We start from the raw sequence: 57,671 nt of genomic DNA, 5'->3' as shown, positions 1-57,671 counted from the left end.
GGAGATCGCCTACAAGAAGCTGGCCAAGGGCGTCGTCACCGCGACCGCGGTCCTCGGCCGTCCGGTGGCCGACATCGTCGCCGAGCTGGACGCGGGCGAGCGGCCGGAGTTCCCGGTCACCGTGGAGATCACCCGCGAGGACGGCGCGGTGACCGGGATCATGACCGTGCTCTGGACGCTGCGCCCCAACTCCTGAGGCCCAACTCCTGAAGGCCCAACTCCCGCGGCCTGCGCCCCGGTCGGGCTCCTGGACGGTCGATCCGGCCGAAATCCGCCCGTCCGGGGCCCGGCCGCGCCGCCCGGGGCCCGGGACCCCGGCGTGACCTTCCGGGGTCCCGGCTCGTTCTGCCCTCACGTGCAAGCCAATCACCCGTCGGATCCGCACGTCGCCGCCCCGGGTCCCACCCCGGCTTCTCCGGTGGCCGGTCGGCTGCCCCGTCCCCGGCCCCGAACCCTGGCCGCCGGCGGGGCGGTTCTGGCTCACGTCTGGGGGCTGGGATTCGGCGTGAGCAGCGCCTGCGCCGCGAGCGGGCCGCCGGTCGACGTCGTCCGGTCGACGGACGGCGGCACGGCGGTCGGCCGAGCGGCTGCCGACCGACCGGGTGAGCCGTCCCTGCTGCCCGGGCCTGCCACGGCACCCGACGCGTCCGGCTCATCCGGCTCGACCGGCACCGTGGACCAGTTGCTGCGCAGCCAGATCCGGGCCGGCGGCCTCCCGCTGCCGGGGCAGGCGACGGCCGTCCCGGACGCCTTCGCCATCGCGGCCGTCCTGCTGCCCACCGTGCCCGCGCAGCCGTCGGGGCGTGGGGCGAGCGGGCCGGGTTCGTCCCGTCCGTCGGCCGGGAGCGCCGGTGGCGGGCGTGACGCGTCGGCGAGCGCTTCGGGCGGCGCGGCGGAGCGGTTCGGCGCCATCCCGGCGGCGCGGGCGGGCGGTGTGCCGGGGGTCGGGCTGTCGGCGGAGGACTCCGGGGGCGGAGCCGGTGACGGCGGGTGGGGCACCGATCCGACCGGGCGGGCGGACGGAGCCGTGGCGCGACCGGCCCACCCGGCCGACGCGGCGTCGGAGGCCGTCCTCGCGGCGCGGACCGCCGGGCTCGCGGCCTCCCGCGACAGCGGACGCGGCATCGTCGGAGCTCCCGGCGGCGCCGACGCCGACGGGTTCGGCGGCCTCGCCGGAACCGGGCCCGCCGACGGCGCCGACCGGGGCGCGGCCACCGGGTCCGGCAGCGGCTGGACCGTCGCCGCCCGCTACACCGCGGCTGCCGACCCACTGAGCGCCGCCGACTCGCAGGGCGCCGTCCTCATCCCGATCGCCGCGGGCCTGCTGCTGACGGGCGCCGCGATGTACAAGCACCGCGGCCTCCCCGGCGGGCACTGAGCGCCCGCCGCCAAGGCCTCAGGCGCGGAAGACGCCCGGGGGCGGGGTCGGCGAGGGGGCGGCGGCGGCGTCCGTCGCCACGGCGGCGCCGCCGGTGAAGTCGGCGAGGGCCTTGCCGTGCTCGACCCGGCCGAGGGCCGAGTCGGAGGCGGTCCGGCGGGTCAACTCGGCGATCGGCAGTGCGGTCTGAGCGGCCACCAGGATCAGGTTGCCGAAGCGCTTGCCGCGCAGCACGGCCGGGTCCGCGATCAGCGCGACCTCCGGGAAGACCGCCAGCAGGGTGGCCGCCTGGGAGCGGGCGAAGGGCAGCCCGCCGCCGTCCGCGATGTTGACGGCGTAGAGCCCGCCGGGGGCGAGGGCCCGGGCCGCCAGGGTGGCGAACTCCAGCGTGGCGCAGTGCGCGGGGACGCGGGCCCCGGAGAAGACGTCGGCGATGACCAGTTCGGCGGCAGCCTCGGGGGCACGTTCGAGGACGGCACGGGCGTCGGCGCCGCGGACCTTGATCTGCCAGCCCTGCTGCAACGGGAGTTGGGTGCGGACCCACTCCGTCAGCGCGGCGTCCAGCTCGGCCACCTGCTGGCGGGAGCGCGGGCGGGTGGCGGCGACGTAGCGGGCGAGGGTGAGGGCGCCGCCGCCCAGGTGCAGGGCGCGGATCGGCTTGCCCGGCGGGCCGGCCAGATCGGCGACGTGGCCGAGGCGGCGCTGGTACTCGAAGCTCAGGCGGGTGGGGTCGGCCAGGTCCACGTGGGACTGCGGGGCGCCGTCGAGCAGCAGGGACCAGGCCTGCGGACGGTCACGGTCGGGGACGAGCTCGGCGAGGCCGGTGTCGGTGCGCTGCGCCCGGACGCCGCCGGCGTCGGCGCCGCTCCCGGCACTGCTGCCCGAGGTGGCGTCGGTGTCGTGGTCGGGGGTGTTGCTGCGCGGCCCGCGGGAGGCGCGTCGGTCTCGTCCCATGGGGCGAAGTATCCCCCGAGGGAGGTGAGAACGCGCAGGTGGAGGGGGTGCGGTGGGCCTGCGGGACGGGCGGGGAGCGGCTCAGAACGGGCCGAGGCCACCTGCGGTGAGGGTGCAGGCGGCCTCGCAGAGGACGGAGCGCAGGATCCACGGGTCGGTGGCGGCGGGGGCGCCGTTGGCACCGGCCGGCGGGACCAGCCAGCGCGGATCGGTGGGAGGCAGCACGGCGGCGCCGGGCGTACAGGAGGTGCCGGGCAACCGCCAGCCCTCGGCCGTCCCGGCCGGGACCAGGAAGCTCACGGTCGCCCCGGCGGTGCCCTGCAGGGCGGAGCCGCAGGCTCGGCGCAGCCGGAGGATGTCGACCGTCTCCAGACCGTGCCGGAGCGCGACCGTGACGGTGTCGCAGGCCTGTTGGGCGCCCGGGGTGGCGGACGGGCGGCGAGGGACCGCCCCCTCCGGCACACTCCCGAGGGCACCCCCCGACGCACCCCCAGCGAGCGGACTGCGGAATGGCGGCATTGCGGTGGCCATGGTGCGAGCCTCCTGTTTCCCTCGTGTTCCCTCTCCCGCTGCCCACTCCTCGACTCGGCCAGGCAGTCTGAGGGTGCGTCAGTGAGACAAATGAACTGGTGCTATGAAATTGGTCGGAGGTGTCGGGCGGGGCCGGCTACTCCGTTGTCAACACAACGGTCCGGAGGGCCGGATGGCCACGGGGCGCTTTACAGCAAGCCATGGCATTTCATGGCAGAAAGCCAGGCAGGTGCCCGATTTGGCGGCATATATCCGCTATTTTCCGCCAAACGCACTGTGAGCACCTCATGACAGCCGGTACTGTCGTCCCCCGAAGAAACCCGCACCACCCCCGCACCAACCGGCACCGCCCCGCACCACCTCGGAGCGCACCATGGCAGCCACCGCCCCCGCCGCGCCCACCCCCAACGCCGCGATGCGCGAGCTGCGCGGCAATCTCTCCCCCGCGGAGTTCGCCGTGGCGATCCGCCGGGCAGCCCGGGACATCGGCGAACACGTGTCCTGCGACGCCCGGTACATCGGACGCGTGGAGGCCGGCGAGATCCGCTGCCCCAACTACGCGTACGAGCGGGTATTCCGCCACATGTGGCCGGACCGGTCGCTGGAGGACCTCGGCTTCGCGCCCCGGACAGCCGTCCGGCGGTGCCCGCCGCACCGTCGACCGGCACCGCCCGAACCGCACCATCCCGACGAGGAGAACGACGACGTGCGTCGCCGTACGTTCCTGAACGGCGGTCCCACCGCCCTGGCCAGCGTGCTCGGTCTGGACGCACCGGCCCGGGCCGCGACCCCCCGCCCCGCCTTCCCGCGCCAGCACCGCCCGGCCCCCCGAAAAGTCGGCTCGGCCGACGTCCGCATCGTCGAACAGGCCGTCCGGGACATCCGGCTGGCCGACGACCTGCACGGCGCCGACACCCTGTTCGACGAGGCCGGACAGTCCCTGCGCAGCGCCTACGTGCTGCTCAACGAGGGCGAGTACTCGCTCAGCACCGAGCGTCTGCTGCAGTCCACGGCCGGCGAACTGGCCATCTCGGTCGGCTGGCTGGCGCACGACTCGAACCGGCTGGCCGACGCCCGCTCCTTCTACGCCGAGGCGCTGGCCACCGCGCGGATGGCCGACGACCCGGCGCTGGAGGCCCATGTCTTCTGCAACAGCGCCTTCCTGGCCCGGGACGCCGGCCGGCCGCGGGAGGCGCTGCGGGCAGCCCAGGCCGGCCAGAGCGCGGCCCGCCACCTCGACTCCGCCCGGCTGCTCTCGCTGCTCGCGATGCGCGAGGCCGGCGCCTGGGCGGTGTTGCAGGACCGGGCCGCCTTCGAGCGGGCGCTGGTCCGCGCGCACACCCTCTTCGAGCGCGGCGACGGCGACGGCGACCCGGAGTGGATGTCCTTCTACGGCGAGGCGGAGATCGCCGGCCTGGAGGCGCAGTGCTGGTCCTCGCTCGGCGAGTGGGACCGGGCCAGCGAGCAGGCCGGGCTGGCCATAGCGCTCCAGGAGCCGCAGTTCGTCCGCAACCGGGCGCTCTACACCGCCGAGTTGGCGCACGACCGGCTCGGCCGCGGCGACCTGGCGGGCGCGGCCGAGCACGGCTGCGCCGCGGTCGGCCTGCTCAGCGGCGTCCGGTCGGCCCGGATCCGGGGCATGCTCGCGGACACCGCCGCCCGGCTGCGCAGTCACGGCTCGGTCTGCGAGGTGCGGGTCTTCCTGGCCGGCTACGACAGCGCGCTGGCCGCCTGAGAGCCCGGCGCGTCAGGCGTCGGCGAGGGTGTCCAGGTGGCTGAGGTCGTTCCAGACCTCCAGCGCGGGCAGCCCGTACTCCCAGGAGAGCACCGAGAGCGCGGCCGTCCCCAGCTTGAGGCGCTGACCGTACTCGGGCGCCAGGCCCAGCCAGCGCGCGGCCAGCACCCGCAGCAGGTGGCCGTGCGCGAAGATCATCACATCGCGGTCGGCACAGTGCATGGTGGTGGTCTCGGGGTGCGGGGTGCCGTGCTCCTCGTTGAGCTCGGCGAGCAGCCGGTCCACCCGGGCGGCCACCTCGGAGAGCTTCTCGCCACCGGGCACGCCGTCGCGCCAGATCAGCCAGTTCGGCTGCTCGGTCTTGCGGATCTCCACGCCGGTACGGCCCTCGTACAGGCCGTAGTCCCACTCCATGAGTTCGGGACGGTCCACCGCGCGGGCGCCGAAGCCGGCCAGCTCGCAGGTCTCCCGCGCGCGGGAGAGCGGGCTGGTCAGCACCAGGGCGTCGGGCAGGCCGCGCCACGGCGCGCGGTGCAGCCGGGCGCCGAGCGCCCGGGCCATCGCGCGGCCCTCGTCGGTGAGCGGGATGTCGGTGCGGCCGGTGTGCTGGCCGCTCGCGGACCAGGCGGTCTCACCGTGGCGGACGAGGATCAGGCGTGCGGGCATCGGGTGGCTCCTGAGTACCTGGGCGTGGTCGAAAGCTCCCTCCCATGATCCCCCACCCGTCCCCGGCGGCCGCACTGGCACGGTTCGCCCCCGACTGTCCGACCCGGATGCAACACTGGCGAACACCATGAACGTCACTCGAACCGAGCAGATCGTGCACCCCGGGAACCCGGCCCAGCGGCTGGCGTCACTGCGCGGCGGGGCCGAGCAGCGGGCCTCGACGCCCGTGCCCTCGCCGCCCTCGCGGCCAACCCCGGCTGCCGCCGCCGTGCACTGCTGGACGCCGCCGGAGTGGACAAGACCGCCCTGGCCGACCGCCTCGGGCAGCCGGCGCCGTTCGGGCGCTCGCCGTTCGCGATCGCCCGCGGCAACATCTTCGAGGCCCGGCTGAAAGCCGACGGCTGCGCGGCGCTGCTGGATCCGCTGCGCAGCCGGCTCGGCCTGCCGGCCGGGGACGACTCCCCGCTGCGGGTACCGGACCTGCTGCCGCGCTCCGGCCCGGCCGCTCGCGCCGCGCGCACCGCACAGGCGCTGGCCGAGGCGGTCGCCGAGCCCGCCGCCTGGACGCTGCTGGACCACCCGATGCTCCGGCTGACCGTGGCCGGCTCCCCCGCCTACCTGGAGCCGGACGCCGTGGTGGTGCGGGGCGGGCGCTGCACGGTGGTCGAGATCAAGTCCTTCCCGGTGCTCGACGGGGCGGCCGACCCGGCCAAGGTCGGCGCGGCCGCCCGGCAGGCGGCGGTGTACGTGCTCGCGCTCCAGGAGGCCGCCGGGCAGCGGGCCGACAGCGGGCCGTACGACACCCAGGAGCTGCCCGGCAGCCCCGAGTTGTCCGTCCTGCTGGTCTGCCCGGAGGACTTCAGCAACCGTCCGACCGCCGAGCTGATCGACATCCGGCGCGAACTTGCCACCACCCGGCGCCAGTTGGCCCGGATGACGCGGATCGACGAACTGCTGGACGCGCTGCCGCCCGGCACAAGCTTCGACCTCGTCCCGGACGTCGCCGGACAACCGACGCGCCCGGTGGCAGAGTTGACGGCCGCGGTGGAGTCGGTGCCGGCGGCGTACAGCCCGGAGTGCCTGTCCAGCTGCGAGTTGGGGTTCCACTGCCGCTCGCAGGCGCGCTGCGAGGGCGCGGTCGAGCAGCTGGGGCGCGGCGTGCGCGGCGAACTGGGCAGCATCCGCAGTGTCGGTGAGGCGCTGGCCGCCGCGCACGGCGACGCCCCGGAGGGCGACGAGGCGGCGGCCCGGCTGGGCTATGCGGCCGCCCTGCGCGCCGAGGCGCTCGGCGCGCAGGCCATGGCGGGCGCGGTGGCCGGATGAGCCTGCTCTCCACACTGGCCCGGCTGGAGGCCGTACGCAGCGGCCACGCCGAGCCGCTGGCCACCGTCCGCCACCGGCACCTGTCCGACCGGCCGCTCGTACTGGTTCCGCTCGCGGCAGCCGCCGAGGACGGCGCGCCGCTGGCCGTCCTGCTCGGCACCGACCGCAGCGCGCCGCGGCTGCACATCGTCCCGCAGCCGCTCAACCGCGGCCAGCGGTACGCCTTCCTGGCCGCCTTCGCGGCCGACCTGCTCCCCTATCTGGAGTCGTGCGCCGCCGAGGTCGAGCGGATCGAGGGCTCCGAGAAGGACCCGCAGACCGGCGAGAAGATCGTGACCTTCCGCGAACTCAGCGCCGACGCACCGCAGGTGATCGTCCCCAATCACGGCGCGGTGCAGCATCTCGGACTGCTCGGCCGGGCCACCCGGTTCCGCCGCACCGCCGAGGACCCCGATCCGGGCCGCTACCCCGCGCCGGCCCAGGTTCCGTTGCTCGGGCGCTGGCTGACCCATCTCACCGACCGGGCCAAGGTGCCGGGCTCCAGCCTGCTGCTGCCGATGACCGGCCTGCTGGCCCGGCACTGGGCGACCGGCCAGAGCCAGCTGGAGGACCAGCACCTGGGCGCCCAACTCGCCTGGCACCGGGCGACGTCCGAGCTGCCCGGCGCCGAGGCCGCCCGGCTGGTGGAGAGCGGCCGGGACGAGCGCGGCCAGCTGCTGCACCCGCCCGCCGGCCCGACCACCGACCCGCGCTTCGACGAGAAGCTGCTCGGCCCGGCGATCGGCCGCTACGACGCCGCCCTCGCCGCACTGCGCCACGCGCAGGACGAGGACGGCCCGGAGAGTCCGCGCGCACAGAGCGCGCAGGCGTCCGCCGAGCGGGCCGTGGAGCAGCTGCGCACGCTGCTCCACGCCGTCATGCTGCCCACCTGGCACGACGTCTGGCACGGCCTGGACCTGCTGCGCACCCTGCCACCGGGCGCCCATCTGCCCGAGCGCTGGGAGAGCGACCGCTGGTCCTTCACCGGCCACCGCGAACGGGTCGCCGCCGGCGAGCCGCCGCAACCCCGCCGGGACGACGCCGTCACCGCCGCCCGCAAACTCGCCCAGCGCGAGCGCGAACAGGTCCGCACGGACGTCCAGGAGGCGCTGGACGACCCGCTGGCGATGGCCGAACGACGCCTGGCCGGCGAGGCGTTCAGCGGTGAGGTGACCGAGCTGGTCCCCGACTGGGACACCTCGGGGCGCACCCCCAAGCCCCGCCCGCTGCTGACCGTGCGCACCACCGACCACCCGCACGCCGACCTCGGTCGCGAGGTGCACCGGGCCTGGGGGCCGAGCGTCCAGAAGGCGGTGATCACGGCGGTCGATCCCGGGCAGGGCCTGATCACCGTCCGGGTCGCCTCCGGGATGGGCCGCAAGAAGGAGCCCGAGCCGGGCTCGCTGCCGGCCGTGGGTGAGCGGGTGACCTTCACGCTCTTCGAGCTGACCGCCCGCCAGTCCGCCCCGCTGCCGGAGCCGGACGACACCCCCTGGACGCACGGTGGTCCCCCGTCCGCCGCCCAGGATTCGCCTACCGCTGCCGAAGAGTGGGAATGACCAGCACTGTGAGCCCTCTCCAGCCTTCGCCGGGTGTCAGCCGCGGCACCGATCCGGGTGCGGCGGCCGACGCCGCCGTGGCCGCGATCCTGGACGCGACCGTCCGCCCCGCCGCCCGCGCCCCGCGCGGGGTGGTGGTGGACTCCCCGCCCGGCGCGGGCAAGTCGACCCTGGTGGTCAGGGCGGCCCAGGAGCTGGTCGGCGCCGGCGAGCGGCTGATGATCGTCGCCCAGACCAACAGCCAGGTCGACGACCTGGTGGACCGGCTGGCGCTCAAGGCCCCGGACCTGACCGTCGGCCGACTGCACGGCAGCGAGGCCCGGCCCGCCCCCGAGGCGCTGCGCCACCCGAACGTCACCGCCTCCAGCAAGCCCGCCGACCTGCTGGAACTGGACGTGGTGGTCTCCACCGCCGCCAAGTGGCAGTGGGTCAAGGACGTCGACCCGTGGCGGCACGCGATCGTGGACGAGGCGTACCAGATGCGGTCGGACGCGCTGCTCGCCGTCGCACGGCTCTTCGAGCGCGCGCTCTTCGTCGGCGACCCGGGCCAGCTGGACCCGTTCACGGTGGTCGGCACCGAGCAGTGGGCCGGGCTCTCCTATGACCCGTCGAGCAGCGCGGTGGTGACCCTGCTGGCACACAACCCGGCGATCGTGCCGCACCGGCTGCCGGTCTCCTGGCGGCTGCCGGCCTCGGCCGCACCGCTGATCTCCACCGCCTTCTACCCCTATACGCCGTTCCGCTCGGGCACCGGGCCGGGCGATCGCCTGCTGATCCCCTCCAGCCCTCCGGACGGCTCCGCCGTGGACGCCGCGATCGACGAGGCCGCCGAGCACGGCTGGGCCCTGCTGGAGCTGCCCGCCCGGCTCACCGTGCGGACCGACCCGCAGGCGGTGGCCGCCGTCGCCGCGACCGTGCGCCGGCTGCTCGACCGCGGCCTGAACGCCCACTCCGAGCAGGGCAGCACCCCGCTGACCCCCGGCCGGATCGCCGTCGGCACCGCCCACCGCGACCAGGCCGCCGCCGTCCGCGCCGCCCTCACCGCCCTGGGCGTCCCGGTGGACTCCACCGCGGGCCCCGCCGTCACCGTCGACACCGCCAACCGGCTGCAGGGCCGCGAGTACGACGTCACCGTCGTCCTGCACCCGCTCTCCGGCCGCCCGGACGCGACCGCCTTCCACCTGGAGACCGGCCGGCTCTGCGTCCTGGCCTCCCGCCACCGGCACGCCTGCATCGTGGTCGCCCGCGCGGGCATCGCCGGCCTGCTGGACGAGCACCCGTCCACCGAACCGGTCCAGCTGGGCGTGACGGTGAAGTTCCCCGACGGCTGGGAGGCCAACCACGCGGTGCTCGCCCAGCTCGCCGAGCACCGGGTGCGGTTGTAGCCCAGCCAGCAGCAGTGGCGGGCCGGGCGACCCGGCACGGGCGGGACGACCCCGACTATTCGAGATCGGCGAACAGCTCGGTCTCGAAGGCCCGGTGAGCCGTCGGGCAGACCGGCTTCCAGGGGAGATCCATCCGCACCTCCCCGGACGGCTTCGGGACAGGTGCCGGGCGGGGCCGACGGGGACGCCGGGGCGGCACCGTCGCCTTGGGCGGCCGACGGTCCGCCGGCCGAGTACTGCCGGTGTGCCCGATACGCTTCCGCTGCGTCCGAATCATGGCGCTCTCCTTGTTCACGTGGTGCATCCCTCCAGCGCGACACTGCGCCCCCGGACATTTCGATTCGAGGCCCGTCGCTCGCGTGTCCGAATATTCGACAGCGGCCACTGCGGCATCCGGCGCGAGAACCAGCCGGGGTGAGGTGTGGAATCAGCCTGACAGAAGCGATAGAGGTTGCCAACCCATGGGCGTTAACCGAACGTTAACCGCCGATCGCCGGACCGTGGCATGCTTTCCCGTGTCGGTGAATCGGCCGACCGCGACGGGTTGCGAAAGGAGGCGACAGACGTGGAGTTTCGCATCTTGGGGAGGGTGGAGGTCCTCGAGGGGGAAGTCCGGGTAAGGATGCAGCACAAGACTCTGCAGTTCCTCACCGCCCTGTTGCTGGCACCGGGCCTGCGTGCCTCGCACGTGGAGATCATGAGCTGCGTCTGGCCGGGCGAGAATTCGAAACCTGGTCGAATTCGCCAGTATTCTCACAAACTGCGACAGGCCGTTCCGGATATCTTCGTCGAGAACGGGGACGGGTTCTGCCGCATTCAGCTCGCCGCCCATCAGGTCGACTACATGCGGTCCCAGGAACACCGGAACAGGGCCGCCGGCGCGCCGAACCCGCCGGTCAGGCTCGCTGAACTCAGGTCGGCACTCGCGGAGTGGCGGGGAGAGCCCCTGGAGGGTCTGACCGGCCCCGGGTTCGTCAGGAGACGGGAGGCCCTCCTGTCCCAGCTCCAGGAAACGACCTGCGACTGCATCCAGGCCGAGCTGGAGTGCGGGCAGCACCGTGCCGCGCTCCAGCGCGTCGACGACGCGCTGGAGCGCTGGCCGGACAGCGAGACCCTGCTTGAACTCAAGGTCCGGACTCTGACGGTCCTGGGGCGGCCGGACGAGGTCGAGCCACTGCTGACGGACTGGGAGCAGCGGTTCGGCCGGTCCACCGGGCACCTCCTGATCGCCCCCGAAGCAACGCCCACGCCCACCGGCACCCACGGCATGGCCCCTCGTCCGACGCCCCGCCAGCTTCCGCCCCGGCCGGCTGACCTGATCGGCCGCGATGCCCAGGTCGACCAGGTCAGCAAGACCCTGCTCGGCCGGACGGAGGGCCGATCCAGAATCGCGGTGGTCTGCGGTATGCCCGGCGTCGGCAAGACGCTGCTGGCCGTCAGGACGGCGCATGAGGTCGAGCAGTGCTTTCCGGACGGCACCCTCTACCTCGACCTCGGTGGCTTCTCGTCGCGGGAGCCGGAGCGGTACGACCACCGACTCGCGAGACTGCTGAACAACCTCGGCGTGCGGCCCGACACCCCCACGCGGGACGGCATGCTCGCCGCCTACCGCACGGCGCTCGCCGACCGAGCGGTCCTCCTCATCCTGGACAACGCCCGCGACGAACAGCACGTACGACAACTGCTCCCGGGACCGGGCAGCAGCGCCGCGATCGTCACCAGCCGCCGGCAGCTGCACAGCCTGTGGATCAACGAGGGCGCCGACATCGTCGACCTCGCTCCGCTGAACCGGCGCGCCGCCGTCGAACTGCTGCGGACGAAGCTCGGCACGCAGCGCATGAACCTGGCCGCCCCGTTCCTCGACGACTTCGTCGAGCACTGCGCGGGCATACCCCTGGCGCTGACGATCATCGCTGCGCAAATCCGCCGACGCCCGGCCGGAGCAATCGGGGAGATCAGTCGCAGCCTCCGGGAGGCGAGTACCAGGCTGCGCCTGCTCGACCTGGGCTCGGAGGAGACGAGTGTCCAGCTGTCGTTCGAGGTGTCGCACAATCTGTTGCCGCCCGAGGCCAAGCAGCTGTTCTGGCAGCTGGCGGTGCACCCTGGCCCCACGATCAGTTGGTCCGCACTGCGTGCCCTCAGCCCGGACGACCCGGTGGGCCTCAGCGATGCATTCGAAGAGCTCCAGCGCAACAACCTGGTGACCGAAACGTCCGCGTCCCGCTACGCCCTCCATGATCTGCTCCGGGCCTACGCCGGCGAACTGGCGGCGCGGCAGAGCGACTCCGAGCGGGCCGAGGTGGCGGAACGGGTACTGGAGTTCCTGCTGCAGAACGCTGCGGCCTGCGACCGCCGCCTGGACTCGGCCCGCGGTCTGCCGATCGGCAGACCGCAGGGGATCCGCATCGATGTCCCGGCGGATGCCGCCGAGGCGATGGTCTGGTTCGAGGCCGAGTACTCCACCCTGACTGCCGTGATCGGTACGGCCGAGGCCGGCGAACTGGACCGTTACAGCTGGCTGCTGCCGATGGTGCTGGTCCCCTTCCAATGGCGCTCCGGCCGCTACCTGGACGCCCTGCGCCACCTGACCGGCGCTCTCGAAGCGGCCCGACGGGTCGCGGCACCGGCGGACATCGCCATGGTCCACCGGATGCTCGGCGGCACCCACCGCGGTCTCGGGGACCTCGCCCGTGCGACCCGGGAGCTACGCAGCGCGGTACTGCTGAGCGGGGAGAACGGAGACCTGCGCGGCACGGCCCTCGGCCACCACACGCTGGGGGTCATGCTGCGCGAGAACGGCGCACCGAGCGAGGCCCTCGAACACCTCACCACGGCGCTGGCCGCGTTCCGGGAGCTCGAGGACGTCCTCGGCCAGGGAACCGCCCTGAGTGGCATTGGCGTCGCCCACTACGACCTGCGCCGGTACGGGGTCGGCCTGGAGTATTGCCAGCGGTCGCTGAACCTGCTGATCGGGACGGACGACGTCAACAGTCAGGCGTTCACCCTGTTCAGTCTGGGCCGGATCAAGGCGGCACTCGGCGACCTCAGGAGCGCCGTCACCTACTTCGTCCGGGCGGTGCGGTTGTACCGGTCGCTGGCCTACTCCAGTCGAGAGGCCAGAACTCTCATCTGTCTCGCCGACACGCTTCTCCTCGCGGACCGGCCCTTGATGGCGGCTCAGGGGATCGCCCGCGCCCGGGCCCTGCTGACCGGGCTCGACGAGGGCGATCCCGACGCGGCCATCGACCGTTTGCGGTCCCAGCTGTGAGGGCCGGACGGCGGCAGGGGGCTTTCAGAGGCCGCGACGGTAGTGGGCCGTCGGATCGGGCCTGGTCGCCTTCGGGGACGCGGCCGACCCGAGCGCGGGCAGCATCGGTCGCAGGTAGCGGAGCACCTCGGCCGCCCCCCTGGGGCGTTGGCGCGGGTCGAGGGAGACCATCGCCAGCCCCAGGCTGCGCAGGTCGTCAGGCATCGTCGCGCGGGCACCTGCCGGGAAGGCCCGCTCGGCTCCATCGAACGGGTACTCCACGCCGTCGTAGGGCAACTGGCCGATGACCATCTGGAACAACAGTGCGCCGAGGGCGAAGACATCGACCTGCGGGGTGAGTCTGGCCTGCCGGTCGAACTGCTCCGGTGCGGCGTAGCCCGGACTTCCCCCGGGGGCGGTGTTGAGGTCGTCACTCCTGACCGCGATACCGACGTCCAGCAACCGCACGCAGCCGTCGAACTGGATCATCGTGTTGTTCGGCGTGACATCGCGGTGGATGTACGCCTTGGCGTGCAGACGGTCGAGGATCTCGCACAACTGTGCGACAACCGAGACGGCGGCCATGGCCGAGACCGGCTCGTGTTCCGCGATCCACTGGGCGAGTGTGACTCCGTCCACCAGTTCCATGACCAGGAATTGCCGGTCGCTTCGACCGAAGGTTCCCCGGTCGAAGACCCGCGGGATCCCCTTGATCTCCAGGACGTCCCACATGCGGTCGTGTTCCTGGCCGATATACCGGCCATAATCGGCATAGGTCGCGAGTGATTCGAATGTCCGAGCGGGCTGGAGTTTAATCGCCACATCCTGCCCTTTTTCCGTGTCCCGGGCGACGAAGATCTCGCCCTCACCGCCCTCACCGAGCTTGCGGACCACCTGATAGCGACCATTGAGCATCATCCCAGGAACCAACGCACCCGCTCCGTATGGAAAAGAAGGAACCCGGCCTGCTCCGCGGAGCGGGCACGGGCTCAGAAAGGTGAGGTCAGTATGACAGGCAGTTGGCCGCCCGAAGGACTGGTCGGCGATTCCTCAGCCGTCCGGATAAGCCTCGGCATGTTCGGCCCGGAGCAATACCGTTGCCCGGTGTCCGACGTGCTCAAAGCCCGCGGACTTCGTCCGCGGGAACGTCCCACCTGGAAGCCCCCGGCACTCGACCCGTTCCTCAATGGCCCGTTCATGGCGGCGGCCGACGCCCTCGAACGGAGCACGGACGAGCCGACGCCGAGCGCGCCGCGCAGCAGGAAGCCGCGTCCCGTCCACGACGGCGTGCGGCAATGGACCTCGCACGCTCTGCGCATGTACCGCGAGGCGTTCCCGGACGTCCCCATACTCCGCCCCGCCCGCGAGCCCTGGGTCTACCAGCACCACGGATCGGCGCCCGACGGCTCGGGCACGGTGGACTACCGGATCAGCGCCTGGGGCCGGTACTTCGAATCCACGGACGGACGGTTCCGCGAGCTGCGGCTGCCCGTCAACCGGCTTCGCACCCGCACTGCGGCGGAACGCGCCGTGGCCGCCCTCGTCACGGCGGAGGGAGCCCCCGACCCGCGGGTCGAACAGGTCAGGGTCGTCCAGTTCGCGCTCTCCGACGGGCGGACGGAGAGCGTCTTCGAGGGCACCCGGCTCGAGGCCCTCACGGCCTATCGGACGCACGGGGCGCCGGCCGTACGTGCCTTGCTCGACAGCCGCGAGTACCGGCCCGGCTCGGCCTGCGCCTCGTGCGCCGTTGCGCCGATCTGCCCCAAGCTCCGGCGCGCGGGCGGCCTGCTCGGCGTCTCCGACCGGCGCCGGCCGCGGCGTACCTGGTCCTCGACCACCGGCCGGGCGCACCGCAGTTGCCCGGCCCGCGGCTACCTGCGCGGCCTGCGACTTCCGGTCGACGACAGCCGGGAACGAGGGGCCGCCGCCGAGCGCGGACGGGCGATCCACGCCTTCCTCGCGCAGCGGCACCGGTCCCGGCCCCACACCCCCTGCCAGGCTGACATTGCCGACGACTGGGTTCCCGAGGGCTACCGGCTCCCCGACGAGGAGCGTCGGCTCGGAGGCGTCTTACTGCGCCACCACACCGAGGTGTGCCCGCTGCGCATCGTCGGGCCGGAGTCGGAGGTCGAGGTCGAGCCCAAGCTCACCTTCGACGACACCGCGGCAGACCTCGTCGTCCTGATGGAACCCGATCTGCTGTACCAGGACACGAACGGGGCCTGGGTCTGGCGGGAGACGAAGACCTCGGGCAGCAACCGCACCCACCGCGACCCGCTGGCCTCGTACCCCCAACTCGCCCTTGCGGTCAGGATCATCGGCACCAGCGCGCTCCACGGGGGGCAGGCCAACGGCCGGGTCGAGCTGGAAGTCCTCCGGCCTGGCGGCGTCGACCTCCGCACCCTCGACCCGTTCGACCCCGGCACCCGTGCCGCCGCCGAGGCGACGTTGCGCGAGCAGGTGACGGGCTGGCACTCCGAGGACCTGTACGCGGCCGTCCCGGGCCCGGACTGCGCGGGCTGCGAGGTGGCCCGTTGGTGCTCGGTACGACAGCCCCAGCCGACCACCGCGAAGGCCACACCGTGAGCGGGCTCGCAGACGTCGAACTGCTCGCCGCCGTCGCACGAGGGGTGTACGACCTGGCAACCAGCCAGCCGTCGGCCTTCCGGTTGCCGTACCCGCCGAGCATCCAACTCGCCCTGGACCGTGTGGTCCTGGACGCGCTCACCCGTCGCGTTGCGGCACCCCACGGCGTGCCGGAGCTGCTGTCCTGGTGTCGCGAGCGGGAGCCGCAGGAGTGGCTTGTCACGCCGCGCGCCTTCCTCACCGCCGGTGCCCGCCTGATCCACCCCACGGCGGGGGAGCCGACGCGAACCTGCGCCGAGCTGGCCTCGCTCGGCCCCCACGGCGTTCTGGAGCAGGAGGCCGAATCCCTCATGGCCAAGCTCGCGGACAGCTGCGGCACCGCGGCACGGTTCGCGCAGTGCCGTGACTTCCTGATCCACCGACCGGTCGTCCTGCGGTTCGACCCGGTGGAGATGCTCAGGCCGTCGCGGGCCCAGGCCTGGCGGCTGGTCAAGGACCTCTACGGCCCGGTGCCCAGTCACTTCCCGGCGGACGGGCTCGTACACCGCTGCTCCGCGTGCGGTCTGCTCGCCAAGGCCGCGACGGCGGACGGCTCCTGGTGCGAGGGCGGCTGCGCCCCGGACGAGCGCAAGCTCGAGGTCTCGCACCAGCCCGGCCAGACACTGGTACTCCCGCCGGCCTTGCGGCTCTTCGTGGCCCTCCCCGGCCGCACCGAGATGGAGGTCCGCTCGCGACTCGACGCGCAGTCCGGCCTGCTCTCGGCAGGCCTCGGCGTCCACCAGATCCCGGGGCCCCAAGGGGTGCTGCGGGCCTACCAGGTCCACGACCGGGAGCAGCCGGTACCGGCTGCGCTACGGGCCGCCGAGGTGGCCGCCCGGCTCGGCGGAGAGCTGGAGGTCGTCGTACCGGACGGCCGGGCGGCGTGCCCGACGTACCGTCGGGCCTTCGACGAGGCGCTGCCGGTGAGCGCACAGGTGCGCCTGTGGTCCGTCAGCGAGTTCACCACACACGAATCGTCCGATGGAACGTGGGGGAGCCATGCGTAGCAACACCCAATCCCTGGCCGAGGTGATCAACCAACTGTCTTACGCCTCAGATGGGTTGCGGGCACCGCGACTGCAGTCCCTGTGCGAGATCGAGATCGGGCTCCACCTCCAGGAGAGGTTCGTGCCCGGCGCACCGGCTGCGGACGCCTGGACCTTGTTCAGCGGCTACCCGTTCGCCCGTGCCTGGGGAGCGGTCGACCCGACCGAAGAGCAGACGCTCCGCACCGCCCGGCAGTCCCTGTGGACCTGGGGCCGTCGGCTGGCCTGGACCGAGGCATTGGAGGACTACCAGCGACTCGACCGCCAACTGCGCGCCTACGATGTCACGGCTCCGGATCACCCGGCCGTCCGCCGCCCCGCGCTGTCCGTCGCACCCGACCGCTGGGAGGTCTACGACCGGCTCCTCCAGGCAGCCCCCGTGTTCGCCAGTCGGCCCCTGGCGTTCGCCGACGCGGGTCGGCACGCCTTCCCGATCGGGCGACACCTGACCAGTGTGCGGCTTCCGGACATCACCCTGCCGCCACCGGTGCGCCACGACCTCGCGGCACCACCGGTCAACAAGGGCGAACCGCTCACCTTCAAGTGGCGCGAACTGCTCGAGACAGCGGCCTTCATGGACGCACGGAAGCCTGCGAACTGGGTCGGCCGCCTGAAAGACGTCCGCCTCTTCGCCCGCCAGGACGGGCGCTTCCGACGTTCCAGGAGTTTCGAGGTGGCACGGATCCAGCACCTGTTGGGCATCGTCGGCGCCGGCAAGAGCACCCTGCGGGACGTCCTGGCCGTGCACCTGGCCCGCCAAGGCCTCCGGGTCACCGTGGTCGTCGGGGACGTGGCCGAGCAGCTCCGACTGGTCCGGCTGTACAACACGTACGTGCCCGACTCGAGCGCCCCCGTGATCGGTGCCTCCAGCCGTCAGCAGCACGCCGAACGGTTGCACCGGCGGCTGGTCGGTAGTGGCCGGCGCAACCTGCTCGCCCACGACGACCCCGGCTTCGACTACCTCAGCACCTCGTGCGCGGTGAACGCACTGCGTCACGAGGAAGGCCAACTCGACGACGATCTCCTGGCCTTCACGGAGGCGCCGTGCACCCGGCTGCAAGCGCCCAGCCGGCGCCGAGACGCACGCGACGACTCGTGGGCCCGGCAGAAGCTGGCCTGCCCGCTCTGGTCCGGCTGCCCCCGCCACCACGGCGCGCGGGAACTCGTGGGCGCGACCGTCTGGGTCGCCACCATCGCCAGCCTGATCGACTCGGCGGTGCCGAACCCGCAGAACCACGAACGGATCCGCTACCTCGAACTCGCCTGCCGGCGGAGCGATCTGGTGATCGTCGACGAGGCGGACCGGGTCCAGATGCAACTCGACGGGATGTTCGCCCCGGCCATCCCACTGATCGCCGGCCGACCCGACAGCCGGTCCTTCCTCTACGACGTCAATCAGCATCGTCTGCGGGAACTGGCGGGCGCCGGCCAGATCCAGCTGTCCAACCGCGACGTGGAGAACTGGTCCGCCGCCGTCAACACCACCCAGACCGCCGCCGACCGGCTGGTCGCGATGCTGGTCCGCGACGTTGGCCTGCGCGCCTGGGTCAGGACCGGGTACTTCAGCGCGTGGACCCTCCAACTCCGGCTGCTGGAGGAGCGGTATCCGCTCCCCGAGGACCGTGACGACTCCCCCGCCAGCAGCCCGGAGCCGGTGGCGGAGCACCCGCACCGGGAACCACGACGCATACTCACCGAAGTCCTGGACGCCTTCCGGGAGAACCCCTTCGGCGATCGGCGGGCGCCCACTGCGGAGGGCGCCCAGCTCACCAGCCTCCTCGGCGAGCTGCTGCACACCACCTACCGCGAGAACACCCGGACCCGGCTCAAGCAGGTTCTGTGCCAACTGTTCGACCTGGACACCCTGCTGGAGCCGACGGCAGCCGGCCGCGAGCGGTACGACCGGCTCTGCAGGCGGGCGAACGGCGAACCGGAGCAGGCCGCGGAGAACACCGGCAACGGACGCAGGCCGACCGAGCGCAGGCGGAAGGCCCGACTGCCGTCGAACCCGCAGGACTGGCTCGAACTGCTGATGACCCGCTTCGAGTTCACTCTCCTGCTGAGCGCGCTGGAGCCCCGGCTGGCTCTGGTCAACGCGATGTGGCCGCGCGTCGCGGCAGCACTCAACCTGGGATTCAACGAGATGTACCGCCGTCCGCCGGACTACGGACCGATGGTGCCCGAGGCCCCGATGGGCAATGTCATCGGCTTTCAGTTCCTGATGGACGGGCCCGACCCGGGCGGGGTCCGCAGCGGGGAGCTGCGCTTCTTCCGGTGCAGCGGGGTCGGCCGGGAACTGCTCCGGGTGATGCCCGACCTGCCGAAGGTGGACGGCCGTCCCGGCACCAACGTGCTGCTGATGTCGGGCAGCAGCTGGGCCGGCCGCTCGAGCCGCTACCACATCCAGGTGCCGATCGGCGCCATCATCGAGCCGGATCCCCGGGAACTGGACCGGATCGCCGAACAGAGCGAGTTCCGCTTCGAGTTCATCCGCGAGGGCTGCGGGTGCCGCTCCCATTGCCGGTGTGAGTCCCCCAACGAGGCGCAGCGGCTCTCCGGTGAACCCCTCGACCAACGGGCTGACGTGCTGCGCCGGATGGTCACCGCCCTCGGCAGGAACGACCACGGACCGAGCCGGCTCCAGGAGGAACTGACCCTCCTCGAGGAGAGCCGCCGGCACATCCTTCTGCTCGTCGGGAGCTACGAGGAGGCCGCAGTGGCGGCGGACACCCTGCACACCCTCAACAAGCGCTGGAAGGGCCGGGTCTGGCGCCTCGCCGCCGATGGCGATCCCGACGCCGGCAACTGGGCGGAGGACGACGAGAACCACGCGTCCGTCCTACGCCGGGGCGATGTCGAGACGCTCTCGTCGACCGGCGCCGAGATCCTGGTCGCCCCCTTGCTGGCGGTCGAGCGAGGGCACAACATCCTCGACCTCAAGCAGCAGCACGCGGCCATCGGGTCCGTCTACTTCCTCGCCCGGCCCAACCCGCGCCCCGACGATCTCGGCCTCGCCGTGCACGCGATCAACGACTGGATCGTCCGCGCCATGGACAGCGGGGAGTTCGACGGCTGGGTTCGAAATGAGCCGACCCTCGGCCGAGGTGCCCGCAAGGTCAGGGACCAGGCCCGCTCCCAGTGGTACGCCGTCCTCGCCCGGAGCCTGGCCTGGAGCCGGCTGGGCGACGACGACCGCCTGCAGGTCACCTGGGACCTCCTCGTGCTCATCTGGCAGGTGATCGGCCGTTCCGTCCGAGGTGCGGTCCCCACGCGGGTGGCCTTCGTCGACGCCGCCTTCGCGCCCAACCTGGCTATCGGTCGTCCGTCCGACGAACCGGACACCGCGCGGACCAGCCTCCCGCACAGCATCCACGGCGTCCTCAAGCCCTACTTCACCCCGGGCACCGCGGTCCCCAAAGCCGACCGCCACATCGTCAAAGCGCTCTACCGGCCGCTGTGGACGGCCCTGGATCTCTGCCTGCGCACCATCGAAGACGAAAGGAACGCCACATGTACCGACTGATCAGCACCACCGCGTACGAGCCGGACCCGCACGCCGGACCCTGGATCGAGCCCTACCAGGTGATCGGCTTCCCCGACGAGTGGCGGGACGAGCTCATCGACCTCTATCGGCGGCGCTGGCGCTACCGGGCACAGCCGGTCGGCCTTCCGGTCCGCAAGCTCAACGAGCTGCTGCGCGCCACGGCACCGGGCCTGGTCGCCACCGGCCGGGGCGCCGGGGGCAGCGCCGAGGTGCCCTGGTTCTACGCCTCGCAGGACATGCCCGCCGAACTGGTCGGCCCGCTGATGGCCTCCTGGGTAATGACCCTGCCGCCCGTCGACGACACCGACATCGAACGGGCGACCGACCACCGAGCGGCCCTGGACCGGGCCCTGGCACTGATCGACGAGCACAGCCCGCAGTGGCGACACGAGTCAGTGGACCTCACCACCGCCCGGCTCACCGAAGGCGGCACCGCCCAACCCGATCGCAGGCTCTACCACCTGCTGCCCGAGCAGATCGGAGCCCGGCTCACCGCACGCCCGCTGCGGCTCAATGGTGTCGACCTGTCCTTCCGGCTCGTCACCCGCGACCAGGGCGTCGAGCTGGTGAGCTGGCCGCCGAGGCAGTACACCCGCGGGAAGCGTGTCTGGCACTACTCGGCGCTGGTGACCGTCACCGTCCAGACCGTGCCGTTCACCTCGCGCTTCCGTGTGCACGTCGAATACGGGATCCGCCGCTGGGTGACCGGATCACAGGTCTGGTTGCCGCACGGCCGCAGCGCCACCGTCCTGCTCGACGCCCCCCTGCCCTGGCCCGACAGCCACGGGCCACGGCAGCGCCTCACCGCCAACAAGCTGGCCTTCAGCCGTCGGCTCGGCATGCCCGCCTGGCGCAGGCACAGCCTCGTCGAGCTGCTGCCGGAACTCGACGTGCTGCGCGCCTACCCGAAGCCGGCCGAACTGATCGCCACCCCGGAGGACTGGCTCGAAGGCCAGGGCGGGGTGGCCGCCGGCGTCGTGCACAGCACCACGATGGGCACACACGGGGTCGGTGCCGGGCTCATGCCGCTCGAACGCTCGCTGCTCGACCAGTGGGTCGAGGAGAGTCTCGCACCGATGTTCCGCCGGGTGGCCGACCTGGAGCGCGCGCACCGGAAGCCCACGCCCGTGCTCCTGCCGAGTACACCGACGAAGGACCCGCGGCTCCAGGAGGAGCGTCTGCATCAGCGCGTCCGGGCCCGCCGCGCCGCGGTGTGCGCGGCACTCGACGGGCAGCCACTGCTGGTGAACGTGCTCTGGCAGACCGAGGAGACCCGGGACCAGCTCGTCGCCGCGCTCCGCGAGTGGCTCGGACTTCCGGCTGGCGACGGCCGGACGGGCGCGGGCGACGACCAGGAGTGGCAGGTCGGTGGCTTGCACGTCGTCCTGCGGGCCCGCCCGCTCGGTGGCCTGGGCGCCCCGCTGGGGATCGACGCGACGCCCGGCCGGTCCCGGGCTCAGGTGCTGTCCGCCGCGATCCGGGAACGCGCCGACCGGGCGGTCGGGTTCCTCGGCTCTGGCCTCGATCCGGTGGGGCTGGCGCTCGTGGAGACGCTCGGCCCGGACCGGTTCAAGCACGAACCCGACACCGATCCCAAGTCCGCGTTGCGCCACGGCTGCGCCCGCGCCCGCCGGGTCAGCCAGTTCCTCGTCGTTCCGGAGGACTCGCAGGCCCCCGTCGCCCTGCGCGCCCGATCCGCGCTGGCCGACGGGATGCGCCAGCTGGGTGCCGTGGTTCCGCCGGACCACCGGCTCGACGAGGAGCTGGCGGACGACCTCCAGTACCTGGCGCTCTGGCAGGTACGACGGCAGGCCGACGGACCGACCCGCAGGGCCGCCCGGCACCTGGTCGCCCTGCGGATCCGCCCGCGCGACCCGGTGCATCCGGTGCGCGGCTGGGACGACACCATCAAGGCCTGGGTGCCGTACGCCGACTACCTGATCGGTCTCGCGGCGGACAGCGCCGACGTGAACCCCGGCCCGGCACCGGCCTGGTCGGGCCGGAGTGCTCCAACCAGCGAGGAGCGACGCGACGAGGTCGAGCGTCGGATCAGGTCTCTGCTCTTCCAGGTGCGCGACCGGCCGACCCTGCTGCTGGCGAACAGCGGCAACCTGCGCGAGGCCTGGCCCGGCCTGAACAACGGTCAGTTGCAGAAGGACATGATGACCTTTCACGGCGAGCCGCCGGTCCGCATCGCCCTGCACGGCGCGGATCTGCGGATCGTCCTGCTGCGCGACACGAACAACCGCGGCGAGACCCCCCAGTGGTACGCACCGGGCGCGACCGGGGAGGAGCCGCCGGGATTCTCCGCCGGCCTCTGGACGCCGCAGGACGCGGGCCCCGACCACCGGGTGTTCCTCAGCACCGTCGGCAAGCCGCCGACTGCGGGAAGCGTACGACGCGACCTCCGCAAACTCGTCCCGGACCAGAGCTGGCCACACGGACCTGCGGCCACCGCCTGGAACCCACAGGCGCTGGAACTCACGGTGCTGGGCTGCCTCTCCCCGTCCGCCCTCGCGGTGGCCGAGCGCACCGACACCGCTCCGGACCGGCCGGCCGTGGTCGCGGCCGCCACCCACCAGCTGCGCTTCCACGACGAGTACCACCCGCTCTCCCGGCCGCTCCCGCTCCACCTGGCGAAGCTGGCCGAGGAGTACGTCCTGCCGCTCTCGCCCCTTCCCACGGCCGAGCGGAGCACCGACTAACGGCGCACGGTGGAGGCCCCGGCCAGGGCCTCCACCGCCCTGACCTCGTAGCGCACCAAGCGGAAGATTCATGCGACTTACATGCTTCCATACTTCCTCCGTGACTTTTCCGACTAGGATGAACCCGACTCGAAACACCCTCTGTGGCAAGCGAGTTCGGCAAAGTGGATGCCGTCCGTGGATACGGACGGGTCCAGGGACCACACCCCAGGGGAGCACACTGTTGGGTGGCGATTCGCGAGTGTCCGCTGCGGTCCGACAGATCGCCGCGCTGGCCGGGGAGTTCCCGAACGGAGCAACGCCCGACGCACTGGTGGCCCTCGCGCGTGACCGCCATCCGGGCCTTCCACAGTTCCGGGTGCTCAAGCTCGCCGATCAGGCCGTCACCGCCGGACTCCTCGCCAGACGCGACGGACGGTTCACCAACCCCGTTGCGTCACAAGGCAGTCCGCAGGAGCCCGACGCACCGGCGGAACGGGAAGGGCTGCGCGTCGTCGCGATCGACCTGGAGAGCGTGGTCACGGCCGTTCCCGCCGAGCCCTATCTCGAACGCCACGTGTACCAGGCCGCAGCAGTTCGGTTCGGCACCGACCAGAGCTGGATCGAGGCCGCTCCCGGTTGGCAGCGCTACCTCCAACCCAGCTGCGATACAAGCGAGATCCGCGATCCGGCGACCCGCCTGCGGGTGCGGACCGACGGAGTGCCGGCCGGCCTGGCGTGGAGGGAGCTGACAGCCTTTCTTTCCGGGGCGGACGTGGTGGTGGCGTACAACGGGACCGGTCTGGACTTCCCCCTCGTCCGGGAGTCCGCCCGGCGCGCGGACTGTGACGATCCACTGGCCGGCCTGCTGACCGCGGACGCGCTCTACCTGGCCCACGCGATCTGGCCCGTCGCGCCCTCCCATCGGCTCCACACGTTGGCAACCGAGCAGCACGTCCTCGCGTCGGGCCTGCGCCCACACACGGCCTCACACGACGCCGAACTCCTCGTCCGCCTGCTGACCAGCGCGGCTACGGAGATCCAGGGCTGGGGCGAGGAGCTGCGTGGCCTGGTCCGGAACGCCTGCTCGGACTCAGCCGCGTGGCGGATCCTCTTCGAACTAGCGGACGCTCGACCCTGTCCCGTCGCCGAAGCCGACGACACCCCTTGGGAGCAGCAGCGGGTGACAAGGCTGGTCAGCGCCGAACTCGCCCACCACCGGCCCCGGCGGGACGCCCAGGAAACCCACCGGGGCCGGGGCGTGGTTCACCTCCGCGACAACCTGCTCGGCCCGGACGGCAGGGTGGACCCGACCAAGCTCGCTGCCGTCGTCCACGGGACCAGGGCGGAGCCGCGGGACGCCCAGGAGCGCATGGCGGCCGCCCTGCACGACTGGACCCGCTCGGGCACGTCCGGCCTGCTCGAAGCCCCCACCGGAACGGGCAAGAGCTACGCGATCCTGGCCGCCGCGCTCGACTGGCTCGCGGGCGCCGCGGGACGCACGGCGGTCATCGCCACCTTCACCAAGCAGCTGCAGAGCCAACTGGCGCAGGACCTCAAGGACCTCGAGGTGGCGCTGCCCGGTCTCCTTCAACTCAGCGATCTCGTGAAGGGCCGGTCCAACCGGCTCTCCCTGGCCGCACTGACGGCCGCACTGGCCCAGGCAGCGCAGGGCAGGTCCGAGTCGTACGGCCGAGCCCGCCCGGTGGAGCACTGCCGGTTCCGAGAACTGGCCGTCTACCTTCTGCTGCGTCTGCGGGCCGCGACCGAGCCTCCGCTCTCGTGGACGGCCAGGTCGGTGGACCCGGTGGATCTGCCCCCGTTCCTCTCCGAGTACACCGACCGCGTCCTCGGGCCGTGGCTGGAATCGCTGTCCCAGCGCGACGGTGACTACGCGCCCCATGAGCGGACCCTGATCGCCGCCCACACCGACACCGTGCGCGAGGCGATGAGCGGCCATCGGCTTCTCCTGGCGAACCACGCGCTGGCCCTCTCCCATCTCGACGACCTCCAGGCCCTCGGCCGCGACACCTTGCTGGTCATCGACGAGGCCCACGAACTGGAGAACGCCGCCACCTCGGCGCTGACGACAGCCGTCGACTACCAGGCCCTGGAAGAACTGCTCTCCGAATGCGCCATCTGGCTCACCGACGCCCGGGGCGGGCCCGCCAAGGAGCGGACCGCCAACGCCATCGGGGCCTTGGAGTCGTTGCTGGACGGGGAGCGGCTGCCGAGGCTCGCGGCCCGGGCCTTCGATGCCCGGGCGCGGGGTGTGGGAGTACGGATCGGCGGCCGGAACGCGGTCCTGGCGAGTCCGTACGCCGGCACCTCCGGGAGCTCGGACGCCCGGAGCATCCAGCGACTCCTCACGGAGTTCGCCCGAGCGGCCGGCTCGGTGTCCGCCCTGCTCACCCGGTACGTCGTCGAGCACGCCGACGCGCTCGACGGCCTCGTCAAGGAGCGCGTACTCGCCCTCGCACGCCGAGCCGAGGACATCGCGACCACCCTCGGCCGCATCACCGAGGACCTCACCGCCCTGCTGTGCCGTGTGGTGCAGTTGGACGGCACCCCCGATGCCCTCCCCTCCCGGGTGGTCTTCCTGGAGGAACTCGCCGAACCCCGAAGCGGTCTGCGTTCCTACCGGTTCCGAGTCGCGTCCAGCCCGATCGACCTGCCCGAGGACGCGGAGTGGCTCCGCTTCCTGCGGCTGCTCCCCCAGGTCCACTACGTCTCCGCGACACTTCGGGTCTCCGGGTCCTGGGACTTCATCCGTGCCAGGCTGGGGCTCCCGACGACCCTCCCGGCACTCGCCCTGGAATCGCCCTTCGATCTCGCCCGCCAGGCCGAACTGGTCTGCTTCTCCGACTTCCCGTCCTGGGCGGAGCAGGAGGAGGGGGCCATGCGCACCGTCGCCCACCAGCTCGCCGGCTACGCGACTGAGTTGGTCCGTCCGCGCGACGACGGCCGGGGGCACGACGGCGGCGCCATGGTGCTCACCACCGCGCGGAAGACCGCTGCGGGAATCGGCGAACTCCTTGAGCGGGAGCTCCGCACCCGTGGTCTCTCCGCCCCGACCGTCAACGCTCTCGTCCTGGGCAACGGGAGGGCTCTGACCGAATTCACCGACCGGGAGGAGGGCGGCGGCTTCCTGGTGGGCACTAAAGGACTGTGGCAGGGCGTCGACGTGAAGGACGAGCAACGGCTGCGGCTCGTCTGGATCAACAAGCTCCCGTTCGCGCCCTTCGCCGCGCCGGTGGTCGAGGCCCGTCGCGCGGCGGTCCGACAGCGGGCCGAGGAAGCCGGAGATCCCGACCCGGAGGGTGTCGCCACCGAGACGTACTACCTGCCGCTGGCGGCGCTCCAGCTGCGCCAGGCCGTCGGCCGTCTCATCCGGTCCGACCGCCATCGCGGCGTCGTCGTGATCAGCGACCGCAAACTCGGTGGAAACACGGCCCTTCGCCGGACCTACCGGAAGGCGTTCCTCGGCAGTCTGGACGAAGGCCTCCTGCGCCCCGATCCGGTCACGGGCGAGCCGGGGGCCGATAACGTGACGACCATGGCCGAGGGTTGGCGGCGGATCTGGGAGTCCATGGCCGGTGCCGGACTGATCACACCAGATCGGGCGGCCGAACTCTGCACGGCCGAGGAGCTGGACCGCCACACCTTGCTGCCGTTCACCCGCCGGATTCGCGAACTCGCCCTCACCACTGAGGAGACCGCCCGGCTACGGGCCGACGGCGGCCTCGTCGACACCGTCCTGGAACGGGCGGCCGAGGTCGGCGGCCTGCTCAGGCTCGACGAGCGACCCACGGAACTCAAGCCCGCGCAGAAACAGGTGATCACCGCCGCCACGGAGGGCCGCAACGTCCTGGGGCTGCTCCCCACCGGCTTCGGCAAGAGCTACACGTTCCAACTGCCCGCGCTCATCCTGCCAGGCACCACCATCGTGGTCAGCCCGCTCGTCGCGCTGATGCACGACCAGGCGCTGGAGCTCAACCGCTCGATCGGCGGCGCGGTGCGGGCGCTCATCTCGCCGCTGCGGGAGTCGAGCAGCCGGGCCGGGAAGACCGAAGTGGCCGACCAACTACTGGGCCGCAGGGAGCACGGCATCAAGCTGGTCTACGTCAGCCCGGAGCGCCTGTGCCAGCGGCGGTTCCGTGAACTGGTCCGCCAGGCCGTGGCGGCGGGCCGGGTGACCCGCATCGCCGTCGACGAGGCCCACACCGTGGCGCAGTGGGAGGACTTCCGCCCCAGCATGCGCCGCCTCGGCCGGTTCCTGGCCGAGCTGCGCCGGGACCACGGTCTGCCGGTCACCGCGGTGACCGCCACCGCCAACCGCTCCGTGCACGCGTCGATGCGCGAGGTCCTGTTCGGTGTCGCGCCCGAACCACCCGCCGCCGGCTCGGCCGAGGATGAGGCCGAGGCGCTCAGCCCGGGCGGCGGCGGACTCGTGACGGTCCGGGAGAATCCGATCCGTCCGGAGCTGGCGATCTTCCGGCGCACGTTCCGTCGCGGCGGCACCGCCGAGGTCGCGGGCCTGGCCGAGCGGGTCGTGGACGCCGCGGACGGGCACGCGATCCTCTACTGCCTCACCGTCAAGGAGGTCAACGCCCTTCACGCCCACCTCCGCGAGTACGTCGGCGATGCCGGCAAACGCATCCTGCGGTTCCACGGCCGGCTCTCCGAGGCCGAGAAGGCCGCCGTGATGACCGAGTTCCGCGAGGCCCCCCGCCACGGCGAGGAGGGCTTCGCGCCCGTCATCATCGTGGCCACCTCCGCCTTCGGGCTCGGCATCAACCGGCCTGACATCCGGACGGTCTTCTGTGTGTCGCCGCCGACCGATCTCGCCGCGCTCTACCAGCAGATCGGCCGGGCCGGGCGCGACGGCGCCGACCAGAGCCCCGGGACCGAGGGCGGACCGGCGAATACCGCCTTGGCCCTGGCGACCAGCCGGGGCATGCGCACCGTGCGCTTCATGACCGCGCAGGACCTCTCCCCGTCGTTGCTGCGCCGCATGGGCGGAGCCGTCCTGAAGCAACGGGGCAGTCTGGACCCGGTCGCCCTGGCCGACATTCTGATGGCGCAGGACGTCGCCGCCGGGCTGCTCGACGAGGAGGAGATCCGCAAGGGCCACGTGGCCGACCGCTATTCCGGCGGAGTGATGCGGGCGTTCAGCGCGCTGGCCGATCTGGGAGCGGTCGCCGACCTCGGCGACTACCCACCGCTCTGCGCGGTCAAGGGCGGCGAGGCGCCTCCCGGCGGCAGAGGACCCGACCCGGTGCACCGCCACGACGTCATGGAGCACTCGATCGTCGAGAGCGTCGTCTCCCTGCCCGATGGTTCGCGGCTGCGCGTCGACGACCTCGACGCCCACCTGGCCCAGAGCGTCGACGGCTACCGGGAGGTCTCCGACGGCCCGGCGGGAACCTGGGAGATACTCGCCGACCTCCACGACCGGGGGCTTCTCGACGTCTCGGCCGCGCCGAGCCGACGGCTGGTCACCGGGCTCCAGGTCGAACAGAACCGGCTGCCCGAGGGATTCCTGCCACTGGTCTCCCGCCGCGCCGAGCGGGCCCGCGAGGAACTCGCCCTGCTCAGGGCGTTCTTCGACGAACCGGCGGTGTGCGCCCAGCGGAAGTTCGCCGACTACTTCGGCGAGGTGGACCTCCCGGAGGGGTACTGCAGCACGGCGCAATGCCGTTGCTCGGCCTGCTGGGCGGTCCCGGACTGGCCGAAGGAGCAGCGCCGCCCGAGCGTCGCGCAGGCCTTCGAAAGCCCGGCCCCGCGCGCTGGGGGAAGCACGGACAGCGCGCTGCGCGAGAACCGGATCGACCTCAGGGCCTATCGCCTCGCCCGGCGGATGCCCGGCGGGGTGCACGCCCGATCGCTGTGGCGGGCCCTGCGCGGCGAGGAGGCGTCCTACGACCCGGCAAACCGGCGTCTGGTGCCGTTGCCCCGCCCGCTGCGTGACAGCCCGCACTTTGGCGGGCAGGCCGGACTTCCCTACTCCGAGATGGAGCAGAGCCTGCAACGGCTCGTCGCGGCGGGCGCGCTGGTCGCCACCGTGAACGGCCGCTGGCGGGCGAGGTCGGTGCCCATGGCCACCCTGAACCCGGCTCGACGCAAAAGGAACGAGGAACGCGCGTGACCCTGGCACCACCCGCGCCATCCGGAGTCTGGCGCCCGTACATCGACGAACCGCTCCTCACCCCCGCCATCGTGGACGGCACCGACGCGCTGACGGCACCGGACCTCGACCGGCTCCGCCGGTACCTGTCGGCCCTGGTCTCGACCCGGGGCGGTCCGGTCCACACCGCAGTGGCGTTCAACGCCCTCTACTTCGGCTACGACCTCGCCGGCCAGGGGTACGGCGGCAGCCCGCTGGACCCGGACGCCTTCCCGGTGGTCACGCTCGGGGAGTGCATCCCCGCCATCCCGGTGGGGGCCATGGTCCGCATCGCCACGAGTTCGCAGCCGCTCTACGCCGAGGTCGTCTACAAGGAGGGCCGCCATCCCGCGACAGGCCCGCTGGGCGATGTCCCGCAGTGGGTCTCCGGAGCGCCGGCCGGCGCCGAGCGCAGCGGCGCCGCACCGCGCCCCGGTGACACGCCGGTACGAAGGGAGTTGCTGGTCCCCGACGTACACGCGTTCGGCGGCGCGCTAAGCCTGACCGACGTCCAACTCGGCCGGCTTCGGCTCCAGCAGCGCTGGATCGACCGGAACGGCCACGTGGTGGTCAACGCCCGCTACCCATCGCCCGAGACGGCCGGGCAGGATGCGTTGTCCGCGTACGCGGACTACCTGCTTCACGAGGCCCGGTCACAGCTGCTGAGCCCCGCCGTGCCGGTCTCCCTGGTCGACCTCATGGCCACCGACGACGACGCACTGCTCCACGGCGCCCTGGTGCGCATGCTCCGCACGATCGCGTCAGTGCTGAACTCCTGCGAGAAGTTACGCTGTTGGGGCTCATACGCACTGCCCCGCAGTACTCTGGCCGCGACCTGGCAGGACGACGGTCCGCTCGGCCGCGGTGACATGAGCAGGCTGGCGACCTCGCTGCAGCTCGCCGGCCAGGCCACCAGTCGACGCCGCCGCGGCATGCCGGCCACCACGCCCGTCTACACCGCGATCGGTCCCTGGCTGACGACCGTCACCGGGGCCGCGCCGCTGCTCACCGGGGTCGACTACGCAGCGGCCGTCTGCCGTGCCAACCTGGCAGTCGCCGACGTCGTGCGCGGGGAAAGCAGGGACGGGCTGTTCGAGAACGGCACCCGGGTCTGCCTCGACGACGCCTTCGAGGGCGGTGGAGTCTGGCAGTCGCGGCGGCCCGGCGCGCAGGAGAGCACTGTCGGCGACCCGCTGACCCCCTCCGGACTCGGCTGGCGCGCCGCCTCACAACCACCCGCCTCACGGCCGGTCCACTCCACTCCGGTCCCCGCTCCGACCTCCGAGCCGCTCCCGCGAGGCACCGTCCCCGACGACGCACCGGACCTGACGCCCGTGGACGCACCGCTCGGCGTCACCGGCGCGGCCCAGGCAGAGCTGCTGCGGGTGTCCGACAGCGAGGTCGTGTGGCGGCTCCCTCTGCGACTCGCGCACATCATGGACGGCTTCCTGCCCCTGCGGCCGCTCATCACCGACGAGTTGCGCGCCGTTCTGCACCTCGGCGACGGCCGCATCCGTCTCGAACTCAACCACGAGGGCGGAGAGATCGAGGAATCCGAACGGGTCCAGGACACCGCGCCCGAGCTCTCGGGCGAACCGGGCCGCCTGTCGGGCATCGACTGGCCGCTGACGTTCTTCCCCGGCATCGAGCTGCTGCTGCAGTGGCCGCGCGGCGGGCGGGTGATCCGGGCCACCACCATGCTGCTGGCGACGCCCGTCACCGTCGACGGGAACGAGATCCGCCACCACTACTCCAAGGAGATCCTCACCCGGGAGAGCGCCCCCGGGAGCAGCCGGGACAGCGACTCGGCCACCGGTCTCGGTGAACGCGACCTGGTCATGCGCGCCGTACGCCGCTGCGGACTGCTCACCGTGGACGGACACGCCCTCCTCGCCCGGTCCGCCCTGCCCGACGCGGTGTACGGGGAGCCGCCCGCCGTCCAGCAGACGTCGGCGCTCGAAGCGGCGGTGGACCAGCTCATCGCCGCCGCGCGCCTCTACCCGGCCACCGGCAGCCGGGACCTCGACGGCCGCCCGCACTACCCGGCACGCCCCGACGAGCCGGCGATCCCACTGATCGGCTATGCCCCCGCCGTCGTCCAAGCGCAGCGCACGACTCCCACCCCGGCCAACCCGGGTCACGGCTGGCACACCTTGCCGAAGCCGTACCAGGTCCACGGATTCCTGCGGCGTCTGAGTCGCGGGGCCGAGCCCAGCGACGCCCAACGAGCCGCCTACCGCTGGCACTGCCGGAAGCTCGGCAAGGCCGATGGCTGGGAGCTGCCGTCGGGCTACACCTTCGTCACCGAGCACATCCGGGCGCGGTGAGTCCCGTGTCCCACCCTCCTCTCCCCCTTCCCCACCCTCGAACCGGAGCATGTATGGACGACACCTACGAGGCAGTGCCGGAGCCACCGCTGTCCCCACCGGGAACGACGCTCGCCACGTTGCGACCGCTGGCGAACGCGCTGAACGCCCTCGGCCACCCGGTCGCGGACATCCTCGACGACGTGACCGCCGGCATGGTCGAGCTGGCCTTCAACTCGCTGACCCCGAAGGAGCGGCAGCGGCTCCTGGGCAAGCTCGGCATCAAACTGGCCGCTCCCCGCCGGGCCGGCAAGGCACTGTGCCGCGACATGCTCTCCCGGATGCAGCGGGACACCCGCCAGCAGCGGTGCCACTGCGCCGTCAAGGCGCTGACGCACCGGGTGATGGGCGACGTGGGTGCTGCGGCGAACGCCGCCTCGGTGACCGTGGCAGACCCGGTGGCGCGCTGGGGCGACACCCTCGTCCGACTCGCCATGCTCTCCTGGTGCAGCGCCTCAGCAGCGGACGCGAGGGTCCTGGTCTGGGCTGCCGAGCGTGACTGGCTGGGCTACAAGGCGGAGCAATCGCTTCTGGAGGCCGTACGGGCCGCCGCCGATGATGTCATCGAGGCGACCCCCGGCTTCAGGTTGTTCGACCAGACGGACGCGCAGGTCCCCACCCACCGCGGGTTCGCCGAGCCCGCGGTGCCCTGTTCCCCCGAGGTGGCAGCCGAGCACCCCCCGGCGTCACGGACGGGCCCGCCTCCGGCGGCGCGCTCGACCTGGAAACCGCGCTCCAGGCACTGAAACTCGCCTTCCAGGCCGGCCGGGAGGCCTCCCAGGAGATTAAAACGGCGCTGGACGCCGGGTACTCACCTACCGAGCAGGACATCGGCGCGCTCACCGCGCTGGCCCACGCCTTCCGACAGGTCCGGGACGGTCTGGCCGAAGCAGGCCTGCCCTTGGTCTCCGAGCAGCTGGACAACCTGACCGAGACGGTGCGTTCGTATCTCGACGAACGTCGCCGCGACAACACGGCCCGCGCGGCCCTCCTTGAGCTTCTGACGGTCAGCTGCCCCAACGGAAGCCCTGCCGCCGGTGGGCTCGAAGCCGCCCAGGGACTGGCCCGCGCCATGCTCGACACGCCGTTTTGGGACAACGCCGAGCAGGCCGAGGCCGCAGCGCTCGGCGCTCTCGTCGCACTGGTCCGGCTCCGTGAGCAGCCGGACTCCCCGACCTCCCCGGCCGAGATCATGACCCGCCAACAGCAGATCGGCACCGCCCTGCCGACCTGTGCCGGTGCGGCCCTGCTGTACACGGAACTCTCCCTCCCCGCAGCGCCTGCTCTCCCTTCGTCGCCTCGCGTCCCCTGGCCGGCCGACGTGGCCCCGCACGCCCCCGGCACCCCGCACCGGGGTCCGGAACCGTCACCCGTCGCCTCGGTTGCGGCCGTCGTGTCGCCCAAGACCCCGTCGGCGGTGGCCGAGGCCGCAGCAGCCGCCGTCGAACAGCCCGCCGCATCGGTAGTCGTGGACCGCGCGAACGAGGCCGCGAGCGTGCTGCCGGTCGCGGTCCCGGAGGTCGAGCCCGCTGTCGCCCCCACCGCACCGGCGCCCCCCGACGCCGACGCCGAGGTGTCGACCGCCATCACCCGACTGGTCGCCGAGAGGCGGTTCGGTCTCGCCTTCCACCTGGCTCGGGCCGCCGGACGGCCCGAGCCGGAACAGGCCTCCCTGCGCCTCGCCGCCGCCGGTGCCGCCCTCAGGCCGGGAACCGTCGGCGGTCCGCAGGCGTTCGTCAAGGTGCTCCAGCACTGCGAGATCCTGGGGGCCAAGGCTCTCGAGAACTCCGAGTTGCTCGCGCTGCCGGCACTGCTCCGCGCCTCACTGTCCACCGGCGAGTACGCGGCCGGAGCTCAGCTGAAGGCCTTGGCCGCACGGCTGCCCGACGGCCTCGCCACACTTGCCATCGCGGTCGCGGATCCGACCCTCAGCAGCGCCCTGGCGCTTACCAAACCCCTGAGCGGGACGGCGGACGTGTCGGAGTCCGAGCGCTGGCTCGGCGACGTCGTCCAGCAGGGACGCGACCTGCTGAAACCCCCACGGCTCAGGTTCAACCGGGCCACCACCATCGCCAAGCGCTGGCTCGCTCCGGACGGCCTGCTCGGTTCGGTGCTCCACGCGCTGGTCGAGGACGCGCCGGAGGCCGAGTCGATGGCTCGGGAGATCGTCGACCAGCTGTCCCGGCTCACCGACATCCAGTCCGAGATCGACCGGATGGACCGCGGACTCCGCGCTTCGAGTAACCGGGCCTTGCAGGGCTCCGGGCGCCAGGACCTCGTCCACCTCGTCGAGCGGACCACGGACTGCGCCAAATCCTGGATGGACGTCACCGAGGCCATCAGGCGTGGCCGCACTACCGAGACCGACTGGGCCCGGCAGGAGACGGCAGCCATGCGGCAGACCCTGCTCGCCGGACGCCAGCAGGCTCTGGAGGACCTCGAGGCGCTCAGGGACCGTGCGCCCGGCTCACTGGCCTCGGCCTCCGCGTCGGCGGCCCACGCGTCGCTGGGCGCCCTGCTGGACGAGATCGAACAGGGCCCGGCCCGCCCGCAGAGCGTCCCCAGCCTCGACGCACACCAGATGATCGACGCCGAACTGCTCAAGATCCCCTTGGCCACTGGCGAACATCCGACAGTGCCCGCGCTGCTCGCGACCCTGGACCGGACCTGGGAGGAGGCCCTTGCTCTCCAGGAGGGCCAGGACGTCTTCAACGCCGCACACCGCATCCTCGACCTCGCGGAACAGGGCTCGCTGCCCGGCAATCCGTCCGTCTTCCCGCCCACACGGCGTATCGAGCTGTTCGAGGCCGAGGAGCGACGGCGCGAGACCCTGCTGACCCGGCACACCGACCTGATCGCCGAACTGCGGCGGGCGCAAGCCGACGGCGCTCTCACCGACGACCAGGACGTCAGCCTCCAAGAGCTCCTGGCCGATGCGCAGCCGCACGCCGAGGGTGGCGGCAACCGCGAGCTCATCCTGGTCCGACGCGCCCTGGACCAGGTGGCGGAGCTCCTCCCCCGATTCCGCGACGAGGCCGCCGACCGGCTGCGCTCCCGGCTGGACGCGCTCCCCGAGGTCAGCGACGAGGACCACGCGCAGGTGCTGCGCCACCTGGAGACCGACGGCCTGGCCACCGCCGCCGACCTCGTGTACTTCCTCGAACTCGGCGAGCCCGTGCCCGAGATCGTCTCAGGTGAGTCCCACCTTGCGGGCTTCTTCCCGTCCGTGCCGGACGGACTCGGCCGGGGGATCACCGCCGAGCTGATCGGATCGGTCCGCGACCGCAGCAAGCACCCGGACCTTCCCGCGCTCGACTACACCCGGCTGTCGGCGGACGAGGCCGCGCGCGCGGCCAAGGCACTGGAGACCTGGCAAGCGCTCGGTGCCACCCCGCCCAAGGGTCGGCGCAGCGCCGACCCCCAGGGCATGCTCCTGCCCGCGCTCAACCTTCTCGGCTACGAGGCCAAGCGGGCCGTTCCCCTGGATAACCTTCCGCGCAGCGTCGAGTACCGCTTCGCCGACGCCCTCGACATCGAGATCAACGGCCGCGCCTGGGCGCCCGCCTTCGGGTCCAGGATCCTCGAACAGGCCGGCCAGCTCCGGGTCCTGATGATCTGGGGACGACCGTCGGCGCAGCTGCTGCTTAGCCGGGTGGCCCAGGAGCCCAGCAAACAGAGCCTGCTGGTCGCCTACTTCGGCACCCTCGACAGCAAGGCACGGACCGAACTCGCCGCAGCCTCGGTGGACATCGCCCCGCTGATGGTCGTCGACGACGCTGCGCTCGCGTACCTCGCCGCCCAGGGCAACCGGCAGGTCAGCGTGGCGACCGAAACGCTCCTGCCGTTCTCGGGAGTGAACCCCTACCTCAGGGAGAAGCGCGGGCGCATCGGCCGCGAGATGTTCTACGGGCGCGACGCCGAGCGCAAGAGGATCCTCGACCCGGACGGAACGCAGATCATCTTCGGAGGACGCGGCCTCGGTAAATCGGCTCTGCTCAACGATGCCGGGGACCGGTTCGCCGAGCAGCAGCTGGACTACCACCAGAAGCTTTACCTCAACCTGGACCACCACAACATCGGCAAGGGCACGGCCCTGGGCGCCGAGACGATCTGGGGCGTGCTGGACCGCGAGTTGACGGACCACAAGGTACTGGAGAAGCCCCGCCGCAAGGCCGAGTCGGATCCCTACGAGCGGGTCCGCGCCGGCATCAAACAGTGGCTCGACGCCGAACCCCGCCGACGGCTGCTGATCCTGATGGACGAGTGCGACCGCTTCTTCGAAGCCGACGTGCCGCACTGCACCGAGACTCGACGGCTGCGTGGGCTCTGCACGGAGACGCCCGGCCGGATGAAGGTGGTCTTCGCCGGCCTGCACTCCGTCCAGCGCTTCACCCGGCTGGCCCGCAACGGGCCGTTCAGCCATCTCGCGCAGACGCCCACCGTCGTCGGTCCGCTCGCACCACAGTTCGCCGCCGACCTGCTCGTCGACCCGATGCGAGCCCTAGGCTTCGAGTTCGTCGACGTCGACCTGGTCAACCGGGTGGTGGGCTACTGCTCGTACCAGCCCTTCCTGCTGCAGATGTTCGGCAGCAGGCTGGTGGAGGTGATGCAGCAGCGGCGGAGCCGCGGCGACTCCGGTCGCCCGCCCTACGCCATCTCCGTTACCGACGTCGAGGCGGTCGAGTCGGACCCCTCGCTGCGGGCCGACATCACCGCGGCGTTCAAGGACACCCTCACCCTCGACGACCGGTACGACGTGATCGCGAACGTGCTCGCCCGCCACGCTCGGGACAACGGGCTGGAGACCCGCCTGAGCGACACCGAGCTCCGCGACGAGTGCGCGAGCTGGTGGTCCGACGGCTTCGCCGGTCTCGACAGCGAGGGCTTCCGCGCCTACCTGCAGGAGATGGTCGGTCTCGGCATCCTCGCACCGAACCACGACGGCCGCGGCTGGCACCTGCGCGGGCCGAACGCCCTCCGCATGATCGGTACCGCCCATGATGTGGAGAACCGGCTGCTCACCGCCGCCGCCGAGTGCGAGCTGGAAGAGACCATCGCCCTCGAAGGTCGGCCCGAGCTGCCCGACAAACGGACCGCTCCGCTGACCGTCACCCAGGTGGACGACCTCCTGGCCGGGCGCGTCAACCAGGCAAGGGTGGTCCTCGGCACGCCCGCCACCGGTATCGGTGATGTCGAGAGGACACTCCGGTCGGTCACCGACCGGGTCGGTGGCTGGAGCCTTCCTCCGATCGGACGCCCGTCCGTGTTCCGGCAAGCCCTCACCGACGGTCAGCCCGGCGCGCGACGAGTGATCGTGAGCGACCTGGCGACGAAGATGACCAGCGACGACACCTGCCGGGAGGCCGTGGATCTCGCCCGCACTCTCCTGCCGGAGCGGGCCGATGTCACCCGCGCGGTCGTCCTGGTTCTCGGCCTGCACCAGCTGCAGCTCTGGCGCGAGCTTCTGACCGATTCGGACAAGAGCGATTCGATCACGGTCTTCCTCCGCCGCCACGACCAGCGCAGCCTGCGGGCCTGGGCGCAACACACCGATCTCTTCACCACGGAGCGGGTGACCAGGCTGCTCGAACTGACCGGTGGCTGGCCTGCCCTGCTGGACCGGGCCATCAGCCTGCACAACAGCTCCGGCAACGAGGACGAGGCCCTGAACCGGCTTCGCGACGTCCTCCAGCAGAAGGCGTTCGTCGCGGAGTTCCTCGAGGACGCCGGGCTCACCGCGGATCCGCTGATCGCGGACGGCTACCGCGCCGTGGCCGAGGAGTTCGGCACCGAGTGGGCCACTGAGGCGGACATCCTCGCCGCGATCGAACTGTCCGGCCTGGACGTTCCGGATGCGGAGTGGGTCCTGACCTGTCTGAAGGCGCTCCAGACCTTCGACGGGGACAGTGGTCGGCTGCGACTGGAACCGGTGCTGCACGACTGCTGGTCGCGCGGTTGATAACGGTGCCCAACCTGTCGGGCCGCCGCCACCCGCAGCCCGACAGGTTGGGCACTCCTGCTGGACGGTGGGACGGTGCCGCTGACGCTCGGTGCCCGGTCGTCCGGCCTCGGCTCGGCCGGGGCGGGGTAAATCCGACTGCGCGGATACCCGGATTACCCGCAGAATGCTCGGCATGATCCTTCAACGTCGCGACCGCAGCCCGGACATCGCCACGCACTCGAAGGATCACTGCCATGAGCTACGCCATACGCGCATACACCTCCGCTGACGAGACCCCCTGGCTGCGCTGCCGGGTCCTCGCCTTCCTGGGCACCGCCTACTTCGACGACGTCTGGCAGGCCAAGCCCCGGATCGACGCCCCCGGCTTCGAGCTGGTGGCGACCGAGGAGAACGGGACCATCGTCGCGATCATGGACGTCACCCTGGAGGACGGGCTGGCGACCATCGACACGATCGCCGTCCACCCCGACCATCAGGGCCGGGGGATCGGGAGTGCCCTGCTCACCGAAGCCCGCGCCCGTACCGCAGCGCTGGGAGCGACGACGCTCGACGCCTGGACCCGGGACGACCCGGACACTCTGGGCTGGTACCGGAAGTCGGGGTTCGCCGAGAGCGACCACTACCTCCATGTCTACGCGAACTACTACACCCAGGCCGCGGAACCCGACCTCGCCATCGCCGAGCGCCGACCGGGCCTGCGGCCCATGATGGCGTTCCTGCACGCCAACCTGCGTGACGAGGCCGTACTGCGCAAGCAGTTCGCACGGGTCCACATCTGCCGCCGCTTCGCGCTGGACCTCTGAGCCCGGTACGTGTCGCTCCGCCGGTCCGGGGTCCGGACCGGCGGAGCGCAGGCCGGGCGCACGCCCCCCGGCGGGCGGGTGGGGGAAGCGCCCGCCCCTGCACCGTTCCCGTGGTGGGCGCCCGCGCGGGACAATGGACGACGGCCGAGTTCCGTTCCTCGTACCGAAGGTGCCTGCGCATGCCCGATCACCACGACACGCCCCGCCGACTGCGTCCCGCCCCGCTGCTCTTCGAGCCCGATGCGCTGGTGGCCGAGCCGGAGAGCTTCTTCCAGCTGGAGAGCCTCGAGGACCCGGTGGAACTGCTGCGCCGCTCGACGGAGTTGGCGCTCGCCTTCCGGGTCGCGGCCGAGCGCGCCACCGACTTCCAGGCGATCGCGGCGGCGCAGCTGGCCGACCCGCGCCGGTTCGACGCGCTCTCCCCCGCCGAGATCGCCGCCCGCGCCGACTGGACCGCCGACTACGCGGCGAAGATGGTCGACTACGGCCGTGGCCTGCAGCGCCAGCAGCGCGCCGGCGAACGCTGAGCGGTAGCCGGTCGGCGGCAGGGCGGCCGCTCCCGGTCCACTGGCATATGCAGCGGGCCAGCGTACGCCGCACGGGCGGGCGGTGTCCGGCGAACCGCACTTTCGCTGCCCCCGCCCGTCCGGCCGGAGCACGCTGCTGCGCGTGGACATCTGGACGTTTCAATCCGTGGAGTACCTGACCGTGGCCGGCGAGGCCTGGCTGGCCTCGGCGAGCGAGTACCCGCGCAGCATGCGCGCCCTGTGGGAGGCCCGGCCCTGGGCCCCGACCGTGCTGCCGTGCGGCCGGGTGTTCGACGTGATCAGCATGCCGGCGCTGTTCGGCCGCCGGGTCCTGGACGAGCTGTGGGCCTCCGGCCCCGGCTGCGGCCCGGTCGCCTCCTACCGGGGCAGGACCCTGCTGCTCGTCCAGCCGGGGGCGGCGCCCCGGCTGCGCACCCTGCTCGCCTGGGAGGAGTGGGCGCGGGACGTGCCGCCGCTGCTCTGCCACGGCCTCGGCGACGCGGTGACCGTCCCGCCCGTGCAGCGGCCGGCCGATCCGTCCGACGCGCCGGGCGCGGGGGTCGGCCGCTGGATCGTGGCCCCGGACACCAGCGAGCCCTGGCTGCCGGGGGCGGCCGTGGTGCTCTGGGCCTGCGTCCGCGCCGCCCGCGCCGCCGCCCACACCACCTCCGCCGCGCACCCCGAGTCCGCCGCGCGCCCGCGCACCCCGGCGGCCCGGCTGCGCCCGCTGCCCGGCAGCTGAGCTCCCGCCTGGCGGTATTCGATTTTGGCTCCGCCTCGGCCCGCTGCTAGAGTCCTCTCTGCCAGCAGGCGCCGCTAGCTCAGTTGGTTAGAGCAGCTGACTCTTAATCAGCGGGTCCGGGGTTCGAGTCCCTGGCGGCGCACAGACAACCGATAGGCCCGTCACTCCGGTGACGGGCCTATCGGCGTTCTCCCCCGCACCCCCAAGGCGGGTGGAAGCGAGTCGTGCGGTCGGTACTGGCCGCCTGGCGGACCACCCGCGGTCAGGCGATCCGGGCGTAGCGAACCGCCCCGGGCGCCTGACCGTAGGCGCCCGGGGCGGTTCGCCGGTCGGCTCAGCGGCCGCGCAGCTCGCGGTAGCGGGAGACCAGCGCGGCGGTGGAGCTGTCCAGCGCCTCGGTGCCCTCGCCGGTGAGCAGGACCGGCTCGATCCGCTTCGCCAGCACCTTGCCGAGCTCCACGCCCCACTGGTCGAAGGAGTCGATGTTCCAGATCGCGCCCTGCACGAACACCTTGTGCTCGTAGAGCGCGATCAACTGGCCGAGTACCGAGGGCGTCAGCTCGGAGGCCAGGATCACCGAGGTCGGGTGGTTGCCCTTGAACGTGCGGTGCGGCACCTGCGCGGCCGGCACGCCCTCGGCCACCACCTCGTCGGCCGTCTTGCCGAACGCGAAGGCCTGCGCCTGCGCGAAGAAGTTGGCCATCAGCAGGTCGTGCTGGCCCACCAGGCCCGGCAGCAGGTCGTCCACCGGCTTGGCGAAGCCGATCAGGTCGGCCGGGATGACCTTGGTGCCCTGGTGCAGCAGCTGGTAGTAGGCGTGCTGGCCGTTGGTGCCGGGGGTGCCCCAGACCACCGGGCCGGTCTGCCAGTCGACCGGCTTGCCGTCGCGCTGCACCGACTTGCCGTTGGACTCCATGTCCAGCTGCTGGAGGTAGGCGGTGAACTTCGACAGGTAGTGCGAGTACGGCAGCACCGCGTGCGACTGCGCGTCGAAGAACGCGCCGTACCAGACGCCGAGCAGGCCCAGCAGCATCGGGACGTTCTCCTCGACGGGAGCCGTCCGGAAGTGCTCGTCCACCAGCCGGAAGCCGGCCAGCATCTGCTCGAAGTTCTCCGGGCCGATCGCGATCATCAGCGACAGGCCGATCGCCGAGTCGTAGGAGTAGCGGCCGCCGACCCAGTCCCAGAACTCGAACATGTTGGCGACGTCGATGCCGAAGTCGGCCACGCCCTCGGCGTTCGTGGACAGCGCGACGAAGTGCTTGGCCACCGCGGCGGCGTCGGCGCGCAGGCCGGTGAGCAGCCAGTCCCGCGCCGAGGTGGCGTTGGTGATGGTCTCGATGGTGGTGAAGGTCTTGGAGGCGACGATGAAGAGCGTCTCGGCCGGGTCCAGACCGCGCAGGGCCTCGTGCAGGTCGGCGCCGTCCACGTTGGAGACGAAGCGGAAGCCCAGCTCGCGGTCGGAGAAGGCGCGCAGCGCCTCGTACGCCATCGCCGGGCCGAGGTCCGAGCCGCCGATGCCGATGTTGACGACGGTCCTGATCCGCTTGCCGGTGTGGCCCTTCCACTCGCCACTGCGCACCCGGTCGGCGAAGGCGGCCATCTTGTCCAGCACCGCGTGCACGGCCGGGACCACGTTCTCGCCGTCCACCTCGACCACCGCGCCGCGCGGGGCGCGCAGGGCGGTGTGCAGGACGGCGCGGTCCTCGGTGATGTTGATCTTCTCGCCGCGGAACATCGCGTCGCGCAGCTCGGCCACGCCGCGGGCCGCCGCGAGCTCGCGCAACAGTTCCAGCGTCTCGTCGGTGACCAGGTGCTTGGAGTAGTCCAGGTGCAGGTCGCCGACCTGCAGGGTGAGGCGGCTGCCACGCTGCGGGTCCGCGGCGAACATCTCGCGCAGGTGCAGCTCTCCGAGCTCCGCACGGTGCTTCCCGAGGGCGGCCCACTGCGGGCTGCGGTCCAGGGGGGTACGGCCGTTGGCGGGGTTCTCCGGCATCGGTTCTCTCCTCGATTCGGTAGGCGGCGCAGTGCCTGATCGTCTGCCCAGCCTACGGAACAGTCAGCGGCCGTCGTGCCAACCCGAGCTGACGACAGGACGACACTTCGCGCGTCACCTGCGGTCCGACCGCAGGTCCAGGCTGCGCAGCACCTGGTCGACGAGCTCCGGGTCGGTGCCCGGCCGGCCCCGCACCGCGAGCACCTCGCGGCGCGAGGCGGCCAGCAACTCCTGTTCCACCTCGCGCAGTCGGCGCACCTGCGCGACCCGTTCGCGGGCCTCGGCGGCCTCCTCCTCCTCGTACTGTTCGGGGCAGAGCCGGGCGAGGCGGTCGTGCTGGCGGGCCCGCAGCTTCTCCACCAGCTCGATCGGCAGCCGGTCCTCCTCCTCCAGCTCGGCGAGCCGGGCCAGCCCGGCCTTGGCCGCCTGCCACCAGAGCATCCGCTCCTGCTGCTCGCGCAGGTCCAGCCGGGCGTCGATGCCGAGCCGGTTCACCAGCCAGGGCAGCGAGAGTCCCTGCACCAGCAGGGTGAACAGGACGACGCAGAAGGCGATGAAGACGATCCGGTCACGCCCGGGGAACGGCTGACCGTGGTGGGTGGTCAGCGGGACGGCCAGCGCCAGGGCGACCGTGGCCACCCCGCGCATCCCGGACCACCAGAGCACCACGGTCTCCCGCCAGCTGATCGGGATGTCGTCCTCGCCGCGGCTGAGCCGCTTGGAGACCCAGGCGGCGGGCAGCAGCCAGATCAGCCGGACCAGCACCACGACGGCGATCACCAGCGCCGCGTCGCCGAGCATCGAGTGCCAGCCGGCCCCGACGTCCTTGAGCACGGTGGCCAGCTCCAGGCCGATCAGGCCGAAGGCGACCCCGGTGATCAGGATCTCGATGATCTCCCAGAAAGCGCCGCCGACCAGCCGGTAGCCGACGTCGTCGGCGTCGGCCGCGCGGTCGGCCAGGTAGAGCCCGCAGACCACCACCGCCAGGACGCCCGAGCCCTCGATCTCCTCGGCCAGCGTGTAGGCGGCGAACGGGACCAGCAGGTTGAGCGCGACCTGCTGGGTCGGGTCGTCCAGCATCCCGGCGAGCCGGGCGTTCAGCCAGCCCAGCGCGATGCCGACGGCCACCGCGACCACCGCGGAGAGCACGAAGCGCAGCAGCGCGTGCGGGACCGAGAAGTCCCCGCTGACCACCGCCTCGACGGCGAGCGAGTAGATCACGATCGCGGTGACGTCGTTGAACAGCCCCTCGCTCTCCAGCACCGCGACCAGCCGCCGCGGCAGCCCCACGCTGCCCGCCACCGCCACGGCCGCCACCGGGTCGGGTGGCGAGACCAGCGCGCCGAGCGCGACGGCGGCGGCGATGGGGGTGGCCGGCACCAGCGCGTGGAAGGCCACCGCGACCAGGGTGGTGGTGATCACCACCAGGGCCACCGCGAGCAGCAGGATCGAGCGGATGTTCGCCTTGAAGTAGTGCAGCGAGGCGCGCCGGGCCACCGCGAAGATCAGCGGCGGCAGCACCAGCGGCAGGATCAGTTCCGGGTCCAGCGAGATGTCCGGGATCCACGGGATCACCGCCATCGCGAGCCCCAGCAGGGTCATCAGCACCGGCTGCGGCATGCCGGTCCGTCGGGCCAGCGGCATGGTGACCACGGAGGCCAGCAGCACCAGGAAGAACAGCGACAGCTGACCCACAAGTGGTTCCTCTCCGGATGGCTGGAGGTCAGCCTAGGGAGCGGAATGCGCGGGGACGGGCGGACGCGCCGGGCCGCTGGGCCCCGCCGGACCCGATTGGAACTTCTGGCCGCTGACCAGGTAATGTTCTCTCCGTCAGCAGGCGCCGCTAGCTCAGTTGGTTAGAGCAGCTGACTCTTAATCAGCGGGTCCGGGGTTCGAGTCCCTGGCGGCGCACCGACAGCCGAAGGGCCCCTCGCATCAGCGAGGGGCCCTTCGGCGTATCCGGTCGCGGTTTGTGCATCAGCATCTCGTCAGTGGTCGGTCAGCCCCGGCTGGTTCTATCGGGCACGCCTGATGGAGAAAACCAACCTGTGACGGAGGCGGTCGTCGCCGTGCCTGAGACCACACCGATCATCGAACTGCTCCGTTCACTTCCCTGGTCCGAGCGCCGGGATGCCCTGGAGGGCGTCGTGGTGACGGAGTTCAAGAACATCCTGTTGATGGACGAGGACGAATACCTGTCGACGGACGAGAGCTACTTCCAGCTCGGGTTCACCTCGCTGCGGATCGTCGAGGTGAAGCAGCGGCTGGAGAGCCTGCTCGGCTTCGGCGTCAGCACGAACGTGCTGTTCAACAGCCCGACCATCGAGAAGCTCATGGACTACCTGACGGGCGAGGTGCTCGTCGACCTGTTCGACGCCGTCCCGGTCGCGGCCGCCGCAGGTGTCGCGGCCGCCGGAACCGAAACGGCCCTCGCCTGAGCCGTACCGCGCAGCGCCCGCAACAGACCCAGGTACACCTGTGCGATTGCCGCTCGACGGCGGCTGACCAGTGAGAGGGAAGACGGGAATGTCGAACAAGTCGGCGTCTGGCCACGACGAGCTCGCCACGGCTCTGGAGACCATTCAGCAGCAGAGCGAGACCATAGACCGGCTGCTGACCGAGCAGCACGAACCCATCGCCATTGTCGGAATAGGGCTGCGCTTTCCGGGCGGGAACGGGACGCCCGAGGAATTCGCGGAATTCCTCGGGCGCGGCGGATCCGGAATACGCCCGATTCCGGAGGACCGCTGGGACGTCGCCGCTTTCACACCCCAGGACGACGAGGAGAAGGGGAAGGTCCGCGCGGCCGGCGCCGGTTTCCTCGACCAGATCGACCAGTTCGACGCCCAGTTCTTCAACATCTCCCCGAAGGAGGCGAACTTCGTCGACCCGCAGCAGCGGCTGCTGCTGGAGACCGCCTGGGAGGCGCTGGAGCACGCCAACATCAACCCGGCCTCGCTGCGGCACGGCAACGGCGGTGTCTACATCGGCGCGAGTTCGATCGACTACGCGCTGGAGATGGACGGCCTGTCGTACGAGGACGTGGACGGCCACCTGGCGGCCGGCATCACGCTCTTCCCGCTGTCCGGCCGGCTCTCCTACTTCCTGGGCCTGCGCGGCCCCAGCCTCAGCGTGGACACCGCCTGCGCCTCCTCGCTCACCGCGCTGCACCTGGCCGTCGAGGGCCTGCGCAGCAAGGGCACCGACATCGCGCTCGCCGGAGCCGTCAACTGCCTGCACCACCCGAAGATCTTCGTGATGTTCTCGAACGCCAACATGCTGGCCCCCGACGGTCGTTGCAAGACCTTCGACGAGGCGGCGGACGGCTACGTACGCGCCGAGGGCTGCGGCGTCCTGGTACTCAAGCGGCTCTCCGACGCCGAGCGCGACGGCGACAACATCCTCGCGCTGATCCGCGGCACCGCGATCGGCGAGGACGGCGAGAGCGCCGGGCTGACCGTGCCCAACGGCACCGCGCAGGAGACCGTGATCCGCGCCGCGCTGCGCAACGCGCGGCTGGAGCCGTCCGACATCCAGTACGTCGAGGCGCACGGCACCGGCACCCCGCTCGGCGACCCGATCGAGATGGGCGCGATCAGCGACGTCTTCGCGAAGTCGCACACCAGGGAGAACCCGGTCACGGTCGGCTCGGTGAAGACCAACCTGGGCCATATGGAGCCGGTCGCCGGGATCGGCGGCGTGGTCAAGACCGTACTGCAGATGCGCAAGGGGACGATCTTCCCGCACCTGAACTTCGAGAACCCCTCGGGCCGCATCCCCTGGGACAGCATCCCGGTGACCGTGCCGACCGAGGCCCGGCCCTGGAAGGCCGAGACCCGGCGGGCCGTGGTCAACAGCTTCGGCTTCGCCGGGAGCATCGCCGCCGCCGTACTGGAGGAGTTCCCGCTGCCCGAGGCGCCGCGGCAGCAGGACGACGCCCAGGAGGACGGCGGCCACGTCTTCACCGTCTCGGCGAAGACCAAGCCCTCGTTGCAGATGCAGATCGAGCGTTACCGCCGCCACCTGGAGCAGAACCCGGGCGTCGACATCGGCGACCTCTGCTACACCGGCAACGTCGGCCGCAGCCACTTCAGCCACCGGATCGCGGGCCCGGTCCGCGACCGCGAGGCGCTGGAGGCACTGCTGGAGAAGCACGCGACGAAGCCCGAGGGCGGCACCGGGCGCAAGGACATCCGCAAGGTCGCCTTCCTCTTCACCGGCCAGGGCTCGCAGTACGCCGGCATGGGCGCGCCGCTCTACCGGCAGTTCCCGGTCTTCGCCGAGCACGTGGACGCCTGCGACCGGCTGTTCGCCGAGAAGCTGGGCCGCTCGGTCCGGGCGATCATGCTGGGCGAGGACGGCCAGGGCGAGGAGCTGGGCCAGACGCTCTACGCCCAGCCCGCGCTGTTCACCCTGGAGTACGCGCTCGCCAAGCTCTGGATGTCCTGGGGGCTGCGGCCCAACGTGCTGATCGGGCACAGCATCGGCGAGGTGGTCGCGGCGACCGTCGCGGGCGTCTTCAGCCTGCCGGACGCCGTCGCCCTGGTATCGGTGCGCGCGCAGCTGATGCAGTCGGTCTCCGCGCCCGGCGGCATGGCGGCGGTCAGCGCCGCCGTCGAGGAGGTGGCGCCGCTGCTGGCGGACTACCCCGACCTGGCGATCGCGGCGGTCAACTCGCCGCAGCAGTGCGTCGTCTCGGGCGGTGAGGACGCGCTGGTCGAGGTGATCGGGATCCTCACCGAACGGGGTCTGCGGGTGAAGCGGCTGACCGTCTCGCACGCCTTCCACTCGCCGCTGATGGCCGAGGTGTTCGACGCCTTCCGGGAGGGCATCAAGGACGTCGTCTTCCACGAGCCCACGCTGTCGCTGATCTCCAACCTGACCGGCGAGGTGGCCCGCTTCAAGGACATCGGCACCCCGGAGTACTGGATCCGGCACATCGGCGAGGCGGTCGACTTCGAGGCCGGGATGCGGACCGTGGAGCGGCGCGGCCGGCACGCCTTCGTCGAGATCGGCCCGTCGCTGGCGCTCACCGCGCCGGCCAAGCAGTGCGTGGCAGCCCAGGACCACCTCTGGCTGGCCAGCCTCAACGCCAAGGACACCGACGGGCGGACCGTGCGGGCGGCGGCCGCCCAGCTGTACACCGCGAACATCCCGCTCTCCTGGGCCGGCTTCCACACCGGCCGGACCCACGCGATGACCGCGCTGCCCGGCTACGCCTTCGACCGCAAGCGCTACTGGCTGCCGAACAAGGCGAACCGGCACGGACTGGGCGCCCGCGCGGTGGACGGCCGCTCGGCGCAGCACCCGCTGCTCGGCGCCGAGATCAGCACTCCGGAGCAACTGGCGGACGGTGTCCGCGAGTTCGCCGCCCGGATCAGTCCCACCCAGCCGGCCTACCTGGCCGACCACGTGGCGATGGGCCAGGTGGTCTTCCCCGGCACCGGCTATCTGGAGATCGTGCTCGCGCTGCAGGACGCGGTGCACGGGCACACCCGCCGCCCGGTGCGGGACGTCAGCCTGCGCGAGGCGCTCTTCCTGGACGAGGAGAAGGCCACCGAGCTGCGCACCCGCCTGCGGCCCGGCCCGGACGGCACCGCCGCCGTCGAGGTGGTCAGCCTGGCCGACGGCAAGGACGGCGTGATCGAGCGCCTGCACGCCCTGGCGGTGATCGGCGCGCAGTCCGAGGTGTCCGACGAACTGACCCCGGCAGCCGTCGAGTTGAGTGAGCTCGCGGCGAACGCCGAGAAGCCCGAGGACGTCCTGCGGGCCGAGGACGTGTACGCGGCGTACGCGGGCGCCGGGCTCGACTACGGCCCCGAGTTCCGCCTGATGCGCTCGGTCGAGCGCTACGGCAGCGACCTGACCGTCGGCGATCTGGAGGGCCGCTCGGCCGGCGCGCTGGAGCACATGCCGCCCGCGCTGCTGGACGCCGCGATGCACAACTTCGCGGCGCTGGCGGACGACGGCAACAACTACCTGCCGGTCCGGTTCGGCCGGTTCCGGCTGTTCAGCAAGCCCAAGGCGGCGAGCCTGCGCACGCTGCTGCGGCTCGTCCCGGCGGACACCGACGAGGTGGACCTCTCGGCGGACGTGCTCGGGTTCGACGGCGACCAGCCGGTCTTCGAGTTGAAGGGCCTGGGCCTCAAGCGGGTGGCCGACACCTTCTCGGGGGCGCGCCGGAGCTTCTTCCACGAGCTGCGCTGGGTCAAGCGTTCGCCGATCGGCCCGAACAGCGTGACGAACCGTCACATCCTGGTGGTGCACCGGGATCCGGCGGACTTCGCGGCGGCGGCCGAGCAGCTGGCGGGCAACAGCGGCCGGCTCTCCTTCGCCTCGACGCCCGCCGAGGTCGCGGCGGTCCTGACCGCCGAGCAGGTGACCGACCTGGCCTGGTTCTGGCGGCCGGGCGAGGGGCAGCCGAACGCGGCGGCGCTGCGCGCGGAGTGCGAGCGCAACTACCGCGACCTGCTGGAACTGCTGGCCTCCCTGGAGCAGTCCGGGTTCGGCCGCAACCAGCGGCTCTGGCTGGTGACCGAGCGCGCGCAGTGGCTGCACGGCGACCGGCCGGACAGCGGCGCCCAGTTGGCCGCCTCCACGCTCTGGGGCTTCGGGCACGTGCTGCTGAACGAGTACCCGGCCTACCGGGTCACCCTGCTGGACCTGCCGGGCACCGGCGCGCAGCCGCTGATCGAGGAGCTGCACGCCCGGGAGACCGGCGAGTTCCAGGTCGCCTACCGGGACGGGTTCCGCCATGTGCGCCGGCTCGTCGCGGACGACCCGCGTGCCCGCCAGGACGCCAACTTCGCGCTGGCGATCAAGGAATACGGCCAGTTCGGGGGCATCAAGCCGGTCCCGGCCGAGGACGTGGCGCCGGTCGGCGACCAGATCCAGGTCGAGGTGCGGGCCGCCGGGCTGAACTTCAAGGACGTGCTCAACGCGCTCGGGATGCTCAAGGAGTACGGCGAGCAGCCGCTCGGCTTCGAGTGCGCGGGCACCGTCCTGGCGGCCGGTCCCGAGGCGGAGTTCGCGGTGGGCGACGAGGTGATCGTCAACTACCTGGACCTGATGAAGCGACGGGTGACCGTCCCCTCGGCGGTGGCCGTGCGCAAGCCGGCGAACATCGACTTCACCGCGGCCGCCGGCCTGGTCTCGGTCTACGTCACGGCCTACTACGCGCTGCACCGGCTGGCCGGGATCAAGGCCGGCGACCGGATCCTGGTGCACGCCGCCGCGGGCGGGGTCGGACAGGCCGCGGTGCACCTGGCCAAGCTGGCCGGGGCCGAGGTCTTCGCCACCGCCAGCCCGCACAAGTGGCCGCTGCTGGAGGCGCAGGGCGTCCAGCACCTGATGAACTCGCGCACCCTGGACTTCGCCGACGAGATCGAGCGGGCGACCGGCGGGCGGGGCGTGGACATCGTCCTGAACAGCCTCAACAAGGACTACATCCCGGCCGGCATGCGGGCGCTCGGCGAGGGCGGCCGGTTCATCGAGCTCGGCAAGGTCGGCGCCTGGACCCCCGAGCAGGTGAGCGCGGCGCGGCCGGACGTCAGCTACCACAACTTCGACCTCAGCGAGCTCCCGCAGGACCAACTGATCACCCTCAACCGGGAGATCATGCACGAGGTGATCGCGCTGGTGGAGGACGGCTCGCTGCCGCCGATCACCGCGACCTCGTACACGCTGGACGAGGTCGAGGAGGCGTTCGGCGTCCTGAGCCGCGGCGCCAACCTGGGCAAGCTGGTGCTGAGCTTCGCCGACGACCGGGCCCCCGCGGCCCACCCGGTGACCATCAGCCCCGAGCGGACCTACCTGATCACCGGCGGCCTCGGCGCGCTCGGCCTGGTCACCGCCGAGAAGCTGGTGGACCTCGGCGCCCGCCGGATCGCCCTGGTCAGCCGACGGGCCGAGCCGCTGGCGGACGTGGCGCACCTCAAGGCCCGGCTGGACGAGCGGGCCGAGGTCACCGTGCTGCAGGGCGACGTCGCCGACGCCGGCGACCTGGCCCGGATCGTGGCGCGGTTGAAGGAGAGCCGCTACCCCGTCGGCGGGATCATCCACTCGGCCGGCACGCTGGACGACCGCCCGGTCCCGGCGCAGACCTGGGAGAGCATCGACGCGGTCTTCCAGGCCAAGGTGTACGGCACCTGGCTGCTGCACGAGGCCGCCGCCGCCTTCCCGGAGCTGGAGTTCTTCGTCGGGTACTCCTCCGCGGCCTCGGTCGTCGGCGGGCCCACCCAGTCCAACTACGCGGCAGCCAACGCCTTCCTGGACACCGTGATGCTCTGGCGGGCCGGGCAGCAGCTGCCCGCGCTGTCGGTGAACTGGGGTCCGTGGGCCGAGGTCGGCATGTCGGCCCGGTTGGACGACATGCTGATCAAGAAGTGGGAGGACGAGGGGATCCGGCTCTTCACCCCGGCCAAGGGCACCCGGGCGCTGGCGTCGATCCTCGGCCGGCCCAGGGCCCAGGTGGTGGCCGGTGAGGCCGACTGGGACCGCTTCACGGCGGGCAAGCCGGTGAACAACTCGCTGTACGAGCTGCTGGTCCGCGAGGGCGCGGACGCTGCCCGCAGCCTGGACCTGGACGCGCTGCTGGCCCTGTCCACCGAGGAACGCCTCGCCGCCGTCGACCAGTTCGTCCGGTCCCGGGTGGCCGACGTGCTGCACTTCGAGGACGCGGACGCGATCGACTCCTACACCGAGTTCATCGAACTGGGCCTGGACTCGCTGGTGGCCGTGGAGTTGAAGAACTCCCTGGAGGCCGTGTTCCGAGTGCCGCTGCCGCCGTCGCTGGCCTTCGACTACCCGTCCGCGGGGCTGCTCAGCGAGTTCCTGGTCACCCAGGTCGCCCCCGACCAGGCGGCCTGACCTCTCGGGGAGGGGGCGCCGCGCCGCGGTGCCCCCTCCCCGAGCCCGTTTCCCTTGGAAGGAGCGAGATGGACGAGACACAGCCCCGCACGATCGCCGCCAGGTCGGCCCTGCACGCCGCACGGCGACCGGAGCACACCGCTGTGGTCTGCGACGGACGGGCCGTCGGCTACCGGGAGTTGCACCTGGCGAGCAACCGGACCGGGCACGCCCTGCAGGCCGCCGGGCTCACCGCCGGCGCCCGGGTCGCCTACCTGGGCCGGGAGTCCGAGCACTACTACGACCTCGCGGTGGGGTGTGCCAAGACCGGGGTCGTCCTGGTCCCGATCAACTGGCGGCTCACCGGCGGCGAGGTGGACCACATCCTGCGCGACTCCGGCGCCGAACTGCTCTTCGCCGAACGGGAGTTCCTCGGAGCGGTGGAGCGGGTGCGGTCCTCCGTGCCGAGCCTGCGGGCGGTCGTGGAGATCGACCGGCCGGGCGAGCCGGCCGGCGGGTTCCTGGCCTGGAAGGCCGACGCGCCCGACAGCGACCTCGACGTGCCGGTGCACACCGACGACCCGTTCGTCCAGATGTACACCTCGGGCACCAGCGGCCTGCCCAAGGGCGTGGTGCTGGCCCACCGCAGCTTCTTCACCTTCATCGACAACATGGGCCTGCACGGCAGCGACTGGATCGACTGGCGGCCCGAGGACCGGACGCTGATCTGCTTCCCCGGCCTGCACTCGGCCGGGATGGCCTGGTTCATGCACATGTTCAACGTCGGCGGCACCAGCGTGATCATGCGGATGTTCGTCGCGGAGGAGGCCGTCCGGCTGATCCAGGAGCACAAGATCACCACCACCTGGGCCGCGCCCGCGATGCTCGACATGATGCTCGCCGAGACCGGGGTGACCCCCGGGACCTTCCGTTCGCTGCGCAAGGTCGTCTACGGCGGCGCACCGATCTCACCCGGCCTGCTGGCCCGCAGCATCGACGGGTTCGGCTGCGAACTCGCCCAGATGTACGCCGCCGCCGAGACCGGCAGCGTGGTCACCTGCCTCTCCCCCGCCGACCACGTCCCCGGCAATCCGCTGCTGACCTCGGCCGGCCGGGCCTGCCCCGGCAACCTGGTGAAGATCGTCGACGACGAGGGCAACCAGCTGCCCGCCGGCCGGATCGGCCAGGTCTGCGTCTGGACCCCGGCCCACTTCGTCGAGTACTGGCACCAGCCGGAGGCCACCGCGAAGACGCTGTCCGAGGACGGCTGGCTGCGGCTGGGCGACGCGGGCTACCTGGACGAGGACGGCTACCTGTTCCTCTGCGACCGGATCCACGACACGATCATCGTCGCCGGGCAGAACATCTACCCCGTCGAGGTGGAGAACGCGGTGCGCGAGCACCCGGCCGTCGCCGACGTCGCGGTGATCGGCGCGCCCGATCCGCGGTGGGGTGAGACGGTCCGCGCCTGCGTCGTCCTGGCACCCGAACAGAAGCTCACCGGGCGCGAGTTGATGCTCTTCCTGCGTGGCCGGCTGGCCGACTTCAAGATCCCCAGCAGCTACGACTTCCTGGACGTCCTGCCGCGCAACCCGACCGGCAAGGTGCTGCGCCGGGTGCTGCGCGAGCGCCTGCAGTCCCCCACCCCGCAGCCCGCACCGCAGCCTGCCCCACAGCCACACTGAGGAGTTCACATGTCCGTCCGCACCGCGCCGGTCGCCGGGCGCTGGTTCCAGGCCGAGTCCGAGCCGGACGCCCCGGTCCGGCTGTTCCTGTTCCACTACGCCGGCAGCGGGTCCTCGATCTACCGGGACTGGCCGCCGCTGCTGCCGGCCGACATCTCCACCCAGTGCGTCCAGCTGCCCGGACGCCAGGACCGCCACAGCGAGACGGCGTTCACCGAGGTCGAGCCGCTGATCGAGACGCTGGCCGAGGAGATCACCGACGAACTGGACGACCGGCCGTACGCCTTCTTCGGGCACTGCATGGGCGCCCTCCTGGCCTACCGCCTCACCGTCGCGGTGCGCGAGCGGGGCGGACCGGCTCCCGTCCTGCTGGGTACCTCGGCCTGGGCGCCGGTCGGGTTCCGCACGCCCCCGGTCGAGCAGCTGGACGTGCCCGAGGCGGAGATCGTCGAGTGGGCGCGCGGGCTCGGCTCGCTGCCCGAGGAGATCCTCAACGACCGCGAGATGCTCGAACTGATGCTGCCGGCCATGCGGGCCGACCTCGCGGTCTGCGCCAGCTACCAGGACGACAGCGCGGCGGTGCCCTGCCCGATCGTCTCCTACAGCGCCACCCGCGACCCGCTGGTGGCCCCCGAGGCGATGTCCTCCTGGGCCACCCGCAGCCCCGACTACCTGGGCAACCGGCTCTTCCAGGGCGGCCACTTCTTCGTCCACGACGAGACCCTGCCGATCACCGCCGACTTCGTCCGCCTGCTGCGCCGCCAGGTCACCGAGACCGCCCGCTAGCACTCCCCCGAAAGGAACCGCCGTGAGCAACCCCAACGCGTTCGCCGACCGCTACGTCGAGCTCTGGAACGAGACCGACCCGGCCGCGCGCCGCAAGACCGTCGAGGCCCTGTGGGCCCCCGAGGGCAGCTACTTCAACTTCCTCGCCGAGTCCCGCGGCCACGAGGCGATCGCCACCCAGATCGGCTACGCCCACGACGCCTACGCCGCCGGCGGCTTCGTCTTCCGCTCGCAGAACAACGCGGTCGGCCACCACAACACCGTCCGCTTCAACTGGGTGATGGTCTCCGCCGAGACCGGCGCACTGGAGGCGATCGGCTTCGACTTCGTCGTCCTCGACGACAACGGCCTGGTCACCGCCGACTACCAGTACATCGACACCCCGCCCACCTTCACCGTCCCCCCGCCCACCGCGGAGTAGCGCGCGGCCGACCGGGCCGGTGCGGGAGAGCGGTCACCTGCTCTCCCGCACCGGCCCTTCGCCGTGCAGGAGGGCCGCGGTGGCGGGGTCGGCGGGGAAGAAGGTCTCGATGGCGAGTTCGGCGACGGTGATGTCCAGGGGCATGCCGAAGGTGGCGATGGTGCAGAACAGGGACAGCTCGTCGCCCTTGTGGCGGATCCGCAGGGGGACCATCAGGTCGCCGGGTGTGTCGGGGAGTTGGGCGGCGGGGTCGGTGCCGGGGTAGGTGATCAGTTCGCGGTAGAGCTCGGTGAGGCCGGGCTCGGCGGTGAGGGTGACCCGGCGTTGCAGGCGGGCGAGCAGGTGGGACTGCCACTCGGCGAAGTTGACGATCCGCGGGGCCATGCCGCCGGGGTGCAGGGCGAGTCGCAGGGCGTTCATCGGCTGGCGGAGCAGGGCCGGGTCGGCGCCGTCGGAGAAGACGGAGAAGCCGGCGTTGGTCTCGACGATGTTCCAGCAGCGGTCGACCACCAGGGCGGGGAACGGGTCGTGGCCGGACAGGATCTGACGGAGCGTGGCACGCACCTGGGTCATCTCCTTGGCCTCCATCGGGGAGTCCGAGTAGGCGGGCGCGAAGCCGGCGGCCAGCAGCAGTCGGTTCTGCTCGCGGGGCGGGACGTCGAGGTGTTCGGCCAGCCGCAGCAGCATCTCGCGGCTGGGGGCCGACCGGCCGGTCTCCAGGAAGCTGAGGTGGCGCGTCGAGATGTCGGCCCGGGAGGCGAGTGCGAGCTGGCTGAGGCCGCGCTGTTCGCGCCAGCCGCGCATCAGCTGTCCCACCGGGCGTTGCAACTGCTGGTCCGCGATGGCTTGCATTCTGGTCACCGGACCACGGTACCGAGTCCGGGCGGGGCCCGTGACGCGCGAGAGCGGGCCGGCGAACCGGCCCGCTCCCGGGTGCTGTCGAACGGCTCCCGTCAGGCGGCGGGGGCCGGGTCGGTGAAGCGGTAGTCGCCGCGGATCAGGCCCGCGCCGTCCTGGACGAGGAACTCCAGGCCCGACCCGACCGCCGCGCCGCCGCCGGCCGGCACCAGCTCCCATCCGAAGCGGACGGCGTTGTGCTGCGCGGAGGCGTGGCCGGCCAGCCGGCGGACCAGGCCCCGGTCGGCCAGGCTCTTGCCGGTCGCGGTGATCGAGGCGAGCACCGCCTCCTGCCCGATCTGCTCGGCCGACTCGTCGACCAGCCGGGCGTCGGTGGCGTAGAGCTCGGCGACGGCCTTGCGGCGGACCTCCTCGTCCGGCTCCTGGGCGATCGCCAGGTAGCGGCGGGCGAAGTCGTCCAGCTCGGCCACCGGGGCCGGCGGCTCGTTGAACTGGTAGTCGACGAAGATCCGGCCGCTCTGGTCCAGGAGCAGGAAGTCGAAGCCGACGGCCAGCACGTTGCCGCCCGAGGCCGGCACCATCTCCCAGTTGAACTTCGCGACGTCGTGGTGGGTGACCAGGTTCTCGCCGGACCGGAAGCGCAGGCCCGATCCCGCCACGAACTGCTCGTACGCCTCGGTGACCCGGGCGTGCAGGGCGTCGGTGCCGCGGAACTTCCTGGTCTGCGTGTAGTGGATGCCGTCCGGGACCCAGAGCTGCGCCACGCCGTTTCGGCGGACCGCCGCGTCGGGCTCGTTCCAGACCGCCACGTACCGGTTCAGCAGGTCGTTCAGCTGACTCACTGTCATTCCTCTTTCCAGTGAAGCATTTTGATCGATGTGACGGACGATATACCGTCCGTCACTTGCCGTCCTTGGTTCGCGGCAGCAGCTGGACCAGGCCCGCGAGGACGACGGCCACACCGATCAGGAAGATCAGGCTCATGTCGAAGGCGTGCGGGAAGCCGGCCTTGACGAGCGGGCTGCCGAGCGCGTTGTAGAAGATGATGCCGATGATCGCCACGCCCAGCGCGTTGCCGATCTGCAGGGCGGTGGTGAGCACGCCCGAGGCCGCACCCGCGTGCTGCGGGGTGACCCGGGAGAGCACCGTGGCGGCCAGCGGTGCGACCGCCAGGCCCATGCCGGCGCCGTCGATGACCAGGCCCGGGATCAGCCAGGCGACGTGCCCGGTGGTGCCCAGGTGCGCCGCGGTGATGCCGACGACGGTCAGGCCGACGCCCATCAGCAGCGCGCCGATCGCGATCACCTGCCGGCCGATCTTGGCCGCGAAGACCCCGGCCTTCATCGAGGTGTACATGTACCCGGCGCCGATCGCGGCGAAGATCCCGCCCGCCTGGAGGGCGTCGAGCCCGCGCCCGGCCTGCACGTAGAGCGCGAAGACCAGGAAGAACGAGGCCTGGCCCATCCAGAAGACCAGCTGGGTCGCCAGACCGACGACGAAGGCCCGCTCGCGGAAGAGCGAGAGGTCCACCAGCGGGCCGCCCTCGTTCTGGCCGAGCCGGCGCTCCTGCAGGGCGAACAGCACGAACAGTACGGCGGAGGCCGCGAAGCTCAGCCAGGTCCAGAGCGGCCAGTGCTTCTCACGGCCCTCGATGAGCGGCAGGACCAGGGCGACCAGCGCGAGGGTGATCAGGGCGACACCGGGGATGTCCAGCTTCGGACGGGCCGGCGCCTGGGCCTCCGGGACGATCTTCCAGGTCAGCGCCAGGATGACGATCCCGAGCGGGATGTTGACCAGGAAGCAGGACCGCCAGCCGAGGTTGGCGATGTTCGCCTGGATCAGCACGCCACCGATGAGCTGCCCGAAGACGGCTGCCAGACCCATCGCCAGGCCGTACCCGGTGAATACCTTGGCCACCGCGGGCCCGGTGAAGACGGTGCGCAGGATGGCGAGCACCTGGGGTGCCAGCAGGGCCGCGGCGACGCCCTGGGCGACGCGGGCGGCCACCAGGGTGCCGCCGGAGTTGGCGATACCGCAGGCCAGCGAGGCGAGGGTGAAGAACGCCAGGCCGAGCATGAACATCCGGCGGCGGCCGTAGAGGTCGCCCAGCCGCCCACCGGTGATCAGACCGACGCCGTACGCGAGGCCGAAGCCCGCCACGACCCACTCGATCGCCGAGGCGCCGGCGTGCAGGTCGGACTGCATCGACGGAATCGCGACATTGACGATGAAGAAGTCCAGCGTGGTGATGAATACGCCGGAAAGAACGATCGGCAGAATCGCCCAGTGCGGTTCGGCCGCGGCGGCCGGCGTCGGCGCCGGGGCCGCCGCCGCTGCAGCCGAGGGGCTGCGGTTTGTTTCGGTGGTCATGAGTCCAACTCCCAGTCGGTCATGTAGTCCTGCCCTGCCACAGATGCTCCGGAGGCTCGAATCCAGCTTGGCCTCCCCCGAGTAGGTGCGTCAATTACCTCCCAGGTAATGCCGAACGCCCCGGAATCGGGCCGGTCGACACCCTGGAGGGCGGGTCCGCGCCAGCACCGCACGGGAGTTCGACGGGATCGCACACATGTCATTGAGCAGTCAATTCGTTGACGAATGATAGGGGTGCGAGTGTGCTCGCATCGATATTCAGGGGACTCGGACAGCTGAATTCCGAATTCCGGATCCGGGGTGTTTCCGGACGTCCCCGAGAAGAACACTGCCAGTGCGTACTCGAGCGATCGCCCACCTCTGCCGGATTCTCGCCGGAGCCCTGGTGGAGAACTGCTGGAGAACCACTGGAGTCGCGATCCGGAGCGTCTGACCTGGAATGCCGCGCCGGTCCGGTCCGGCGCCCGTGGTGCTCCAGCGGTACTTGAGGCGGAGGTCTGACAATCCGAACTCCTGATCCAGCGAGGGTGGTTGTACCTCAGAAGCCAAAGGACCGACAGATCACCACAGGGGAGAGCCAATGCACTTCAGGATTCTGGGTCCGGTCGGGGTGGTCGTCGACGGACGGTTCAGCACGATCCCGGGGACCCGGCAGCGCGCCCTGCTGGCCGGCCTGCTGATCCGGGCCGGGCGGCTGGTGCCCACCGAGCAGCTGTACACCGAGCTGTGGGGCGACAATCCCCCGGCCACCGTCGAGAACTCGTTGCAGGCCCACGTCTCGCGACTGCGCCGCACGCTGCGCAAGCTGAGCGGACCGGGCGACGAGGCGCCGCCGCTGATCACCCAGGCCTCCGGCTACATCCTGGACGTGGCCCCGCAGGACGTCGACGTCTTCCTCTTCCGGGAGCGCGTCGCGCAGTCCCGGCAGGCCACCGCCGACGAACCCGAGCTCGCCGGCGCCCTCCTGGAGGACGCGCTCGCGCTGTGGCACGGCTCCGCGATGCAGGACGCCGCCGTCGGACCGCTCTGCCAGAGCATGGCGCTGCAACTGGACGAGGAGTACCTCAGCGCGATGGAGGACAAGCTCTGGCTGGGCGCCTGCCGCAGCGAACCGATGGGTGTCATCGGCGAGTTGAAGCGGATGAGCGCGGCCCACCCGTGGCGCGAGCGGATCACCGAGATGCTGATGCTGGCGCTCTACCGGGCCGGCCGGCAGGCCGAGGCGGTCGCCGTCTACAACGCGGCGCGCGAGCGGCTGATCGACGAGCTCGGCATGGAGCCCTCGCCGCAGCTCAAGCACCTGCTGCAGCAGGTGCTCAACCAGGCGCCGGGGCTGCGCAGTCCGGTCCCCCAGCTGCTGAAGACCGCCTGAGCGCGGCCGTCCGCCGCCGGCAGCTCCGCTGCGCACAGCCCCGCGGCCCGGGAA

33 protein-coding genes and 2 tRNA genes (1 of these 35 running past the window's edge) are annotated in these 57,671 nt (G+C 71.9%); 26 read left to right on the top strand and 9 right to left on the bottom strand.

The window, feature by feature from the left end; all coding sequences use genetic code 11:
• Both BS80_RS05390 and BS80_RS05385 read left to right on the top strand, forming a co-directional pair.
• On the top strand, positions 1–196 hold the end of the coding sequence (locus BS80_RS05390; protein WP_035793969.1) for a DUF4442 domain-containing protein. It extends 251 nt beyond the left edge of the window; only the last 196 of its 447 coding nucleotides appear in the window; its start codon lies off the left edge, out of view; its stop codon occupies positions 194–196.
• Positions 197–505: 309 nt separating this feature from the next.
• Complete coding sequence (locus tag BS80_RS05385) at positions 506–1,378, top strand: hypothetical protein (protein ID WP_035793753.1); 873 nt, start codon at positions 506–508, stop codon at positions 1,376–1,378.
• A gap of 18 nt (positions 1,379–1,396) precedes the next feature.
• Here BS80_RS05385 and BS80_RS05380 read toward each other — a convergent pair whose 3' ends face one another.
• Both BS80_RS05380 and BS80_RS05375 read right to left on the bottom strand, forming a co-directional pair.
• Positions 1,397–2,332: a spermidine synthase gene (locus tag BS80_RS05380; RefSeq protein WP_083974264.1), complete on the bottom strand. Its 936-nt coding sequence runs from the start codon at positions 2,330–2,332 to the stop codon at positions 1,397–1,399.
• 81 nt (positions 2,333–2,413) lie between these two features.
• Positions 2,414–2,794 (bottom strand): hypothetical protein, encoded by a 381-nt coding sequence (locus BS80_RS05375; RefSeq protein WP_035793750.1) that lies wholly within the window; start codon positions 2,792–2,794, stop codon positions 2,414–2,416.
• A gap of 442 nt (positions 2,795–3,236) precedes the next feature.
• On the opposite strand from BS80_RS05375, the gene BS80_RS05370 reads away from it, so the two are divergent.
• Positions 3,237–4,598 carry a hypothetical protein gene (locus tag BS80_RS05370; RefSeq protein WP_035793747.1) on the top strand — a complete coding sequence of 454 codons (1,362 nt, stop codon included), beginning with the start codon at positions 3,237–3,239 and terminating at the stop codon, positions 4,596–4,598.
• Between the two features lie 12 nt (positions 4,599–4,610).
• Here the strand turns inward: BS80_RS05370 and BS80_RS05365 are convergent, their stop codons facing one another.
• Positions 4,611–5,264 (bottom strand): histidine phosphatase family protein, encoded by a 654-nt coding sequence (locus tag BS80_RS05365; RefSeq protein WP_035793745.1) that lies wholly within the window; start codon positions 5,262–5,264, stop codon positions 4,611–4,613.
• A 291-nt stretch (positions 5,265–5,555) separates the two neighbouring features.
• Here BS80_RS05365 and BS80_RS05360 point away from each other — a divergent pair, with 291 nt between their 5' ends.
• The 4 genes from BS80_RS05360 (at position 5,556) to BS80_RS05345 (ending at position 12,838) form a co-directional block, all read left to right on the top strand.
• Positions 5,556–6,587: a PD-(D/E)XK nuclease family protein gene (locus tag BS80_RS05360; protein WP_408607344.1), complete on the top strand. Its 1,032-nt coding sequence runs from the start codon at positions 5,556–5,558 to the stop codon at positions 6,585–6,587.
• Positions 6,584–8,185, top strand: coding sequence for a hypothetical protein (locus BS80_RS05355; protein ID WP_035793742.1), 1,602 nt, complete (start codon positions 6,584–6,586; stop codon positions 8,183–8,185). The genes BS80_RS05360 and BS80_RS05355 overlap by 4 nt, the downstream gene beginning before the upstream one ends.
• The gene (locus BS80_RS05350) at positions 8,182–9,570 is read left to right on the top strand and encodes an AAA family ATPase (protein ID WP_051966081.1); all 1,389 of its coding nucleotides are present in this window, start codon (positions 8,182–8,184) and stop codon (positions 9,568–9,570) included. Before BS80_RS05355 ends, BS80_RS05350 begins: the two co-directional genes overlap by 4 nt.
• Before the next feature lie 622 nt (positions 9,571–10,192).
• Positions 10,193–12,838: an ATP-binding protein gene (locus tag BS80_RS05345; protein ID WP_157535929.1), complete on the top strand. Its 2,646-nt coding sequence runs from the start codon at positions 10,193–10,195 to the stop codon at positions 12,836–12,838.
• A gap of 24 nt (positions 12,839–12,862) precedes the next feature.
• Here BS80_RS05345 and BS80_RS05340 read toward each other — a convergent pair whose 3' ends face one another.
• The gene (locus tag BS80_RS05340) at positions 12,863–13,747 is read right to left on the bottom strand and encodes a serine/threonine protein kinase (protein WP_157535926.1); all 885 of its coding nucleotides are present in this window, start codon (positions 13,745–13,747) and stop codon (positions 12,863–12,865) included.
• A 174-nt stretch (positions 13,748–13,921) separates the two neighbouring features.
• On the opposite strand from BS80_RS05340, the gene BS80_RS05335 reads away from it, so the two are divergent.
• The 12 genes from BS80_RS05335 to BS80_RS05280 all read left to right on the top strand — a co-directional run bounded on the left by BS80_RS05335 (position 13,922) and on the right by BS80_RS05280 (position 39,424).
• A complete protein-coding gene (locus BS80_RS05335; protein ID WP_198045444.1) occupies positions 13,922–15,403 on the top strand; it encodes a PD-(D/E)XK nuclease family protein in 1,482 nt (493 codons plus the stop codon).
• Positions 15,400–16,449 carry a pPIWI_RE_Y domain-containing protein gene (locus tag BS80_RS05330; RefSeq protein ID WP_035793735.1) on the top strand — a complete coding sequence of 350 codons (1,050 nt, stop codon included), beginning with the start codon at positions 15,400–15,402 and terminating at the stop codon, positions 16,447–16,449. Before BS80_RS05335 ends, BS80_RS05330 begins: the two co-directional genes overlap by 4 nt.
• On the top strand, positions 16,442–20,011 hold the full coding sequence (locus tag BS80_RS05325; protein ID WP_035793732.1) for a pPIWI_RE_Z domain-containing protein: 3,570 nt from the start codon (positions 16,442–16,444) through the stop codon (positions 20,009–20,011). Before BS80_RS05330 ends, BS80_RS05325 begins: the two co-directional genes overlap by 8 nt.
• The gene (locus BS80_RS05320; protein ID WP_035793729.1) at positions 19,999–22,737 is read left to right on the top strand and encodes a pPIWI_RE module domain-containing protein; all 2,739 of its coding nucleotides are present in this window, start codon (positions 19,999–20,001) and stop codon (positions 22,735–22,737) included. The genes BS80_RS05325 and BS80_RS05320 overlap by 13 nt, the downstream gene beginning before the upstream one ends.
• A gap of 241 nt (positions 22,738–22,978) precedes the next feature.
• Entirely contained in the window at positions 22,979–28,864 is a 5,886-nt protein-coding gene (locus tag BS80_RS05315; protein ID WP_051966076.1) for a DEAD/DEAH box helicase, read from the top strand.
• Positions 28,861–31,209, top strand: a complete 2,349-nt coding sequence (locus BS80_RS05310; protein ID WP_051966074.1) for a hypothetical protein — start codon at positions 28,861–28,863, stop codon at positions 31,207–31,209. Before BS80_RS05315 ends, BS80_RS05310 begins: the two co-directional genes overlap by 4 nt.
• A gap of 53 nt (positions 31,210–31,262) precedes the next feature.
• On the top strand, positions 31,263–31,994 hold the full coding sequence (locus BS80_RS42475) for a hypothetical protein (RefSeq protein ID WP_035793726.1): 732 nt from the start codon (positions 31,263–31,265) through the stop codon (positions 31,992–31,994).
• A gap of 155 nt (positions 31,995–32,149) precedes the next feature.
• Entirely contained in the window at positions 32,150–37,207 is a 5,058-nt protein-coding gene (locus BS80_RS05300; RefSeq protein WP_051966072.1) for a hypothetical protein, read from the top strand.
• A 236-nt stretch (positions 37,208–37,443) separates the two neighbouring features.
• Entirely contained in the window at positions 37,444–38,013 is a 570-nt protein-coding gene (locus BS80_RS05295; protein ID WP_035793723.1) for a GNAT family N-acetyltransferase, read from the top strand.
• A 179-nt stretch (positions 38,014–38,192) separates the two neighbouring features.
• On the top strand, positions 38,193–38,540 hold the full coding sequence (locus tag BS80_RS05290; RefSeq protein ID WP_035793721.1) for a hypothetical protein: 348 nt from the start codon (positions 38,193–38,195) through the stop codon (positions 38,538–38,540).
• 229 nt (positions 38,541–38,769) lie between these two features.
• Positions 38,770–39,282, top strand: a complete 513-nt coding sequence (locus BS80_RS05285) for a hypothetical protein (RefSeq protein ID WP_408607345.1) — start codon at positions 38,770–38,772, stop codon at positions 39,280–39,282.
• A gap of 68 nt (positions 39,283–39,350) precedes the next feature.
• Positions 39,351–39,424, top strand: a tRNA-Lys gene (locus BS80_RS05280).
• Between the two features lie 192 nt (positions 39,425–39,616).
• Here BS80_RS05280 and pgi read toward each other — a convergent pair.
• Both pgi and BS80_RS05270 read right to left on the bottom strand, forming a co-directional pair.
• Positions 39,617–41,278 carry a glucose-6-phosphate isomerase gene (pgi, locus tag BS80_RS05275; RefSeq protein WP_035793719.1) on the bottom strand — a complete coding sequence of 554 codons (1,662 nt, stop codon included), beginning with the start codon at positions 41,276–41,278 and terminating at the stop codon, positions 39,617–39,619.
• Positions 41,279–41,392: 114 nt separating this feature from the next.
• A complete protein-coding gene (locus BS80_RS05270; protein WP_035793716.1) occupies positions 41,393–42,973 on the bottom strand; it encodes a Na+/H+ antiporter in 1,581 nt (526 codons plus the stop codon).
• A 142-nt stretch (positions 42,974–43,115) separates the two neighbouring features.
• Here BS80_RS05270 and BS80_RS05265 point away from each other — a divergent pair.
• The 6 genes from BS80_RS05265 (at position 43,116) to BS80_RS05240 (ending at position 53,017) form a co-directional block, all read left to right on the top strand.
• A tRNA-Lys gene (locus tag BS80_RS05265) sits at positions 43,116–43,189 on the top strand.
• Positions 43,190–43,347: 158 nt separating this feature from the next.
• Entirely contained in the window at positions 43,348–43,716 is a 369-nt protein-coding gene (locus BS80_RS05260; RefSeq protein WP_051966118.1) for an acyl carrier protein, read from the top strand.
• Positions 43,717–43,804: 88 nt separating this feature from the next.
• Positions 43,805–50,146 carry a type I polyketide synthase gene (locus BS80_RS05255; RefSeq protein WP_083974262.1) on the top strand — a complete coding sequence of 2,114 codons (6,342 nt, stop codon included), beginning with the start codon at positions 43,805–43,807 and terminating at the stop codon, positions 50,144–50,146.
• A 68-nt stretch (positions 50,147–50,214) separates the two neighbouring features.
• Positions 50,215–51,810, top strand: coding sequence for a long-chain-fatty-acid--CoA ligase (locus BS80_RS05250; RefSeq protein WP_035793713.1), 1,596 nt, complete (start codon positions 50,215–50,217; stop codon positions 51,808–51,810).
• A gap of 9 nt (positions 51,811–51,819) precedes the next feature.
• Positions 51,820–52,596: a thioesterase II family protein gene (locus BS80_RS05245; protein WP_035793710.1), complete on the top strand. Its 777-nt coding sequence runs from the start codon at positions 51,820–51,822 to the stop codon at positions 52,594–52,596.
• 22 nt (positions 52,597–52,618) lie between these two features.
• Positions 52,619–53,017: a nuclear transport factor 2 family protein gene (locus tag BS80_RS05240; RefSeq protein ID WP_035793708.1), complete on the top strand. Its 399-nt coding sequence runs from the start codon at positions 52,619–52,621 to the stop codon at positions 53,015–53,017.
• Between the two features lie 33 nt (positions 53,018–53,050).
• On the opposite strand, the gene BS80_RS05235 is transcribed toward BS80_RS05240, so the two are convergent.
• The 3 genes from BS80_RS05235 to BS80_RS05225 form a co-directional block, all read right to left on the bottom strand.
• Positions 53,051–53,869: a helix-turn-helix domain-containing protein gene (locus BS80_RS05235; RefSeq protein WP_035793706.1), complete on the bottom strand. Its 819-nt coding sequence runs from the start codon at positions 53,867–53,869 to the stop codon at positions 53,051–53,053.
• 101 nt (positions 53,870–53,970) lie between these two features.
• Positions 53,971–54,717, bottom strand: a complete 747-nt coding sequence (locus BS80_RS41635) for a hypothetical protein (RefSeq protein ID WP_051966068.1) — start codon at positions 54,715–54,717, stop codon at positions 53,971–53,973.
• A 58-nt stretch (positions 54,718–54,775) separates the two neighbouring features.
• Entirely contained in the window at positions 54,776–56,245 is a 1,470-nt protein-coding gene (locus tag BS80_RS05225) for an MFS transporter (RefSeq protein WP_083974260.1), read from the bottom strand.
• Between the two features lie 580 nt (positions 56,246–56,825).
• Between BS80_RS05225 and BS80_RS05220 the strand changes: the two genes are divergently transcribed.
• A complete protein-coding gene (locus tag BS80_RS05220; RefSeq protein ID WP_035793940.1) occupies positions 56,826–57,617 on the top strand; it encodes an AfsR/SARP family transcriptional regulator in 792 nt (263 codons plus the stop codon).
• The last annotated feature ends 54 nt before the right edge of the window (positions 57,618–57,671 follow it).

It is taken from the genome of Kitasatospora mediocidica KCTC 9733 (genome assembly GCF_000744225.1).
GTDB classification, from domain to species: Bacteria; Actinomycetota; Actinomycetes; order Streptomycetales; family Streptomycetaceae; genus Kitasatospora; species Kitasatospora mediocidica.
Note: the sequence above shows the minus strand (reverse complement) of the source record. Positions and strands in the feature narration are given on the sequence as shown.

Coding starts and splice junctions, on each gene's coding strand:
- BS80_RS05370 (WP_035793747.1), top strand. CDS start 3,237: ATGGCAGCCACCGCCCCCGCCGCGCCCACCCCCAACGCCGCGATGCGC.
- BS80_RS05355 (WP_035793742.1), top strand. CDS start 6,584: ATGAGCCTGCTCTCCACACTGGCCCGGCTGGAGGCCGTACGCAGCGGC.
- BS80_RS05350 (WP_051966081.1), top strand. CDS start 8,182: ATGACCAGCACTGTGAGCCCTCTCCAGCCTTCGCCGGGTGTCAGCCGC.
- BS80_RS05380 (WP_083974264.1), bottom strand. CDS start 2,332: ATGGGACGAGACCGACGCGCCTCCCGCGGGCCGCGCAGCAACACCCCC.
- BS80_RS05290 (WP_035793721.1), top strand. CDS start 38,193: ATGCCCGATCACCACGACACGCCCCGCCGACTGCGTCCCGCCCCGCTG.
- BS80_RS05320 (WP_035793729.1), top strand. CDS start 19,999: ATGTACCGACTGATCAGCACCACCGCGTACGAGCCGGACCCGCACGCC.
- BS80_RS05285 (WP_408607345.1), top strand. CDS start 38,770: ATGCGCGCCCTGTGGGAGGCCCGGCCCTGGGCCCCGACCGTGCTGCCG.
- BS80_RS05225 (WP_083974260.1), bottom strand. CDS start 56,245: ATGACCACCGAAACAAACCGCAGCCCCTCGGCTGCAGCGGCGGCGGCC.
- BS80_RS05245 (WP_035793710.1), top strand. CDS start 51,820: ATGTCCGTCCGCACCGCGCCGGTCGCCGGGCGCTGGTTCCAGGCCGAG.
- BS80_RS05345 (WP_157535929.1), top strand. CDS start 10,193: ATGCAGCACAAGACTCTGCAGTTCCTCACCGCCCTGTTGCTGGCACCG.
- BS80_RS05255 (WP_083974262.1), top strand. CDS start 43,805: ATGTCGAACAAGTCGGCGTCTGGCCACGACGAGCTCGCCACGGCTCTG.
- BS80_RS42475 (WP_035793726.1), top strand. CDS start 31,263: ATGGACGACACCTACGAGGCAGTGCCGGAGCCACCGCTGTCCCCACCG.
- BS80_RS05220 (WP_035793940.1), top strand. CDS start 56,826: ATGCACTTCAGGATTCTGGGTCCGGTCGGGGTGGTCGTCGACGGACGG.
- BS80_RS05235 (WP_035793706.1), bottom strand. CDS start 53,869: ATGCAAGCCATCGCGGACCAGCAGTTGCAACGCCCGGTGGGACAGCTG.
- pgi (WP_035793719.1), bottom strand. CDS start 41,278: ATGCCGGAGAACCCCGCCAACGGCCGTACCCCCCTGGACCGCAGCCCG.
- BS80_RS05365 (WP_035793745.1), bottom strand. CDS start 5,264: ATGCCCGCACGCCTGATCCTCGTCCGCCACGGTGAGACCGCCTGGTCC.
- BS80_RS05325 (WP_035793732.1), top strand. CDS start 16,442: ATGCGTAGCAACACCCAATCCCTGGCCGAGGTGATCAACCAACTGTCT.
- BS80_RS05250 (WP_035793713.1), top strand. CDS start 50,215: ATGGACGAGACACAGCCCCGCACGATCGCCGCCAGGTCGGCCCTGCAC.
- BS80_RS05295 (WP_035793723.1), top strand. CDS start 37,444: ATGAGCTACGCCATACGCGCATACACCTCCGCTGACGAGACCCCCTGG.